This is a genomic window from Chitinophaga sp. NPDC101104 (assembly GCF_050277495.1).
In the GTDB taxonomy this organism is placed as follows: domain Bacteria; phylum Bacteroidota; class Bacteroidia; order Chitinophagales; family Chitinophagaceae; genus Chitinophaga.
In genome coordinates this window covers 3605124-3660644 of the sequence record NZ_JBNNSF010000001.1, presented here as the reverse complement: position 1 = coordinate 3660644, position 55521 = coordinate 3605124, and the positions used below count along the sequence as shown (strand labels likewise).

The following is a 55521-nucleotide window of genomic DNA, read 5'->3' as shown; positions in this document are numbered from 1 at the left end:
AATCTTACCAATATCATTCTGTATCCCGATACGTTCGACGAGCATTACCAGTTCGAGGGCGACCGCCGCAATATCCTCGGCATGGTGGGCAGCGGGCATTTGAACGGACAAATGCTGCTGTCGCGCAGCGCGCTGCGGACGGGCTTCTCCGAGCACGCCGGGCAAAGCAATACCGCTATCCATGAGTTCGTGCATTTGGTGGACAAGACCGACGGATATGTAGACGGTCTGCCGGAATCGCTGTTGCGGAATGTGACCAGCCTTCCGTGGTTGCAGGTGATGCATGAAGAGATCCGCAGGATCGAATCGGGGCATAGCGACATCAATCCGTATGCGGCCATGAACCAGAGCGAGTTCCTGGCGGTGGTGTCGGAATATTTCTTCGAGAAGCCGGAAAGCATGCAGGCGCATCACCCGGAACTGTACCGGCTGCTCAGCGAGATATTCAAACAAGACCCCGCGGCCCGCGTGCCCTGAGGCATCAGGGCATTCCCATGGCGTGGCGGATGGCGCCGTCTTTGCGCATGCGCAGGATTTCGGCGATGAGGGTTTCGCGGCTGGATGCCGTTACGTTGACGAGTGAAAAGGAGCTCCTGGTGCTGAGGGCGTTCCATCTCCATTCGAATTGCGAAACGGTTTGCAGCGAACCGTTATCATACCACCAGGCGGTATAGAGCCGCTCTTTTCCTTTTTCGAGCGTGCCGGTGAAAAGCGTCGTCCCGGCGATCTGTTCCTCCTTCACTTTCCGGAAAACGAACCCGCTCCCCTGCCAGCAAATGGTGGGATGATGGTCTGTATAATAACAATCCCTGATTTTCTTGACGTACACCAACACGCCGTTTCGCTCCATTTTCGTGACGCCGTTTTGCAGCGCACTAACGGTAAACCCGGCAACAGCGGGCGTTTGCACGGCTGTCGCTTCCTTCGGCAACGAAATTTTATAAGCCAGCAGGAAGATGCATGCAGCGAGGGAAAGGTGCGCCTGCAGCACAATGTACCGGGCATGCTGCGTTTTTTCAGGCATCCGTTCCATGGGCGTTTTGCCGAAACGGGCTACCAGCCGAGGCGCCAGGAAGAACACGGGAATGAGGACGTACATCCCCAGGCAGAGAAGCCCTGCCACGTCATGCAGGTAATTTTCCGGCGGGATGCTGAATTGTACGAGCAGTACGATCCGGAAGAGGTTGCTGCCGGTGTTCAGTAACGCGATGAACCCGAGCCAGGCGCCCAACATCCACCACGATAAACTTTTTCCCAGTTTCCGCTGTGCGATGCCCACCGCCGCGATCCCGCAGAGGAGCGCCGTTACCATCATGCTGAGGCCCATGCACGCGGGGTCTACGGAAAATTCCGTGCCGTTCAGCACGAGCACGTTGCCTTCCGTAGCCACTTCCCGCCCTGCCAGCCGCAAAATGCCGCCGGCAAGGCGCGTGAGGTGGAGGCGGATAGGAAAGGTAAAAATGTTGGTCAGGTACTGGAACACAGGCGCCATGAGCATGAGCGCCAGCATGGGCAGCGCGTTGATCCTGCCGAAAAAGCTGTCGGCCAAAAAGCATATCGCCAGTACGATGGTGGCGAACAACAGCGTTTTGACCGGCACTATCCACGCCAGCACGCAGCAGGCCAGGGCGGCGTAGAAATAGCGCAGGCTGTGTTTATCGGCCGCATCCGCCCGCAGTACGACCGGCACCGTCGCCGCGCCGAGGATAAACCCGTTGGAGCCCCACTCCATATAATCATCCAGGGCAAACAGCGCGATGCCGGCGTAAAGGACCGTCCAGATCAAGGCGGGTATTAAGCGTTGGAGACGGTCCATCTGCGGCGGTTGAGGTATAGGTAAAAGGATAAAATAGCAATGATGATGAGCGCCCATTCATGCGGTTCGGGCACGCTGCCGGAATCGTTCAGCGCCGCGTTGCGCAGGCTGTTCCCGGCATCTTTGATATCGAAACGCTCGTAGTCCTGCTTCGTTTCCAGCACCACGAGGCTGCTGATGGGCGATACCACGTAGGCTTCCTTGGCATCTGCGATGAGATTTTCCTGCCCTTCGCTGCCTGTGATGAGGCCTTTGCCGGTTTGCTGGAGGATGTGGTTGTAGGCGAAAAGGCGCATGAGGTGATCGGGCCCGGTGCCGGCGGCGGCGCTGTCGGCCTGCCTTACGATGGCGGCTTTGGCTTCATGGATGACCACCCTGTCGGGCGTTTCGGTATCGTCCGCGAAAATCCCCTTATTCAGCAGTTCCCGCAATTGTTCCTGCGTGCCCTTTTCGTACCGGAAAGCGCGGGCAGCTCGGAGGCTGGCCAGGTACGGGGAAAGGCGGCCGCCGAAGTCGTACAGCCGGATTTTGGGGAACTGCGGACCGGCAAGCCTTTCGGAGAGTTTTTGCCGGAATGCGCTGCCTTCCAGGTCGGTGAGCATGGGCGAGGTTTCTGCGCTTTTGGTGACCACCAGTGCGCCGGCCGGGTCTGGCAGCCGGTGGAACGGAAAGAGGCTGAAACGATGGCGTTGGAGGGGCGCGATGGATGCCTGGAAGTTATTTTTCGGCAGGTCGGTGAATTGGCCGTTGGAAAATACGCGCACCGGCAGGTTAGCAGACATGTCGATGATGCGGCGGACGTCTCCATAAGTCCAGGCGTGGTTGATATCGAGGTAAATGGCGGATGTGGAAACGGTGGAGCGCTGTGTCTCGTCCGGCATGATCGTGTAGGCGTTGCCGTTGAACGTGAAGGTGCTGGGCCGGAGGGGCGTGTCTTCCATTTCGAGCCGCCAGTTGGGCCGGTAGGCCCCTTCCCTTTCCAGTCTGCCTTCCGTGCGGCTGAACCCGGCGGGCTTGCGGGCGAGGAGTTTCTGGCCGAGGTTGCCGATGGAAATGAATTCGGTGGCGTTGCGGAAATCCGGGCCTTTGAAGGCGATGTTTTCGTACACCATTTTCCCGTTTTCCGATTTGAGCGGAGCGGTGACGCCGATCTTGAAGACGCGTTTATTTTGCGGATCAACCGGAAAAACGCGCACCGAAACGATATTCCCCTCTTGCCAGCGAACGAGCGACGGGTCGCGGGCTTCCGTTCCCACGATGGTTTTGTAGGCGGAGTCGGCTTTTTCTTTGGTGGTGAGCACGGCTTTTTCCTCTTTTCCGTTGATCCAGAGCGAAAGCGAGGTCACCACGCCACCTTCCGGGAGCTCGAAGGAATAGATCCCTTCTTCCGTCCGCCAGTTGTTGTGATTGAAAACGGTCAGCGATTTTTCCGTGTAGGCCAGGTGTTGTTCGGGCCAGAGCTGGATTTGGGTATGGATGTAGCGGGTAGACAGGTCATCGCCCGACCAGAGCCGGACTTGCTGATCGTGCCGGCCATCGTAGAGGGCTTCGAGGATTTTGTAGCGGTCGGTTTTATCCGGCGCGAGCGCTTGTGCGAATAATTGGGCGGTGGTGACCAGCGGGTCGTGACAACTTCCCAATCTATCGTGCATGAACATCCCGTAACCGAAAACATCGTTCCTGAGCTCCGGGGAGCTGTAGATAAGCCCTGTTTTCAATACCCTATCGGCGACAAAGCCCGGCACCACCTGGCGGGAGGTCTCCACCCATGCGGGAAGATCGTCTTTCCCTTCCACCATTTTCCGGTTATATACACGATTGATGTCGTTTACTATGGAAGCATATTTTATACAGAATAAGACGATGAAAATAAGGGAAAGCGCCGCTCCCGCGAGAGCGGGCTTTCCAAGCATCAGGCTTCTTATGGCGGAGATGGTGTGGTACAGGAGAAATGCGGGCACGAACGCGTGAAGGCCTACGCCCAGCAATAGTATCCCGGCTATCGCGATGCCGTAAAGCGGGATCAGGTAAATGGCGAGGTACGCGAATAAAACAGATGAAACGCCGATCGTGAAGCCTAGTACAACGCGCGCCCAACGTGGCATCAGGTCTGCATAGCGCAACAGTAGCAACGCTGCACCGGAAATCAGCAGCAGGATGGCCATCCAGGGTACGGATCCCATGAAAATGTCCATTTGCCGGTTGAGGGCGTAGCAGCTGATAAGGGCCAGCAGTAAGATGATGGTACCCACATCTTTTTTAAAGGGATAATCTCTTTTCAGGGTTAAATACCCGATCAAACAAAGGATGACAAGGCCGGCATGGATCAGGAAGAGTGAGAACGCGGTTTCTTTTCCATCCAGGTTGAAAGTATTCCCGATTAAATACGAGAACAAGCTGACTACCAGCACGGAAAAGAAACCGAGATAACGGTGATCTGTAAGTCGTTGTTGAAGGGATAGTCTATTTTCCATTTGAAAAGTACTTTGTAAATCAAAGTGAATGGATCAAAAAGAAGGGAGAGGCCTCCCATTCTTTTCACTTTGCATTACAAAGTAAAATCAATTTTCCGGATAAAACAACACCTGCTATAAAATTCCTTCCACATCCAGTTTCACGACGGTTGCGATGGCATTGGTGCCTTTCGCCGGTACAGCGATCGTGGTGCCTGACCCGTTGGACGCGGCCGTTACCTTGCCTTTGGCGCCCAGGATGCTGCCTTTGGAGACCTTTGCGGTGAGGCCTTCCACCAACAGTTTCCCGTCGGCCGGCCAATCGAACACGGAAAGGTAGAGCGTGGTGCCGTTGCCGTTACGTTTCCGGGTGATCCGTCCCCATTGCTGGGTGGGCAGCGGGTTGCCTTGCGTACCGTAGATCGCTTCGCCGTTGACTTTCATCCACTCCCCTATTCCTTTCAGGCTTTGGATGCTCGGTTCTGGGAAGCTGCCGTCGGCCATGGGGCCGATGTTCAGCAGGTAGTTCCCGCCTTTCGAGGCGATGTCTACCAGGTTGCGGACCATCGTTTCCACGGATTTCCATTTGTGATCGTAGCTTTTGTAGCCCCAGGTGCCGTTCATCGTCATGCAGGTTTCCCAGTCGGTACCGTCGAGCTCGCTGAGGTTGGGGATTTTCTGCTCCGGTGTTTTGTAGTCGCCGGGGAAGTTGGGCCGTTTGAGGCGGTCGTTGGTGATGATATTGGGCTGGGCGGCGAGTGCGGCCTGCAGTTTCTGCGCGGCTTCGTCGGTCATATTCGTGGGCGTATCCCACCAGAGCACGGCCACATCGCCGTAATTGGCGAGGAGTTCCTTTACCTGGGGCACGGCCACGGCGTCGATATATTGCTGGAAGGTTTTCGTTTCCTGCGCGGGGTCCCAGTGGCCGGCGTGTGCTTTCGTATAGGCGTCGATGCGGCTGGAGTCCGGGTTCGGCCATCCTTCCCGCATTTCCTTTCTTGCCGCCGAGCCGCCGGGATTATTCCAGTCCTGCGCCTGGCTGTAATAGAACCCCAGCTTGATGCCATGTTTGCGGCAGGCTTCGGCGAGGGGTTTGAGGAGGTCTTTTTTATAGGGCGTGGCGTCGGTGATATCCCATTCACTGGCTTTGGAATCGAACAGCGCGAACCCGTCGTGGTGCTTGGCGGTGATGACGATATATTTCATCCCGGCGTCTTTCGCCATTTTTACCCATTGTTCGGCGTCATATTTCGTGGGATTGAACTGTTTTGCGTAAGCCTGGTATTCCGCCACGGGGATTTTGCTGCGGTTCATGATCCATTCTCCGCCGCCGCGGTTCATGGGGAACCCGTTGTAGGTGCCGGCGGGGACGGCGTATACGCCCCAGTGGATGAACATGCCGAACCGGGCTTCGCGCCACCATTGCATCCGGGCGTTTTTATCGGTTTGTTGCGCTGAAAGACCCTGTGCGCCGAGTAGTGCGGCCATCAGGAGGACAGTTTTTCTCATGGGATTCAGTTTTAATGCAAACGATTGCACAATGGCAAGTTCGGATAAATTGCGGGATTCGGGTTGGATATTTTTACCGGATGGTGGTAGGATTTTAACCGATGGACGGGAGCACTTTACCGAGGAGGAGATCGCGGTCGCGGCGGGAGCCTACCACGAAGGCATGTTCCCCGAAAGCGGAGAAGCCTTCGCGTTCGTAGAGCGCCCTGGCGCGGGGATTGCGTTCCCAGACGCCGAGCCACAGTGTGCGCACGTTCCGCTCCCGCGCTGTTTTTTCCGCAAAGCGGAGGAGCTGTTGGCCGAGGCCGCGGTTCTGACCGGCCCGGGCCACATAGATTTTTTCGATCTCGCAGGCGGGCTCGGGCAAGAGGGTGCCGTTGTCGGGCTGTTTATTGAAGTTCAGCTGGATGAAACCGGTGAGTTGATGATCGTTGGCAGTAACGTAATACTCGGTCCCCTCCTGCCGGAACGCTTTCTCCACTGCGGCGGGGCTTTTATGATCGCGCAGGAACGCTTCGAAATCCGCGGGTGGATAATGTTCGCGGAATGCGTCGGCGAAGGTTTGGTGCTCAAGCGCGGCCAGGGCCGGAAGATCGGCTTCCATGGCGCGGCGGATATACGTGTCCGTCATACGCGCAATTTATAGTATTTTTGCAGCGGAACCTCAGAAAAACTTATGTGGAGAACCTTGCTCGTAATAACCTTGCTGTTACCCTCGCTGGCTATTGGCCAGACAGTACATCGTGAGGATTTTATGATAGACAGCGACCCCGGCGTGAAGATCTTCGTCAGGGAGATCACCGTGAAGAAGCGCAGCCGCAAGCCGCCGATCCTGATGTTGCACGGCGGAGGTTCCGGTGCGGTGGCTTCGTTCGATTTGCCCGTTGCCGGCGGTTCCCTCGCGGAAGACCTTGCCAGAGAGGGACAGCATGTTTTTATTATGGACGCCCGCGGCTGGGAGTCTTCTACCCGTCCCGATTACGATACGCTTCGCCGCTGGACGATCACCGGGTCCTCTGCCGAAGTTTCCCATGACATCAATGCCGTGGTGGATTTCATCCGCGAGCGCCTCGGCGTGAAGCAGGTGACGCTTTTCGGCTGGGCCACCGGCGGCCAGTGGATGGGATATTATTCCTGCATTTATCCCAATCGCGTGTCTTCGCTCATCATGCTGAACAGTTTGTACAACGAAAAAGCGCCCTGGGATTTTACCGATTACTTCCGTTCCCCGCTTGATACATCGCAATTCAATTATGCGTCGACGCCGGTTTTGCGCCGCGCTACCCGTGCGCAGCTGCTCGACAGCTGGGACCGCAGCATTCCCGACAGCAACAAAGCGCTGTGGCGCGATCCCGCACTGGCGGAGCTTTACGGCAAGACGGCCGTTGGTTTTTATGAAGATAGCGTCCTGGCGGTCCCGGGGGGATACCGTGCCGAGGCGTTTTATACCGCGCAGGGCCGTGGCCAGTGGCATGCGAAAGACATTCACGTTCCGGTGCTCTACATCCGCGGGAAATACGACAACTGGAGCCGTCAGCAGGACTTATTGACGTTGCAGCTCCGGCTGGTGAACAGTCCGCGCAAGCAGTTCGTGACCTTGCCTGAGGGCACGCATCATGTATTCCTTGACCGTCCGGAGAAAGGGCGGTCTCAGCTAATTCAGGAAATTACGAGCTTTAACGTGCGCCGCAAGTGAGGATGAGCGAGTTGTGAAAAATTTTTTCATGTGAAAGTTTGGAGCGAATAAATAAATTCCTATCTTTGCAATCCCAAACGAAACGGGATGATTCCGTAGCTCAGTTGGTAGAGCAATACACTTTTAATGTATGGGCCCTGGGTTCGAGTCCCAGCGGGATCACAGAGACGAAAGTCTAACGAAATAAAGCCGCGCAGATCGTATGATCGGCGCGGCTTTTCGCTTTTTTTCGGGTGTTGTGATACCATGTTAATCCACTCCAAATGATGGCATTCTCGTTGACATGTTTTTAATCTACTTTTATGTCAACGATTTTCGCCGAAAGGCTTATCTGCATTGATTTTCAAGGAACCGAAACGGGTCATTCCGATCCATCTTTAATTACAATTTCGGTTACCTAAAAACAGGATGTATGAAGTTAAGTCACGATCTCTCGATTTCATTTTGGTTACGCAGGCAGAACATGAACAAATCCAGTAAGGCTACGATCATGGCTCGTATCCTTATTGCCGGCGAGTACAAGGATCTCTCCCTCGGGTACCAGGTAGAGCCCGAACGCTTCGACACAAAATCCGCAACCATTTCCGGGCGTACCGCGGAGGTTGTTGAGTTCAACAAGCACATCGCGCATGTGCGGGCCGAATTTATCCGGCATTACAACCTACTTCGGGAAAAGGGCATCGCCATAACCGCGGCAGTATTGATGAACGCTTACAAAGGCATTGCCCGCGAGAAGAAAACGATCCTCCAGGTCGCGGACTATCACAACGAGCGATTTAAAGAAAAGGTGGCCGGCGAAAAGCGTTCCGGCGACACCCTGAAGAAATGGTACACCACCCGCGACAAGATCGCCGCTTTCATCAAACACGAGTTCAAGCTCCCGGATCTCCCCCTCGAGAAAATCGACTACCCCTTCGCGGAGGATTTTTTCGACTACCTCACCTTAAAAGACGGCCTGAGCGACAACACTGCGATGAAGTACCTCAAGAACACCAAGCAGATGATGAAGCTCGCCGTCAAAAGGAAATGGATCGAATCCAGCCCGATCCAGGACTACGTGTGTTCCTACGTCAACCCGGACCGCGACATTCTCGATATCGACGAGCTGAGCGCCCTGTACCACAAAAAAATGCCCATGCCTCGGCTGGAGGAAGCGAAAGACGTTTACCTCTTCATGGTGTGCACCGGCTATGCTTACAAAGACGCCGAGTTGCTGGAGCCCGACAATCGCGTGAAATACTTCGATGGCGAAGATTGGATCGTAAAGAACCGGGAGAAGACCTGGTGCCGGGAGAACGTTCCTTTATTACCGATTGCAAAGGAAATCCTGGACAAATACAAGGATCACCCCTACTGTGTGGGAGCCGGGCGCCTGCTACCAGTGAAAAGCAACCAACGTTTCAATGGGTATTTAAAAGAGATTGCCGACCTCTGCGGCATCCGGAAGAACCTTACCACCCACACCGCGCGACACACATTCGCAACGACGGTTACGCTGGCCAACGGTGTACCGCTGGAAACGGTGAGCGCGATGCTCGGCCATAAATCCATCCGCACAACGCAGATTTACGCGAAGATCGTGGCGAGCAAAGTGGCGCGTGACATGAAGGTGCTGCGAGAGAATTTTTCCCTGGAACTACCTTGTTCGATGAATGCTAAACGGATTGCTTAATGTTAAAAGTGTATAAATAACGCATACGTTAACTTCAGGTTAACAATTTGTTGTGAGGGGTGACAATGCCTATTTATCTAATTTGGCTGCTAAATTAAATTATTTGAAGAGAAACCATGTCGACTCCCCCTATTATCTACCTCAATTTTAGCGGCAAATAATATCCTTAGGCATGGCAAGCTATTCGGGAACATAATCTAACCCTCATGAATAAATTATTACTCTCTTTTTTTGAAAAACTGGTACGAACAGAATTAAGACAGAAAAGTGCCCAACATCCCCATCCGGAAAGCATGTATTTCGCAGACATGCTTTCCTCTATTTATTCAGAGAGGGAAAAACTTATCGAGGGGCTCCATCAGTTGATGCTTGAATTCCGGACTGAAGCGGAAATGGAATGGATAGTGCGGACCTACAGTGGAAGCATTGTCGAGCTGGCAAATGTTGCATCACAATACATTCATCCCCATGAAACTGCACAATCGGCCGAAACTCTCATCGGTCAGTCGACTTGGAACGGACTGTTCCAGGCAGCGTTGAGCGCACTTTCTGAGGCCCTGGCCTACATTGAGGACAAGTTCTACCGGTATCTTGATTTAAATTCGAAGGTCCCTGTATTTTACCAGGCTGTTGCTCAGTTGAAGTTCGATGAATCCATGGGTCTGGTAATCGAAAACTTCTCTGCCGCTGGCGTGTCTGAAAAGTTACTGGATTTCATCCAGAAGCCGTACCTGGAATTCCGGACGATGCGGGCGCCCAATTCGGTTTCCTATCAAAAGTTGCATTATCTGAATGCATTGATGCAAGAGATTTCCGGTATGGTGCCGGTGGACCCTGAGGATAAAACAGTGGAGCGACAGATCGTCAAGAAATTGCGTGAGCTGAACTACAATGACAGCGATTTTTTCGAATGGTCGACGCAGGAGATTACGGAAATAGCTCAGAATCTTCCGCCAAAGGAATCTTTGGACCAGTTGATTTGGATTCAGAAGGAAATTAACCAGATTCAACACATGCCCGGAATGGCTTACAACCCGCTAAGGGAAACACTTCAACGGCAGTTACAGGTTTGGTTGGTGGAGGAGATCCGGTTTTTGCGGGAAAGCAGGGCGAGCGAACTGATGGATACCTCTCCGGAAGGAAGCGGCAAGTGGAAGTATTTTAAGGTAGTCACACAATTCTCCGTTCCTCAAATTGGATACATCCTCAAATTGCTTTGCGATATGGGGTACATTCAAAACACTAACAAATTGGAGCTACTGAACTTCTTCTCTGATCATTTCACTTCCTTGAAGCGTGCAAATATTTCGCATGGCAGTCTACGAAAGAATTATTACGAATCAAATGCTTCCGTAGCGGCCGGTGTGCGCGAAATCCTAACAAGTATGTTGAATCAATCAAAAAAAGGACTTTCCATCATTTTGATAGGATTATTCTCTTTTTGAGAAAATTTTTCCAAAGATTATTTTATTCATAACCAATTATTTAGCTAAGGTACTACTACCCCTGCCACTGTTTTTGCGTGATTGATCTTCTTTGTTTTGCCTCCTCATCAAAATCATGCAAAACATGGCAGCAGAAATCATCACGAAAGAAGATTTGCAGCTCTTTAAGTCCGAGCTGATCCACGAGTTGAGAGAACTGATCGCATTACCCTCGAGCAAAGCCCAGGGCAAAAAGTGGATCAAATCCTACGAGGTCCGGGAGATGTTGGGCATTTCTCCCGGAACCTTACAACACATGCGGACGAATGGCACCATCCCCTATACCAAAATGGGCGGCCTGGTCCTGTACGACATCGAGGATGTAGTCAAACTCATGGAGGATGCCAAGAAATCCGCTAAGAAACCACAAGCCATGAGTTGATGCCGCCGCTCGCCCGCACCAACTACATCCGTCACCTGAATGCCTTTTTTCGGCTCGTCCGGCAGGACGAACGCCTCCGGGCCAATCATATCAGCCTTTACCTGGCACTTTTCCAAATCTGGAATCAACATCGTTTTCAAAACCCGTTCCCCGTTATCCGCGCGGAGGTGCTACGCCTTTGCCGGATCGGTTCGAAGAACACGTATATACACTGCCTGCGGGAACTGCAGGATTTCGGATTCATTGTCTATCGACCGGCCGAAAGGAAGGGAGCGGCGAGCCAAATTGTAATGCTCCTCCTGGTGTTCGACAACCGGGGTAATACGGGGGCGCAGCTGTCTCTGTTTGGAGATACTGAATCCTCGTGTACCAATTCTGACCCGGATCCAGATCCGGACCGGCAGAATTTGACCGGAAGCTGTCCCAAAATTGATACACGAGTAGGGTCATTTTTGGGACCATTATATAAACAGGTAAACAATGATAAAAATGAGTGGGAGAAAACGCCCGCGCCCAGAAAAAAAATAGAAGGTAAAATCAGGGAAACGGTAATGGTCGGGCCGGCGCCGACAGATGCGCCCCGCGCGCCGGGGCTCGAAGCAGTCATGACGTTCTTCCGCGACGCCGGCTACCCGGACGCGGAGGGGCAGAAATTCTTCCATCACTACCAGGCGAACGGCTGGCGCCAGGCCGGGAAAACCCCGATCCGCGACTGGCGAGCCGCCGGGCGCAAATGGATGCTCAACATTCACCCGAAAACTCCCGAAAACAATGGAAAACGAAAACAAAGACCAGGCACCGGGCCAGGACGGTTCCAAGCCGATACCGACAAAAGCTATACAGACCCCTTATAACTACGTAGAGCTGCTGAAAGACGTGGAGGCCCGGGCTTGGGCCCTTTTCTCCAGGGATTACAAAATCCATGAAATTGACCGGCCGGTTGTCCTGAAGCTGCTGGCTTACTTCCTGCAGGATGAGGCCGTCGCGAAAGATGAGGGGCTCGATCTGAAGAAAGGCGTGTTGATTACCGGGCCCGTGGGATGCGGGAAGACTTCCATCCTGCGGGTTATGCGGACTTATTGCTCGGAAGTCCTTCGCCCGCAGATGTTTTCCTGCCGGGAGATCGCCTTCGAGTTTGCCCAGGTGGGCCATGAGATCATCCAGCGGTACGGGCGAGGGTCTTTCTTCCCTTATTCCCATGTACCCCGTGTGCATGCTTATGATGACCTGGGATTGGAGGGGCAGGCGATGTATTGGGGGAACTCGTGTAATGTGATGGCGGAGATCCTACTTTCCCGGTATGATCTGTTCCGGTCGCACGAAATGTTGACCCATGCTACGACGAACCTGAACAGTGCCGAGCTGGAGGCGGCTTATGGGAATAGAGTGAGGAGCCGGATGCGGGAGATGTTTAATTTGGTGGCATTTAGTCCAAATTCAATCGATAAAAGGATATAACTTTTTTGCAAAAAAAAACTTTACTTCTGTTTACAACTCTACATGTTCTGTACTTTGTTGCGTCGTTCCTATTACCTTTACGTCAGGATAGTTTATGAATAGATCGTGTATTTGTCGAATGGAATTGGATGTTTGTAATCGCAGCTCGTCTTTTAAATAACGTAAGGTGCAGAATGTGAAGACTGCCCGCATCTTCGCTCTTGAAAGAGCTACAAAAACGAGATTGTTATCTGAAATCTTTTGATCATTGTAAGTCCAAAACGCACTATCTTCAAGACCAATAAATACAACTGTATGAAATTCAAGTCCCTTACTTTTATGTGCCGTCATTACAGGAATAGATTCGTTTCCTCTCAGCGAATTGATAGCACTAAGCATGTTGCCGGTCGAGTCTTGTTGTTCACTAAGTATTTTGAGTAATTGTCCTAAGAGGTTTCTGAGGTATTTGCCTCGCTTATATTGAGGGAATGCTTCCCTGATTCGACTTTGCCCGACGAAGTTTGCTGATTTCTTCATAATTTGGGCAATCCTATCTGAGGATAATACAATATTTTGGTTTACGTATTCATTCCGTAAATCTTTTATAAATCGTAACACACGGCGGTTTAAACGAATACTTTCTTCGTCACCATAGCTTTGGTGAACGTATCGGATAAATTTAAGTACTTCGTCGTATGGACGACCATATTTTTCGCTAAATATTACCTCAATTAAATTTACCATAAACACCGGTACTGGTTCTACAAGCAATGCCTGAAGTTCCGTTTCATCTCGTGCAGGTATGCCATTTGCAGTTAAGTAGTCAGTTAAGTTTTTAGTGTATTCAGTTACACGTTGTTTTACTAGGATGCATATATCCCGAGGCTTTAAGTTATCAATATGTATCCAGTGCCGTATTTGTGCAAGTAGAAATTGTTGCTCACCTGCCGGCGCATCAAAGAAGCACATTTGGGCTTCGCCTGCATCTGGGTACCACTGGTCTGAAGGGACAGCCACGGCAGGCTTACGTAAAAGCTCCGTGACAAGGAAATTTTGAAATCTAACAAGCTTGGGTGCAGACCTCCAGTTCATAGTAAGGCGAATCTCTTGGGCAGAATATTTCTCATTGAATCGGTCGAAAATATCTGGCCTGGCACCCGCATAAGCCATTATCGATTGCTTGTCATCACCTACGGCTGTGAAATTAAGCCTGCTTCCGAAGAAACAAGTGTTTAAAAAATCAAACTGGGCAAAAGTTGTATCTTGAAATTCGTCCAGAAATATGTGCGAATAGTTCAATTGAATATACCTCTTAACAAGTGGGTTTGTAGAGACAATAAGTTCGGCCAATCGCATTATCATCCCGAAGCAAAGATCTGTTGGGCGTTTGTTGAGAAGTAGCTGCCAAACCTGTCTTATCACTCGTGTCGGCAAAGCATCTCCTTCTAGCGGCAATTGTAGAGATACTAGGAATTTTTCATATGATCCTTCAATCGAGTAAGTGTTAAAAAAATTTAGATCGACACCTCGAAAGGTATTTTCGATTTCTTTTGACATTGCAATGTTCACATCATAGTCGGTGATTTTATACGCGTCGGGTAGTCCGCGATAAAATCTATCCAAAATTCGTTTTGCAAAAGCATCGAACGTAAATGAGTCAAATCTTTTGCTGAGAGTCGATCCACATCTTCTGTGGACGCGATCCTTAAGATTATAAGCAGCGTCCACCTTAAAACTGATGGCCAATATTTTTTTAGGCTTGGGACAACTTCCAGTTTGTAGAAGGAAGCACGCTTTCTGTGCGAGCAATTCCGTTTTTCCTGAGCCGGGCCCAGCAATGATTAAAGTGTTCCCGTTAGCCAGGATCGCTTCAATTGCATTAGGTTCCAATTGCATCCCATCGGCGGGAATCCAATTGTTAGGTGAGATCTTCGCCATTTGGTTCGATTAAGTTGCTAATATGGTCGAAAATCGCAGTTAGCTCAGCTGGCACATTTTCTCGGAAAGTTTCATCTGGAATGGTCGACAAGACTTCTATGTGGGTGCCTGGCTTTCCACGATTGAGGAAATGGTAGCGATACCAAATCATTTGGTGAAATTCACTAGTTGAGTACAATCCATCAATTATATTGTCGGTTTTTAACGTTGCTTTCGCCGCACCTTCAACGTAAGTCATATATTCGGGAGTTCCTGCATTTGGGATCCTTGGTCCGCCACCTTGTGGCAACAAAGTTGTGGCTGTATAGTAATTCTCGAAAGCTTGTAACATCAAAAAGTCAAGATCAAGTTTGCCAGAGAAGTAAACACCATGTTCAGTCAGTCTTCCGCGCCATGCAGTTATTGCTGTCTCCCAATTTCCATTATAGGACCAATCTGGCATTTGGTTGAAAGAGTCCTCACTAAGTTCACCGCTAGAAGTTGCTAAAAGTGAACTTCGGTCTACCCCATTTGCTAGCAATTCTTGAATTGCGTAATGGATTCTATTCCACCCCGCATCGGGTCGGCCAAGGTCTAAGTCGAGTATTGTTATGTGAGGGATGTTTAGCCTGTATAGAAGTCGCCATATGTGATGAACGAATCGGTGGCCCAGTGGAGCAAATGACACACTGTTTTCGTCAAAATCAGTATTGAGTACTTTCATCATATGCCGAAAGATTACGTCTTCAGTATCACCCTCACCAATTACCACTAACTTCGCGAAATATATCTCAGGGAAGTTTTGAACAGCTTCTTTTACATATTTATATGCGGTGTCAGTCGTATCTGGCAGTTCGATGAAATTTACTTCAGACGTAAATTCGTCTGTTAGGCGAAAATGCAGTATTGACTCAGGATCAATTCGCTTGATAATTGCTGGCGTATGTGAACTGAGCATAAGTTGAACACGTGGTTGACCGGAGATTTCCTTCAGAATCCTAAGGACACGGCCGAGAAGTTGGGGCGCTATATGATTTTCAGGTTCTTCGATTGCCAAGATGGTTAAAACTGGATGAATTTCATCGTCAAGTAACCAGCTGTCCTGCTGGACCTTTAACAATGCACAAACTAATGTGATATAAAACAGAGATCGATAGCCGTCTCCTAAATCGTCTATCCCAAACCGCCTATGTTGTCCCAATGCAGGACTAAACTCCATGTCGATTTTTCGCATAATCTCATCCAGCTCGCCAGCGCCGAAGTTCATCGTCGCTTCACTGAAACGGTGATCCTTATGGAATTGCTGCCATGTACCCTGTAAGGTTCGTTGAATACTTGTAAATCCAGGTAAATCGGAAACGAGCTGGTTAAGTCCCTGAACTTGCTCTCGAACTTGTTCACGGAACTCCTGTGTGAAAGATACGGTTCGCATTAGTTGGTGGAGTATGGAGCCGGATGCATACCGAATTTGATCGGCAGTTTTCCTTAGTGCTGGAACATACATTAGCTGGAATAGTCCATGCTTTTCCCTTGGGAAATCTTTCCACGTATCATCCTGTCCAGCATCTCCAAGTTCCGAAAGTATAAAGTGCTTGGCCTCTATTTCCCCCTCAAGTGAAATAGAGGAAGGTGTCCAAGTGGCTTCCAACTTAATACGAACGAAGGGGACGCCGCCATTAGTCGCAATTACAAAATCTTCGCCGAACTCTTCTACCCCTGTTTCATCATCTAGGAAATTCAGATCCGCGATTAAGATAAGAGTTTTAGGCGTTGGTTTTAATGAGTCTTCCCCAGGTGGGATGTGGAAATCTTCCTTTGAAAGATTACGCTCAATGCGGTTGCCAAAAAGTTTTCGCAAGGCTTCTAGCGCAACTGTTTTGCCTGAACTATTGTGGCCAACAAATGCACTCAGCTTTTTATTAAAATTCAGAATTTGTGTTTGGGGGCCAAAAGACCGAAAATTGGTAATTTCTAGGGAAATGAGTTGCATTTCTATGTTTTGGTGTTCACGAACATTTACATTAAATGGTAGAGTCAACAAATATAAGCCATTCCAAATATTCGAAGTGAAGTTCACGGCGGAACTTCGCTTATTAAATCTTGGTCTTATTGTAATTTTTAACTTGGTTTAAGGATATTCAGTTATCTCTGCCCATCCGAAATTTATGCACTGATTGTTTGTTAATTAGTTGTTAATGATTTGTTCCTTTAATGATTATTCCGCTGATATTTACTAGTTTTTATTGTTAATTAATATGTCAATTATCGCTTCCTTGCCTCATTCAAATATTGATAAAATAATTTAACTAAGGCTTTTTGACCTATACTGAAACAATTTTCATATGTCGCATTTGATACAAGTGTCATTCGAGAATTTTAGAGTTTTTAACTCCAAAACAGTTTTCGATTTAGCGCCCATTACCTTTCTTACCGGGCCCAATTCCTCCGGTAAAAGTTCCGTTTTAAAGGCTTTGCTTTTGTTGAAAAGTAATTATAGTAGTGATTTGCAAGTCTTAGATTTTTCGGGACCGAAACATAATTTAGGAACATTTGAGAATGCTTTAAATACAGAATCTAAGGAACAAAAAAGTACATTGAAGATTGGTCTCCAAGTGAAGATTGGAGGATCTGAACATGCTAGCTTATCCAAAGGAACCTTTTATAAGCAATCAATTACAACTAGACGAAGTTCTTACTCAGTTTTGAAGGAATTGAATGATACTACTAAAACACTTATTACTATAGAATTAACTTACGAGAAAAATGACAGAAGCGGCAGATTGAAGGTTATTGAAATGTTTGTCAAGGAGGACGAGCAACCTTTTATGAAGTTGGAAATCGGATCTCCTGATCCAGGTGATGTCCATAGGCTTTTCATTGACAGCGAAAAAGTTCAAAAAGATAAAACCTTAAAATTGCTATTCCATGATCCAGTTCGGTTTTTTACAGCAAAATCAGAGTATATCAAAAAGAGTAAATCTAAAACATATACTCACTCAACTGTATTTGCGCCAAAGGAAAATGCCAAAGAATTATATATAGATGAACCTATAGTAGTATTTACAAAAATTTTCGAAAAGTATATCCTTGATAATTTCGATTTGAAGGAAAAAAGGGAACTGCACCCATTTTTTCTATCAAGTCCGATTCGAAATGTATTAAACGATTTTTCTGAAATTGTTGAGAATATTGAGTATTTGGAAGCTGTTCGAGCTAATACTAAGAGGTTGTATACAAATGATTCGCAGGGAACTTCTTTTAATGAGTTGATTTTAGAATATAGATCTAGAGATATATCTGAAGAATCATTAAGTTTTACAAACAGGTGGCTAAGGAAATTAGAGATTGCGGACGAATTGAAATTTGAGAACATAGAAGGAGTGGCAACAACCATTTTTCTTATGCGCGGAGGAGAAAGGATCGCGCTTGCTGATTTAGGATATGGAATCACTCAATTCTTGCCAATTTTGCTAAAAGTTGCGCTGGAGGAACCAATTAGTAAGGAAGAAAGGGCGGACCTCGTTGTAGTAAAGAAATTGATTTTATTGGAGGAGCCTGAGACAAATTTGCATCCCAAGTTGCAGTCTATGATTGCGGATTTTTTAATAGATGCGATTAGGACTTTTGAGGTTCGTTTTATAATTGAAACACACAGTGAGTACATAATACGTAAAATGCAGGTATTGACGGCTGAAAGAAAAATCAAAACATCTGATACATTAATTTATTATTTCAACGACAAACCAGCTATCAACCAGCCTAAGTCTATTAAGATTGAAATTAAGCCTAATGGATCGTTAACAAATGAATTTGGCGAAGGTTTTTTTGATGAGGCCACTAATCTGAAACTTGAATTACTAAAATCGAAAGCAACCAAACAGTAATGAGAATTTTAGGTGCAACCAAATCGTTTATGGATACATTATTTGTAGAGTCTGATGCAAATGAATGTTCCCAAGATCTTTACAAGTTTGTATTGGAAGAGTCGTTTGGAATGAGACTCATCTGTGACTTTGCCTCTTTATCTGAGTACCGAGAAGCAATGATAGATAATCCTATGTGGGAACTATTGATTGATAAGTTTGACAAAATTGAGTATAATGTCAATCTTGAAGGCGACGTGTTAACAGATCGTTTTTACGAATCACTATGGGAACAGAATTTATTTCTTTTGACTCTTAATGAAGATGTTTGCAATGAACTGTCTTGTGCTAGAGGTTACATATATGTGTCTTCCGCAAATATCGAGAAGGCTTGGAATCCAATAAAGCTTATCAGGGAAAATTCAACATTAAAAGTAACTCAGGATAAAAATTTTCCTACTGAACTTAAGTTCGATAGCTGGGAGAAGTTGAAAGAAAGAATATTGCCACTGACTTCATTGATAATATTTGATAGGTACATTTTGTGCGATAATAGCAACCAGAAATTGAAAGATAATTTGTTTGTTGTTTTGAAAATGTTTTGTATTAATAAGCTAACAAAACCATTGAATCTAACTATAATATCTGAATTTGATAGCGATTATCAACTCAAAAATGCTTATCAAAAGATTCAGGAATTTTTGGCTCAGAATGGTATAGAAAATGTAAGTCTTAGTTTAATAGACCACGATAAAGGTAAGTATCCTGTAGATTTTGAGGGTTTACATTCCCGGCAAATTCTAACAAATAATATCCGTATTAAATGCGAGGATAGCTTCAACTTATTTAAAGCAAATGGAAAAGTAAATAATGATGCTGATATTCACTTCAAGTTCAATTTGTCAAATAAGAACCATCCTTTCTTTGAGAAAGAAATTAATCATCTGAAGCGATATGTAGGTCGTCTTAATAATGTTGATGAGTCAAGTACCTTAGCACGGAAAACGTACTATTACCGCGATAAGGTAAACTATCTATTTTAGAGAGTTTACATTAAATGAACTACTATTTGGAGGTAGTTTTGATTACTTATCATCAATTCTGATAATACTCTGAACTAATTTCGCCCCTCCGCTGCAATGAGCGGTAGTGAGTTTCATATTGCTTATATGGATCCTTATGTGCAACGAGCAGGAAAAGCGGTCTCACTCCGGGCTTGGAAAGGGGCTTGCCCTCATGCGGACGGTCCCCAAGCAGGCCCCTTCCCAAGCCCTGCGTTCGGGCAGCTCCCGGTCTGCTCCGCTTCGCTGCGCATCCCTACGCTGCCCCATTCTGTCCGCCACCTGCCGGCGGCGCCTGCCGCAGGTTGCTCCGCGCGGCGAAGCGCCGCGCTCCCGCCCCCTGGGCATGCGCCGCATGGCGAGGTGGTGGCGGGGGCGTTTTGTTGGCAAGTGCCGGGTTTCTCCGCGATTCGTTTGGACACTGTGTATAAGGGCTTTTACCAGGGGGCGGGCTCCTGCAGCTCGGTGCCCCGTGGGGGCTGGCAGTGATGCGCACGTGCCTTCCGATCTGCTCGGTACCCACTGCAGGCGGTTGGGCTTCAGAACAAGCTGCCGCGAACGGGGGCGGTAGATCCTTGATCAACTTTTGTGCAATCTTGGCGCATCATTGCCGGCATAGGTGGCGCAACGTTTCTCTTTTCGATGGTCCCAAAGGGCGCCACCTATACCGGCAATGATGTTTGCTTTTTCCCTGCCGGGTATGGAAGAAAGTTCTGGCGCTGCAGGCCGCAAACAAAATTGTGCGTAGGCTGGTCCCTCGGTGTCTGTTAGCCATTTGGAAATGAAGAATGAGAGGGCATCTTTGCCGGCGTAGGCGGCGCCAGGTGTGCCCTTTGGCAGTGACCAAAAGGGGCGCCACCTACACCGTCAAAGATGTTGGCTTTTGCCTTTGTTGATTTTGTGGATTATCTGGCTCACCGGCTGGCGGCCGTACATGGGAGGGATTGGGAAACAAACTGGAGAGTCAGGGCGTAGGCGCATCATTTCCTACTTCGTCCCCCAAAAACATGGGGTATCAATCACCCAGTCTCTATTCCATTCGTTTGGGAAAAACTCTTCCCGGGCTTTTTTCAGATCCCTTTTCAATCTTTCAGGATCTTTCAAATAAATGGGGCCCATTTTGTCGCGGAGGTTGCGAACTTCCTGAACTGCATCGTACTTTTTAGCTTTCTTCATATTCTATAACATTTAAAATTTCCCTTGGTGTTCGAATTTCTACTGTATTCAACCCCAATTTAAGATTAATTGCATTGTACTGTTTAATTCGTTCAAGATTTACTAAATGCTTAAAATTCCAACTCGCCAAAACGTCAGCTCCACTCAATGTTGCATGTGCGATGTGTAGCGCGTCTTGATAATTTTTGCCAGGCAGAGCGCCTTCATCGATGTAAGTTTGTGCCAACATCAAAGCTTTGTCATTTGCATCAATGAGGATGCGATTAGACTGGGGTACTTGATTCAGATAAGATTTTACCTCATTACTTGCCCCTAGCAACTCCATCGAAATAATGTCAGAAATAATAATCTTCTTCGTGCCGGCATTAAATTCGTCAAATAAAGCTAAGCTCCATTCCTGGAATTCTGCATCGCAACACCCTCCGATTACGGAGGTGTCAACATAAACTTTCACCATAAAATAATTGTTTTTAATTGTTAAAAAATTGGTTGGCGCTAATCAACGCGTTCCCCTTTTTCGTTTACCATGTACTTGATGGTGGTTACTTCTTCCACCCATTTGTTGGCTGTTCTGCGAATAATAATTTTTCCCTGGGTTACCAGCAATTCTACAATGTCACCTACATTGAAGCCGGCTTTTTCAAGCCATTTTCCGGAAACGTTGATTAAAGGAACAATCTTTTCGCTGGGCTTACGGGTTACGGTAAGCCGGCGTTTGGTCGGTATTTCTACTAGTTTCATTGGGTTAACGTTTTTACTATCTAAAGTTACTAAATAGTAAGTAACATAACAAGTAGAATTTACTATATTTAGTGTGTATAACTCTATAAAATTATTCACAATAGACCATACTTAATATTAATAATGCTTATAATGCATCGTTGTGTACTTTTTTTACAGTAGTTTACAGTTTTACTTTAAACCATTGTTTTATGACTTTCGGACAACGAGCTGCAGCAGTACGCAAGCAGCGAAATTTAACCCAAAAAGACGTTGGCACAATGCTGGGAATCGTACAAGACGTTGTAAGCAAATATGAGCGCGACCAAATGGTGCCTTCCATTGAGGTCGCAGCAAAATTTGCAAGGGCCTTGAATGTTTCCCTTGATTATCTAATATTAGGAGACACATTACCTCCCGCAGAGGGTGAAGACGCATATCTACAAATCGCGAAACGCTTGGAAAAATTTTCAAAGGAAGATCGAGATCACGTCGTTGCGGTGATCGAAGCATTTAGTGCAAAACAAAAGATTCAGGAATTGTTCCAATAAAGAGGGCCTCCCACGGAGGCCCTTTTACCTACTCACCGGCGTCCCAGCAGCATGCTGGAACTGTCTTTGGGGTTAACCTTCTTCCTTCTTCACCGCTGCCTGGCTGAGTCCTGCCATGACTGTTCCAGTGATCGCCATTTCGCGGATGATTTCGTTGATGGCTTCCGGAAAGTCGCACGGCGTACCTGATACGCAGGCGCTGATCACGACCATCAGCAGCCCGATCGTGCGGACCTTCTGGAAGAAAGGAGGCGTTGGGGCGATCAGCCTTTCGGCAATTTTCATACGCTTCACTTTACGGGTTAAAAAATCACACGCCGCTGGAGACCAACACCAGCGACAGCGCATTGTATGCACCATTCCGCAGTGGATATGTGGCGCCATTCACCTGCTGGAAGAACTCAATCCCTACAGCCAGGAACAGCGGTTTCGTGCTAGCAGGCGTGACTGTTGCCGTGAGGGTGGTCATCGGCGTGGGATTGGTGCCGATTGCGGTTTCGCCGGTGGAGCCCAGGTCAACCACGAACGTTTCCGCCTCGAAGTCGATTTCCACGCCGGCAACATTGATCTTGTAGTGTGTGGCGCCGGCCGGCGCTGCGATCATGTTCATCGGCACGAAGGATGGCAGCGCCACCGAGAGCTCGCCCGTCGAACGGTTGATACTAGTAGTGAACGGGGCGTAGAGCGTCGCGCCCAGGCGCCCGTTTTGGTTGAACTCGAAGCCCTGCAGCAGCTCCGCCTCGCCATCGATGACGTTCCGCTGCCCGCGGGGGCTGATTTCATCGGCGCGGATGACCTTCACGAACTCCCGGGTGAGGCGTCCGGTCATGTAGCTGTCGTTGATACCCAGGAGCAGCGCGCGCAACGAGGTGCGCAACAGGCGGCCGGCCTTCCCGGCGCGGCCGAACTCGGAGCCGTTTTCACGGGTACGGGCGAACGCGGGATCCGTTGCAATGCGGGAGCCGTCGACGCCGCCTTTTTCACGGGCGAGGTAACCGGCTTTGGATTTGTAGAAGGTCACGTTTCCGATTGTGCCTTCGAGGGGAACGATCCCCTTTTGTTTTGCCATTTATTGGGGTTTAGTTTAAAATGGGGCGCTTTGCATAGCCGCGCCCGTTGGGCTTTCCATCTGGCCGAGATGCAGTAACTTTGTGCTACGAAAGCAAACCTACACCGGCATACGATCACAGAAAAATTCACATTCCGAAAATGCCGATTACGCACAGATTGGTCCCTCCCCGCATGGTAATCTTCGCAAGGGACATTCAAAACATTACCGGCCGGTCCGAGCGGACGGCGCGGCTACTCCTTCAGCGGATCCGTAAAGCAAATGGGAAGAAGGCAGGGCAGTTGGTTTCCGTGGGAGAGTTTTGCCGGTACACCGCGTTGCCGGAGGCCGAAGTCCGCGCGTACCTGGAGCATTGATGCAGCCGGTTTCAAAGCGGTATAAAGCAGGTATGATGCGGCTAAAATAATTTCCGCGCGGTTTGATCTACTTTGTAGTCCTTTTACTATCTTTGTGAACGAAAGATAGTTCTTTGTAAATCAATGCATTGTGCGCTATTTGGAGTAGTCGCAAAATCATTGACATATAATCACAAACCCTACGAAACACACGTCTGTAAGGCATTATAGCTGGTCCCAGCGGGATCACAAAATATAAAAAGGCTTCAGAACGTATTCGTTTTGAAGCTTTTTTTTATTCGATATCTTCATCAATGAATTTTGTATGCTCTGCCACTTCCGCTGATACCGTTATCCTTCCATTTACTTGCTTTGGAAAGAAAAGAGTCGTGATTATTCCAATAACTTCGTAGGCGCATACCCGAAGCGCTTCTTAAACGCAAACGAAAAATGGGACAGATTCTCGAATCCTACTTCGTAGCATACGTCTACCGGCTTCCTTTTTTTCTCCATGAGATGTTAATGCGCCAGCTTCAGTCTTTTTTGCGTTAGCCAACGTTGCGGAGTATTGTTGAACGTTTTGCTGAAATCCCGTTTGAAAGTAATCGGCTGGTTTTTCGTCAGACCGATTGGCCACCGTCTACCAGGAAATTGGAACCTGTAATAAAGGCTGCGTTATTGCCCGAGAGAAAGGAGACCATATCCGCCACCTCGTCGGGCTTCCCGAGGCGGGATAATGGGATGGAGCCGATCAGTTGTTCTTCCAATTGGCAATCCAGTCCGATTTTATGCATTATCTCTGTGGCTACAGGCCCCGGGCTTACGGCGTTGACGCGGATCTTCCGGGGTGCCAACTCCAGCGCCGCAATTTTCACAAGGGCATTGATGGCTGCTTTGCTGGCTGCGTATACCGATGCGCTTTGAGGGGAAATTTTGGCTGAAGTAGACGATAAAAACACGACGGAGGCGTGATCATTCAGGATGGGAATGAATTTACTTAACGTGAAATAGGCGCCTTTGAAATTCACGTCCATCATTTCATCGAAAAGCCCTTCCGACGTATGTTCTATCAGTGAAAACTTGGTGATGCCGGCATTAATGAGCAGGATATCGACCTTGCCGAAATTCTCCGAAACCTCAGCCACGAGGCGGTCTATGTCTGAAAGGCTGGCCTGGTCTGCAAGCGCCCAATCCACCCCCAGGTCCTTCGCGGCATTCTCCACCGCTTCTTTTCTCCGGCCGGTAATAATGACTTTAACGCCGTTTTCGGAAAGTTTTTTTGCCGTGGCGTATCCGATTCCGCTGTTGCCGCCGGTAATAACGGCTATTTTTGATGTTGATGATTTCATTTTTCAGGAATTTAAGGTTAGCAATTGAATTTGTGGCCGATCATTTCTTCGGTGAGCGTCCATAGGCGTTTGGCGCTGGATTCGTTGAGAGAGTAAGGCTTCACGCCTCCGGAGGCGGATTCGCCGGTTGCCAGTGCTGCAACATCGGCATCCTCACAATACACGCCGCCGGTTTGGTTGAGTAGAGGTGAAGTTGCGCACCAAACCGTGGTGGCGGCGCCCTGGGAAATGGTTTTCAGGGAGGCCAGTACTTCCGGGAACATGTTCCCGTCGGCATCGCAGAAACCCATTTTTTGAAAAAGCTCAAGCGGCGCTTCCCGGCCAAGCTCTGTGCCGCCGATAGATCCGGGGTGGAGGGAATAAGCTCTTACGTTACTAGCTTTGGCCCGGTTGTCGAGTTCCAGCGTGAAGAGGTTTACTGCGGTTTTCGACTGACCGTAGCTTTGTAATGTTTCATAGTTGCGGTACAGGAAGTTGGGATCTTCAAAATCGAATGGCGCAAACTGGTGGCCTTGCGACGATACGTTGACCACCCTCGCGCCATTTGCCTTTTTGAGGGAAGGCCACAGCCTGGCCGTGAGCTGGAATTGCGCCAGGTAATTGGTAGCCAGTTGGGATTCGATGCCCCGGCTATCCCTACGCAGGGGTACCCACATAATGCCGGCGTTGTTGATGAGCAGGTGCAGCGGCCGGCCCGATGCCAGGAAGCTGTCAGCGAATTTGTCGATAGAAGCGTGATCCATGAGGTCCATCGCCGCGATTTCCACATTCGGAATACCCTGCAGATTCCGTTTCGCCTTTTCGACGTCTCTCGCCGGAACGATCACGGTAGCCCCGGCTGCAGCCAAAGTGCCGGTGGTTTCCAGCCCGATGCCGGTATTGCCGCCGGTTACGATGGCAATTTTCCCGGTAAGGTCAATGCCCTCAATAACATCTGCCGTTGTGGATGCGGCATGGAAGCCTGAATGTAAAGGGGTTTGCAATGCGCCCTGGTAATTGTTTTGTTTCATGATAGCGATTTTTTAATCGTTGATGATGAAACAAAATTACTTTGCCGTGGAATGGGCGGCTTTGTTCAAAAGTTCAAATATACTTTGTTCAAAAGTCCGTTTTTTGAGGATGGAAATCAAGGGGGATGCGCTCCGTGCTGGCGATGCCTATTTTATGGACTGCCCCTGAGGCTGGATGATGATAAAAATTGATACAAATCATAGATGAAAAGGTTCGAGTTTTGTACCATAGGGATCACAAAGATGAAAGTCTACAAAACTAAAGCCGCGCAGATCGCACGATCGGCGCGGCTTTCGCTTTTTTAAGGGTATTGTTAATCCTTGTCAAACCACGCTAAATGGTCGCAGAAAAGGTGACACTGGAATATCCTAAATTGGTGTCACCTTTTTTCTCCAAAAGTCTTGTCTGCATTGATTTGTAGGGACTGAATCGGTTCATTTCGAACCAGTCCAAACAGCGATTTCAGTTACCGAAAAAACAAGGTGTACGAAACTGCATCCCGAACTGCAATAATTTTAAATTCGATTCCATCCGGTATTTTTTCATGCAGCAATTGATTTTTTTTTGAAATATCGGGTCGATGATAAGAAATGTAAAGAAAAACGTCGATGCTGTCTTCATAAAAAGAGCGTTGCTTAGGAATTCATTCGATACACGAAAATAAATTTGGGTTGTATTGTCAATCCATCGTAATATTGCAATATTATGGGAGCTACAAAGACCGATTTATTCACCAAACAGCAAAACGACATCGCCAACATGGCGAAAGCATTGGCGCACCCCGCGCGCATCGCCATTTTGCAGCATCTCGTAAAGATCAACGCCTGCATCGGCGGCGACCTGGTGGAAGAGCTCGGCCTTGCACAGGCGACGATCTCCCAGCACCTCAAAGAGCTGAAAGCCGTAGGGCTGATCCAGGGCACCGTGGAAGGTACCTCCATCTGCTACTGCATCAACCCGAAGACCTGGATGCAATACCGTAACCTTTTCGACAAATTCTTCGATAGCAGCGTATCCGAGGGCAGTTGCTGCTAATATTTTTTTGCCCTTATTTATCGCAATATTGCAATTATACGAACAATTTATTACGATGCCTACAGATCAAGAACTGAAAGACCTCGTCCGCGAGAAATACGGCAACATTGCCCTGCAGGATAAAGATACCAACGCCTCCTCCTGCTGCGGCGCCTCCTGCTGTTCCGATGAAGTATATAACATCATGAGCGAAGACTACACCCAGCTCGAAGGCTATAACGCCGACGCCGACCTCGGCCTGGGCTGCGGCCTCCCTACCCAATTCGCCAAAATCCAGCCCGGCAACGTGGTGATCGACCTGGGCTCCGGCGCCGGCAACGACGCCTTCATCGCCCGCGCTGAAACCGGTGAAACCGGCAAGGTGATCGGGATCGATTTCACCGACGCCATGATCGCCAAGGCCCGCCACAATGCGGAAGTCCGCGGTTTCCATAACGTCGAGTTCCGCCAGGGCGATATCGAGCAGATGCCCGTGAGCGACAATGTGGCCGATGTCATCGTGAGCAACTGCGTCCTGAACCTGGTGCCCAACAAAAACGGCGTCTTCTCCGAAATCTTCCGCGTCCTGAAGCCCGGCGGCCACTTCAGCATCTCCGATGTAGTGCTGACCGGCAACCTCCCCGCATCCCTGAAAGAAGCCGCCGAAATGTACGCAGGCTGCGTTTCCGGCGCCAGCCAGAAAGAAACGTACCTGGAGCTGATCGCGCAGAACGGCTTCCAGAACATCACCGTTCAAAAGGAAAAAGCGATCATCATCCCAGACGATATCCTCGAAAAATACCTCTCGCCGGAAGAACTGGCAGGATTCAAGTCTCAACAGACAGGCATATTCAGTATTACCGTTTACGCGGAAAAACCTGGTGCCGCCACTGCCTGCTGCGGTCCCAATTGTTGCTCCTAAAAATCAACGCAATGCAGATCATCTCCATGGAACCGCGCCATTGGCCGGCAGTAAAATCGATCTATGAAAGCGGTATCGCTACCGGGAACGCCACTTTCCAAACCGCTGCTCCCGAATGGGAAGAATGGGACCAAAGCCACGCCGAAATTGGCAGGCTGGTTGCCGTCGACGGCGACCAGGTGATGGGATGGGCGGCACTTACGCCCGTTTCGGGAAGGTGTGTTTATGCCGGGGTTGGCGAAGTGAGCGTTTATGTGGCGGCATCGGCCCGGGGAAAAGGTATCGGCCGAACATTGCTGGAAGAACTGATCGCCGTCAGTGAAAAACATGGCTACTGGACGCTCCAGGCCGGAATCTTCCCGGAGAATTCAGCCAGCATAAAGCTACACGAAGCCTGTGGTTTCCGTACAGTCGGGTTCCGGGAGAAGATCGGCAAAATGGACGGCACATGGCGCGATACCGTGCTGATGGAGTGCCGGAGTAAAGAAATTGGTATTTAGAAAACGTACAACTATGCAGCAATGTAATCCCGCTCAGCGGAAACGCCTGGGTTTCCTTGACCGTTATCTCACCCTCTGGATTTTTCTCGCCATGCTGGCCGGTGTTGCCATCGGGTATTTCATTCCCTCCACCGGCAGTTTCATCAATTCCTTCTCGACCGGCACCACCAACATTCCCCTGGCCATCGGCCTCATCCTCATGATGTACCCGCCACTGGCAAAGGTGAACTACGGTAAAATGGGCGAAGTGTTCCGCAACACCAGGATCCTCAGCGCATCGCTGCTGCTCAACTGGGTGATCGGGCCCGTACTGATGTTCGGCCTGGCGGTGCTCTTCCTCCACGGCTATCCGGAATACATGATCGGGCTGATCCTCATCGGGCTGGCCCGCTGCATCGCCATGGTGATCGTGTGGAACGAGCTGGCGGAAGGCAACCGCGAATACGCCGCCGGGCTCGTGGCCCTGAACAGCGTGTTCCAGGTGCTGTTGTATAGCGTATACGCCTGGTTCTTCATTACCGTGCTGCCGCCAGTGTTCGGGATGAAAGGGCTGGAAGTGAATATCACCATCGGCCAGATCGCAGAAAGCGTAGCCATTTACCTGGGTATTCCGTTCGCTGCAGGCATCATCAGCCGCTTCGCGCTGATCCGTTGGAAAGGTGAAAAATGGTTCCAGGAACAATTCGTGCCCGTGATTTCCCCGATCACCCTGATCGCCCTGCTGTTCACCATCGTGGTGATGTTCAGCCTGAAGGGTGAGTTGATCATTCAGATCCCGATGGACGTGGTTCGCATCGCCATCCCCCTCGCCATTTACTTCGTAATCATGTTCCTCGTGAGCATGTTCATTGGCAAAGCCCTGGGCGCCGATTACTCGAAAAACGCCTCCATCGCCTTCACGGCGGCCGGCAACAACTTTGAGCTGGCCATCGCCGTAGCGATCGGCGTGTTCGGGATCAACAGCGGACAGGCGTTTGCAGGCGTGATAGGCCCGCTGGTGGAAGTGCCCGCCCTTATCGCCCTGGTGAACGTGGCATTCTGGCTGCGGAAACGCTGGTATGGTAAATCGGAAGAAAAAGCATTGCAAGCATAAACTCAAAACCTACTATTCCAAATGAAAAAGATTCTGGTCCTTTGCACCGGCAACAGCTGCCGCAGCCAGATAGCAGAAGGCTATCTCCGACACTTCGCGGGCGACGAAGCTGAAGTATACAGCGCAGGCGTGGAAACACACGGTGTGAATCCCCGCGCCATCGCCACCATGGCGGAAGACGGCATCGATATCTCCGGCCACACGTCCAACAATATCGCCGAATATGCAGACATCGACTTCGATTACGTGGTAACCGTTTGCGATCACGCGAAGGAACGCTGCCCCGTGTTCCCGTCGCACGCGGAGAAATTCCATGAAAATTTCCCCGATCCGGCCAAAGCTACCGGCACGGAAGAAGAAATCACGGAACAATTCCGCGAAGTACGGCAGATCATCCGCAATTATTTTGAAAAATTCGTCAATACGCACGTCAAAAACATAACTGCCTAAACCGCAACCGATGAAAATTGCGCTGTTTTCCGACATTCACGCGAACCTCCCGGCGCTGGAAGCCTTCTTCGCCGACCTGGACAAACGCAACCCCGACGCCGTTTACTGCCTCGGCGACCTGGTAGGCTACAATATCTGGCCCAATGAAGTGATCCAGGCGGTCCGCAAGCGCGGTATCCCTACTATCGCCGGCAATTACGACCAGGGCATCGGCCGGATGAGCAACGAATGCGGATGCGCCTACAAAACCACAGCGGATAAGGACATGGGCCAGATCTCCATTTCCTTCACCAACTCCCTTGTTGGCGACGATGAGCGCAAATACCTGCGCACACTGCCCGCCCACATCCGCGTCGAGTTCCAGCTGAACGACGATACGCTGACCCTCATGCTGGTGCATGGCAGTCCCCGGAAGATCAACGAATACCTTTTCGAAGACCGGGACGAAAAGAGCATGCTGCGCATCCTCACGGATGCCAACGCCGATATCCTTTGCTTCGGCCACACGCATAAGCCTTACCACCGGATCATCTGCACGGAGCCCGGCGAAGCGTCCAGGTGCCGCCACGCCATCAACATCGGCTCCGTTGGCAAACCGAAGGACGGCGACCCGCGCGGCGGCTACGTGATGCTGCACATCGACGAAACCCTGTCCATCCGCGACCCCAATTCCCTCCAGGTGGAATTTATCCGCTTCGGGTACGACGTGGAAAAGGCGGCCAGGGCCATAGAAACCAGTATGCTTCCGAACGAATATGCAGACATGTTGAGAAGGGGCTTTTAGCCCTTTTTCTTTAATCCAACGATATGCAAACCATTTTGCCCATTCTCGCGCAGCTCGAAGGCAAGCTCGAAAAACGCATTTGCTCCCGCGTCAACCATGCCGACTGCTGCGAAGACATTCTCCAGGATGTATACCTGAAGCTGCTGCAGCGCCTGCCGCAAATTTCTCAGGCGGAAAACGTGATCCCTTATGTGATGAAGATGGCGGACAACGCCGTGGCGGATTATTTCCGGAAGAAAGGCAAAGCGCTCACCGGCGCTGCCGAGGCCGAACACCTGCCGGCGCCTGCCAGCGAGCCAGAAAATCTCGTGGCGCGGTTGTCCGATTCCTTTGTGGGCCAGATGATCCAGGCCCTTCCGCCAATCTACCGCGAGGCGCTGGTGAAATCGGAGATCGAAGGCATATCGCAGAAACAATTGGCGGCGGAGCTGGGTATGTCGTATTCCGGGCTGAAATCAAGGGTTCAACGGTCGAAGGAGATGCTGCGCGCCGCCATCCTGGAATGCTGCGATTTCGAGTTTGACAAGTACGGGAATATCGTTTCCTGCTGCGGTGGAGATTGTACCTGAAAATAGGTTGCGTCTTTTTTTTGAATGGCCCGTCATATAGGAAAATCATTCAACATGCATTACAAACTATCCAAAAGAAAGACGCTTCTCCTGCTGCCCCTGGCCATCGCATTCGTAATTCTTGCCGCATTCCGCTTCGCGGGCAACGCTTTGCACCCGCTGGAGCCCCTGAGCCAGCATTACAAAACGTTATCCGAACTGAACCCGCTGCCCGACAACTCCCGCGCCTGGATGGATACGATCCGTTACCCCTGGGCGGAATACGGAAAAGGCGCGCAGGGCAACACATTATGGAGAACGATGTATCTTAGTGCAGCGCTGGAAGCCATGCTGCCGGGGCTCGCGACCCCGCCGGCCAACAGCTCCGACCAGACCAGGGCCGAGCTGGACTACCTGCTCCGCCTGCAACAAAACAGGACGCCGCAGGAAGTAGCGCGGGCACAGTACATCGCCAACATCGGCTCCTGGCCGAACATCCTGAACCCGGAAGACCCTGACTACAAAGAGAACCGGAAACAGCTCTTTTACATCGCTTCGCCCGTCGGGGAATGGTACAACGACCAAAACTTCCCGGCCACAACGGAGCTGCTGCTCAACTGCATCCAGGACATCCGGGTAACGGAGTTCCGGTTGAAATGGCACTTCAAGCGGGCCCGGCCCTACCACCTGGAGCCAGCGTTGCAACCGCTGGCCCGGATCTCGTCGCCGTCGTTCGCGAGCGGGCATTCACTGTGGGCGTTTTCGGAAGCCTTCCTGTTTGCCGAGATCATCCCGGAGCGGCGCGCCGATTTTCTGAAAATGGCGGAGGAAGTCCGCTGGTCGCGGGAGCTGATGGGTATCCACTACCCTAGCGATAACGAGGCTTCGCGGGTCATCAGCTGGAATCTCCTGAGCGCATGGAGCAAGAACCCGGCATTCATGGAAGCGCTGCAAAAAGCGCGGAAGGAATGGAAGGACTGGAACAAATCGGATCAACGGAAATAACCGGCTTTTGCGAGCAAAGGCCCAACTTTTATATCGAGCATGGGAAAAGTATATGATGTGATCGTGATCGGCGGCGGGCAGAGTGCCCTTGCGGTCGCCTACTACCTGCGCAGGTCCGGGCTGAATTTCCTGCTGCTGGATAAAGAACCTGCACCCGGCGGCTCCTGGCAATATGCCTGGGAGTCGCTTTCCCTTTTTTCGCCGGCGCAATGGAGCTCGCTTCCCGGCGTGATCGCGCCCGGCGGCGCTGCGTATTATCCCAGCAGGGACGAAACGATCGCCTACCTACGTGATTACGAACAACGATACAACTTTCCGGTAGAGCGGCCCGTGGATGTAACAAGCGTGAGCAATGTAGCAGGGATTTTCGTGCTGGAAACTCCCCGCGGCACCTACCAGTCTCGGGCTGTAGTGAGCGCAACCGGCAGTTTTACCAATCCGATCATTCCGGCGATCGAAGGCCGGGAGGAATTCGGCGGCGTGGTGATTCATTCTTCCGAATATCGTTCCCCGGCGGCGTTCGTAGGGCAACGTGTGGCGGTGGTGGGCGAAGGCAATTCCGGTGCGCAGATACTCGCGGAACTGTCGCGCGTGGCAGACACGCTTTGGGTGACGCTGAAGCCGCCTTCTTTCCTTCCGGATGAGGTGGACGGAAGATACCTCTTTGACGCGGCCACCCGGCAATATGAGGCCCGCAGGCAAGGCAAGGATTTCAGGCCGCCGTCGCTCGGCCAGATCGTGATGGTGCCTTCAGTGAAGGATGCCCGCGCGCGGGATGTGCTGCATTCGGTACCGGCATTCGACCGGTTCATGAAAAATGGGATTGGCTGGAAGGATGGGCGCACAGAGCCGGTGGACGCCGTCATTTTCTGTACCGGATTCCGGCCTTCGCTCAAACACCTGCATCCGATGTTGCCGGTGCTGCCGGATGGGAAGGCCGGAACGGAAGGCACCCGCTCTACGGCAGTGCCCGGATTATGGCTCGTGGGTTACGGGAACTGGACAGGGTTCGCTTCCGCCACGCTCATCGGCGTGGGCCGTTCCGCGAAAAAAACAGTCGATGAAATTGTAAACTATCTGATTAAACATACGCTTTAATCAATAGGCCAATGAGTGCCGCCACAAGAATAATCACCGGTTCCTGCGCTTTTTTCACGAGCAGCAGCAGCGCCACAACAGCAAGACAGATCAGCGCGGTGGGAATATCGTGAATGCTGCGCTTGCCCAATACGATCACGGCCCCGGCAATGGCCCCGATAGCCGCCGCCGTGATGCCATCCACAAAAGCCTTGATCCCCGGCTTTTTGCCATATTTTTTAAAGTATGGGGCCGGAATCACGGTGAACAGGTAACAAGGGAAGAACGTGGCGAAAGCCGCTACGGATGCGCCGGAAAACCCGGCCGTCAAATACCCGATGAACCCCACGGTGATAACGACAGGCCCAGGCGTAATCATGGCCACGGCTACCGCATCCATAAATTCCTGCTCATTCAGCCATCCATATTCCTTTACCACGCCGCCATACAAAAACGGCACGATGGCCAGTCCGCTGCCGAAAACAAAAGCGCCCGCCTTGGCGAAGAATAAGAATATATCCGCCAGTTTCCCGGTATTGGCGTCACCTCCGGTATTTGCCTGGATCATTGCCGGTATTAACAAAGGCACTGCGCTTGCGGCCTGCTGCTTCAGCCGTGAAGAAGATTTTACCAGCCAGTAAAAAATGCCGCCTCCGATGAACAGCCAGATGTTTTCGTGTTCCGTGATGACGGTCGTAACAGCCGCCACCAGGTAGATGAACCAAAGGTAATAGTCTTTTCCGATGGACTTTTTCGTGAGTTTATATGCACTGATGGCGATGATGCCGATCACCGCCGCGCCCACCCCATAGAACACAGCCTGCATCCAGCTGATGCCCTGGAAATGGACGTAAATCGCCCCCAGCGCCAGCACCATCAGGAAAGACGGCAACACGAAAGCCAGTCCCGCCAGCGTAGCGCCCACCAGGCGGTAATGAACGAACCCGATGTAAATGCCCAACTGCGCGGCCAAAGGCCCAGGCGCCAGCTGAGCAAGGGCCAGCCCTTCCTTATAGTCGTCTTCCGTGATCCATTTGCGTTCCTCAACCAAATCACGGTGCATATAGCCGACGAGGGCCACGGGCCCGCCGAAGCCGACGGTACCGAGTTTCAGAAAATAAAGAACGAGGCTCCGCAACGTGTACGGAGCGGTGGAATGCGTGCTCATGGATGGTATGATTACGGTTTTATTTGACTTTTGCGGTGCCTGTTTTATCCAGCGCGGCTTTCAGGCCGCTGGCCAGTTTTTCCGCAGGGCCTGTGCCCCAGTAATGAAGATTTAAGAAGTGGCGGTTGGCGATTGCAGACAACTATAGAGAATGCCGCCAGCCAAAAATGCAGTTGCTATGGTGCTTGACTTCATGGCACTGCGATTTTTCTAAATTTCGGACTTTTTAGGCGGTAGCAGATCAGGATCCCAGTTATGGCGCTCATCCCGGGCATAAGCGGCCCAGCTGTAAAGGGCGTCATAGATCTTCATCCCGATCTCCAGTTGCGCGTGGTCGTCGGCGTAATTCCTGGACAGGCCGGCGGAGATGGCCCAAAACCCGGCGGCCTCTGGCGCCAGTTCAAAGCGGTCGGTATCAGCTCCGCGGACGATAATGGCGATCACCTGGATAGCCGGGTCGGTCAGACCGTGCTTCCGGACCACGTAATCAAAAGTGCATTCCTCCCCGTAGTGGGAGTATTCCGCGCCGGGAATGTCGTACGGGATGGCGTTCTGTTTTCCGGCTTCCTGGAAAACCATTTCCTTCGGAACGAAAATAAACTCCGCGTCCGGGTCTACGAACCGCTTGATCAGCCATGGGCAAGCGATCCGGTCGATCTTAGGGCGTTCCCTCGTTATCCATTTCATAACCTGCAGTTTACCCGGCCTGCCAGCTATCGCTAAAAGGCGACGCCGAACTGGAAGCCGATGGTTAAAGTGGCCGGCTGGTCGTTCCCGAACCGCGCCGGAACAGGAACAGCGGCGAACATACTGGCTTGTTTTCCCTTTATCACTACTTTATTCAAAACCGGTGTGAAGCCGTACCTGCCGGATGTTTCAAATGCGGCGCGGGCCGCTACCGTCCAGCCTTTGCCCAACCCGAACAGCACGCCGGGATGAAAGCAAAAGTTGCTCATCTTGCTGGTACCGCCCGTTGAACGGATGGTGGGCACAAATTCCATCGAGAAACCGATCTGCTGGCTTTTCCAGAGATTGATCCCTGTTGGCAGGCCCGCCGTATAGCCTCCGTCGAAGTTGTAATGCGGTTTGTCGCTGCCAAAAGTCACTATCGGATGAAGCAGGCCCACGTAGCCGGTTACTTTCGGATAGCCGCTGGGCGCCGCCTGCTGGGCTTTCACCATGCCGGAAGTGCCGATGAAAAGAAGCGTCGCCAGGACGGGCATTTTTAATGGTTGGCTTGCAAAGCCTTTGCTGGTAGTCACTTTGATGTGGTTTAAATTGTTGAAATCCAATCAAAGGCAAGATTACGGAGGAATGTGCCGGTAGAATAGAACGGAAATGACTGTCCTTGAACAGAACTTACTTTTGGGGACTTTTTTTTCAGAAAGGTGCGCTGCAGATCGTGGAACAGTTATTCAGGGAGGTTCTTCCTGAAGTTGTTCGGGCTTTCGCCCTTCAGTTTCCTGAAAATCCGGGTAAAATGGCTTTGATCCGAAAACCCGGTTAAATAGGCGATCTCCGTCAGGGTATGGTCCGGGTTCTTCATCAGCTGGATGGCCTTGCCGATACGCTGCTGCTGGATGTACTCCGCAAATGACAGGTTGTCGAAATGTTTGGAAAATTTCCGGGAGAGGTACGAAGGGTTGATATCGAGGCTTTGGGAAAGCTCTTTTAACGTCAGGCTTGTGTCGATATGGTCCTGGATCATTTCCTTTAGTTCCTTTGCCCATGCCGGCATTTTACCACTTGTCCTTTCACGGGACTGCAGGAACCGGTTGATGGCAATGAGCAGCTGTTGCTCATCGGGTTGCTGGGTGTGCTTTACTTTTTGCAGGTGTTTGGCCCAGCTGTAGAGGGCATCGTAGATCAACATGCCTTTCTCCAGCAGGTCGTGATCGTCGGTATGATTATACGCGAGCCCTGCGGAAATGGCCCATAGCCCCGAAGCCTGCGGCGCGAAATCGTGGCGGTCGGTATCAGCTCCGCGGACGATGGGCGCCATGGCCAGTACGGCTTCGTCGGAAATCTGATATTTCCTGATGATGTAGTCGAAAGTGCACTCGTCCCCATAATGCGTAAACTCCACACCGGCAACGTCGAAAGGGATGGCGCCCAGTTCGGCGGCTTGGGCGATCACCTGGTCGGCCGGCACATAGAAAAATACGGCGTCCTGGTCAACAAAGCGGCGTATCAGCCAGGGACAAGCGATCCGGTCGATCTTCGGGCGTTCGCGGGTGATCCAGTTCATAAAGTTGATGTTCAAGATACAATTTACATCAAATGTAGCGCCCGTCCGCCGGATGTTTTGATATACCTGCGCGGCTGAGATTTTAAAAATCCATTTCGTATTCGTGGGATTTGACAATATTTGTAGCTTATATTCAATTAGCGCATAGCTTATGGCGCTCAAATACGTCCGCAAAAAATTCTCGTTGACTTACCGCCAATACGCTATCTTGCCTGATTTTCAACCTATATCGAACAGTAAACCAACACCCGGCATGAAAAAGACCATTATTTGGACATCCATCGCGCTTCTCGCCATTATTATTTTTTTCTATTCTTCCTGCACCCGGATCGATGCGGGCCACGAAGGCGTATTAGTTCGCCTCTACGGTAGCGATAAAGGCGTACAGGACGTTTCGCTCGTAACGGGGCGCGTTTGGTATAACCCTTTTACGGAAGACGTACATGAGTTTCCGGTATTTGTGCAAACGGCGGATTATGAACCATTTACCGTCAATGCCAAAGACGGGTCGGTTTTTACCGTGGACCCCACCATTACCTATAAAGTGATCGCCGGCCATTCCCCGGAGATTTTTCAGAAATACCGCAAGGGCATCAAGGAAATCACTACCACCACGCTCTACAACTACGTCCGCGATGCGTTCCGCATCCAGTTCAACGAATTCACGACCGACAGCATGATCTCCAACAGGAAAGGCTTCGAAAGTGCAGTACAGGCCCAGCTTTCCGCCGAATTGACCAAGGAAGGCTTTCAGCTGGAACAACTGACTTCCGGGATCGTGTACCCCGAAAGCATCACCCAGGCCATCGACGCCAAGAACCGCGCCGTCCAACAGGCGATGCAGGTGGAAAACGAATTGCGCGTAGCGGAAGCCAACGCCCGGAAGCTCATCGTGCAGGCCGAAGCGGAATCGCGCGCCAACCAGTTGCGCCAGCAGTCGCTCACACCCTTGCTCATCCAGCAGCAATTCATCGAAAAGTGGGACGGTAAAACCCCGCTTTACGGCAATTCACCGGTAATGTTCAAGAACGTACAATAACAGGTCGCAATTTCTTTCCCACGATCCCTGCCAGGCATCCCGGCAGGGATCGTTGTTTTGAGGCGGCTCATCCTACAATCCCTCCACCACCTGCCTGAATTTCTTCGCCATTGGCGCGGAAACGCTTTCCGGCTTGAACTTCACCTTCTTTACCTTCCCGCCAAACAACGTTTTATACCATACCAGCGAGCCCAGGTAACAGCCCGCGGGATTGGCGTGGTTGGCATCAAAATCGAGCTTGCCGTTGCGCCAGATGTAGCCGATATGCAGGGAGTTCGTCTGATCGGGTAATTGACCCGCCTGCGGTGCCTCGAAATTGAACGTGGTATCTTTGGTATAGTGCCATTTCCGGCTCATCTCCATTTTACGGAAAGCATCGCCCGTCGGGATGATCGTAAGGCCCAGGTCTGCCGCGGCCTTGTGGTAGGCCGCCCGTACATGGCGGTGCATTTCTTCGGCATTCGCAGCGCGGATTTCGCCGTTGATTTTTCCGAAAGACTTCGCATCGTTCCGGTACGCCCACACCTGGTGGATGTATAGCTTCGCCCCGGGTTGCAACGTCCGGATCATTTCCACGAGCTGGCTGGCGTAAGGTTCATAAGTGCCGGGGTCTCCGGAAAGCAGGGAATACTGCTGAATGGTAACGATGTCCCAACGGCCGTCAGACAGCAGCTCGCGCAGCGATTTTCGCTTGTATGCCTTCTCTCCTGCTTCCGAAAGTTTCCAGTGCTTTTCGAGCGAGCAGCCGCCCAGCTCGGCGCGCCCCACTTCCAGGTCGATCCCGCCTTCCTTCGCCAGTTGCGGCACGAAAGCCGAGGCGTTCTGCGAAAAACTGTTGCCGATAATAAAAAGCCGTATCTTTTTTGCGTCCTGCGCCTGGACCGAGCAGCAGATGCTCAGCAGGATGATCAGCGAAATCCTGATTTTTGATAACATGGTAAGTCCGTTTAGTCGAAAACGGTAAAATATCATTTACCGGCTGATAATCCAAATAGGCTTTACCGCCGGTTGAAACGCAAATCCAACGAAGGATTCCTTAATTTGTAGCCTGTCGAAACATGCCCATGACCGGAATAGACGCCTTATTAGCAAACCCGCCCGCCTGGAAATCCCGCAGGATCGGGTTGGTAACGAATCACGCCGCATGTACGGCAGACTTCCGCCCCGCCCGGCAGGCCCTGCTGGCGGAAGGGTTTCACATCACCCGGCTGTTTTCCCCCGAACAAGGACTGGAAACCACCGGCGAAGACGGAAAGGAAATGCCGGACGGGACCGACCGCCTGACAGGCCTGCCCGTTACCAGCCTCTACGGCGGTAAACTGGCGCCTGATCCCCACGACCTCGCCGATATCGACATCGTGCTATTCGATATCCCCGACATCGGCTGCCGCTTCTATACTTACCTCTGGACGATGACCCACGTCATGGAAGCCTGTGCGGCCCAGGGAAAGCACCTGGTGATCGCAGACCGGCCCAATCCCCTGTCGGGCATCATGGCCCTTGCCGAGGGCCCGGAACTGAACGAGCGCCACTGCAGCAGCTTCATCGGGCGATGGAACATCCCCATCCGCCATAGCTGCACATCCGGTGAACTGGCCGGTTATTTCCAGGCGGCATACATCCGGAATAATACCTTGCTTCTCGACGTGATCCCATGCAAAAGCTGGCGGCGGACGATGTTCCATCCGGATTGGAGCCAATCGTTCGTGCCCACGTCCCCGGCCATTCCCTGCTTCGCGTCCGCATTGCTGTACCCGGGCCTGGGCTTGCTGGAAGCCACCAATATCAGCGAAGGAAGAGGCACGGCCACGCCTTTCCGCGTTGCTGGCGCGCCGTGGATGGACGGGCCGCGCATAGCCGGGATGGTAAATGATGTTCGTCCGGACGGCGTGTACGCCAGACCGGTACATTTCGTTCCGGCAGAAGGGAAATATCAGGGGCAAAAATGCAGCGGTGTCATGCTGCACGTCAGCGACCGGGCGGTTTTCCGGCCGGTGCGGTTGGGTTGGCTGCTGATCCGGCTTATTCATCAAATCCATCCCGGTCATTTTGCATGGGCGCCCTACCCTACTTTCGTAAACCCCGGCGGCGCGCGGCACCTCGATCTGCTGACAGGGTTAAAAAATGCGGAACCGCTCGTGGCGGATGCCGGCATCGGGGACATCGCAAAGTATACGGATGCGGGAGATTGGCAAGCGAAAATCGCCCCTTACCTGCTTTATTAGCACGGCTTTCTATTTTTTCGGGAACAGCAACGGCGAGATGTTGTGCAGTTTGAGGTGCATCTGTTGCTGATGGTAGCTGGATTTCATGTCTTTGAGACAGGCGGCGCAGAGGCAATCGGCGTATTGCGCGGCAATAAAGTCGCGCTCGTCCTGTGAAAGCGTCACGGCCGTGCATTGGCAAAGCAGGATGGATCCTACCTTGCATTCGAAGGGAGCGTTACACCTGGGACAATGCTTTTGTTCGTGTTCGCACATATTGGCAATTTAATCCAAATTATTCGATTCGCGCCTTCTCCTTACCTTCGCTGTGCGAGAAACGCGCTAGATAGATGAACGGTCCACTCGAGCTGATACTTAACAACATCCGCAGGCACATCCCCCTCACAGCGGAGGAAGGCGATTATTTCACCAGCCTGCTGAAACCCGGTCATTATGCCCGGAAAGAATACCTGCTGCGGGAAGGGGAAGTTTGTACCGATTTCACTTTCATCGCCGGCGGCTGCATGAAAAGCTACCTGGTCGACGCCGATGGAAAGGAACATATCCTCACGATCGCTTCGCGCGATTGGTGGATCGCGGATATCGGGAGTTTCATTTCCGGTACGCCGGCGCATCTTTTCATCGAAGCCATCGAGCGGACGGAAACCCTGGCGCTGTCGCGCCGCAACCAGGAAATCCTCCTCCGGGAAATCCCCCGGTTCGAACGCTGTTTCCGCATCCTCACGGAGCGCGCCTTCGCCGCAAGCCTTCAACGGAACATCGACGCCATGAGCCTTTCGGCGCCCGGGCGCCTGGAAAAGTTCCGTCTCCAGTACCCTTATCTGCTCCCACTCCTGTCCGACCAGGAAATCGCTTCCTATATCGGCGTTACGCCGTCTTTCTTCAGCCGCATGTTGAAAAAACGGGACATCAAACTGCGGTAACCCGTAAAATTTACCGGGGAACTTGACCTAGGTCAAGATCCGGGCGTTCCATCGCTGCTACTTTTGTGTGCAGTGAAGGCCTTCACGATTTCCAAAAACAGTAAAACATTATTCTGATATGAAATTGACCGCTTTTTGGGTGGCATTCATTTCCATCACTTCGGGCGTTTTCGCACAGCGCCCTGCAAACAACGAACACATGAAAGAAGCATTGATCATCATTGATATCCAGCAGGATTATTTCCCCGGCGGACGGCACACTTTGGTGGGCGCGGAAGAAGCCGCGGAAAAGGCGAAACAGGTACTGGCGCATTTCAGGAAAACCGGCCGGCCCGTCATCCACGTGCAGCATATTTCCACCAACGAAGGTGCCACTTTATTCCTGCCCGGTACGGATGGGATCGCGATCCACGGGGCTGTGATGCCCGAAAACGGAGAAAAAATCATCACCAAGCATTTTCCCAACAGTTTCCGGGAAACCGATTTGCTGGAGTATCTGAAAGCCAATGGCATTCAGCGTCTGACCTTCGCCGGGATGATGACCCACGTTTGTATAGACGCATCGGTGAAAGCCGCGCGGGATTTCGGGTTCGATTGTACGGTGGTGGCTGACGCCTGCGCTACGCTGGATGTGGAAGTCCAGGGAAAGAAAGTGCCCGCCGCATGGGTACAGCAATCGCTGCTGGGCGCGCTGGAATTTTTCTACGCGGAAATCAAAACGGCTGCGGAAGTAGTGGCGCATTAAAAAAATGCAGGGAACCCGGGGCATGATGCCCTGGGTTCCCTTGTCAATAGATTTCCAATATTATTTCTTTCCCCTTGAAATCGAAGGTGTCTCCCACTTTCATGCGCATGAGCTGCCGGGCCAGCGGAGATGCGGGCGAAAGGAAAATGACGGTTTCCCCGTTGATGGTTTGTTTGCCCAATCCCGCGCCTATAAAGAAACCGGCGTTGGCCGACCGCACGAAGGCGCCGGCTGCAGGAACGAGGCAGATCGCCTGCACGTTAACGGCACGAAGCGCAGCCAGTTCCTGTTGATGTGCCACCAGTTGCCGGGCGTGCATATCTTTTTCGAGGTGGCCCATGGCCCGGGAGGTTTCGTATTTGTCGCCCGCCGAACTTTTATCTTCCTGGTTGGCCGCGGCCTGTGCTTCGTCCATCGCCCGGCGCGAAATGGCGATGCGTTGCAGGATGACCTGTTCGCAGCATTGTTTCAGTAAAAGTTTATGGGCGAGTTTTTCTTCCATATCCGCTAAATTGCTAAATAAATGGGGAATTTCACGATTATGCCTCAAACTGTAGAATATCCCTGGTGGCACAAGTCGATCCTGCCGATTACCGCGACCTGTTTCGGAAATACTTAGACGGTAGCGTGGCCGGCGGCGCCCCTGCCCGCCGCCAACTGTTCCCTGCCTGTAACTTTAGTTTACACTTGTACGTTATAGTATTGCCTTGTGTAAACTTTTCCAGTGTATCTGTCCGTGTGAATAAAGGACCGGAAAATTGTATCCTTGCAGTACGATCTACGCCCATCCGAAGGAAATGCAATCCCGGGGCGTATGTCGCAGAAAACCATGCCGGTCAAACCAATACCAACGGAAACTTATAAAACCTAACACGCTATGGGACTTAAACGGTTGTTGCAAAAGCTCGTCCAACCCGAAACCACCGTCGATATTTTTCAAAACCTATCTTATTCCCAGGAAGGGGAAGATCTGGTACTGGGCAGAATATTCGAATTTCAGAAGAAAGGATTTTTCGTGGACGTAGGTGCCCTCCACCCCAAGCGCTTCTCGAACACTTTCCGGTTTTACCGCCTCGGATGGCGCGGCATCAATATCGACGCCATGCCCGGCAGCATGACGCTGTTCCGGGAAATCAGACCGGAAGACATCAACCTGGAAGTGCCCGTTTCGGACAAGGAAGAAGCGCTCGATTTTTACGTTTTCAACGAGCATGCACTCAATACCTTTTCGAAGGAAATGGCGGAAGAACGTAGCAGGAAAGAAATCTACAACATCGAAAAGGTCGTAAAAATAAAGACGAGGACGCTGGCGAACATCCTCGACCAGCACCTTCCCAAAGGTGCCTCCATCGATTTCCTCACGATCGATGCCGAAGGGCTCGACTTCCAGGTACTGAAATCCAACAACTGGGAAAAGTACCACCCGAAAGTAGTGCTGATCGAAAGCGAACTGGATGTAAAGGGAATGATCGGCTCGGAAATAGACCTTTACCTCGAAGCGCTCGACTACGAGCTGTACGCGAAAACGGTGAAGACGTACTTCTACAAACATAAAAGCTTCAAAGTATAAACTGAATAAGGCGCCGGAAGGTGCCTTATTTTTTTGGCCCGCCGCGCAGCTTGTGTTCGCGGAGATAGCGGACCAGCGCGCCCGGATGGTCGCTCTGCATGCCCTGCACTTTCCGGTCTAGCACGGCCTTCCAGGCATCGGGGCCTTCGTTGGGCGATTGCGCGTCCAGCCAAACGGAAACCCGGCGGCGGCGCGCTATGTTCATGAGACTGCTGTCGGTTATATTGTCCAGCACTGCAAAAGAGTATGTATCCAGAAACTGTTCCATTTGTGCGGGCGTATGGGCATCGTCCGGCAGGCTGGACATCAGGGGCATTTGCGGCGCGATCTCGCGCCAGGGTTGATATTGCTCCTTTTTGTTGATGTACACGATCACCTGTTTTTCCATCCCCGCTTCCCGTATTTGCTGCCAGGCCTGCGCTACGTCCGCTTCCTTGAAGTCCAGATAAATATGCACTTTGTCCCTGGCGGCTTTCAGGGCTTCCGTGAACGTGGGCACCCGGTAAATTTTACCATCGGTACTGTTGATGGTCAGCCGGCGGAGCGCGGCCAATGTATACTCTGCCACGGCGCCCTTTCCATTGGTGGTGCGGTCAACGGTTGCGTCGTGCATGAGCACGAGATGGCCGTCTTGGGTCGTGCGGAGGTCGAGCTCGGCATAATCGGCGCCGCACTGGTACGCCGCTTCCACGGATGCTACTGTGTTTTCGGGGACGGTTTCATGGTTCCCGCGGTGGGCGATGACGACGAACCCATGTTTTTGTGCAGGGAGCGCAGGCTGCTGCGCGAAGCCAAGGCCATGGAGCAGTAAACATCCGGCGAAAATAAGCGTTCCTTTCATAGTCAATGCTTGAGGTACAGGTGATGAATCCCGGGAAGGTGATGTCAAGATAAAGGGAATTCCCCGGATTTCCAGCCGGCGCCGGGCATAAAAAAACACCTGCGGGTTGCAGGTGTTTCTTATATCTAAATTCTTTTTTCGTCGCAAATCATCCGATCCTTTTCAGATCCACGGCGCTGAAGCCTCTCGGCGTCTTCTCCCGCGTAAAGGAAACCCTGTCCTTTTCTTTCAGGAGCTCTGTTAACTGGTTGGCGTGGAAGAAGACGTTTTCCCGGGCATTGTCGTCGGTGATGAACCCGAAGCCCTTTGCCTGGTTGAAGTAGGATACGAATCCTGTCCGGGTGGCTTCTACCGTTGGCCGGTGCCTGCTTTTCGCGACGGCGGTCAATTCCTGCATCGTCACGTCTTCGTTGCCCTGTCTTGGAGGAACGGAACTCAGGTTCCCGTTTTCATCGACGAAAGCGAGCATCTCTTCAAGCGGCTTGCCTTTGTCGTTGTTCGACTTTCGATCGAGCATTTTTTGCGCCTTTTCAATTTTGGCTTTTGCTTTTTTGTTTTTCTTTTCCTTTTTTGAAAAAGATTCACCCATGTTGTGTGGTTTTAATTATGGTGCATTATTGCGTTATGCGATATGTAGCGTTACGGCTTGCTGTGCGTACAGGTTTGCCGTTTTGATTTCAGTACTGGGCCTCTGGATACGTTCAGGGTCGGTGGCAGCTGGAAAAGCGAAGACTGAGGAAGAAAAGAATAATCCAGACTAATTCAGAAAAGGCAGAGGCAGGAGCCTGTAGTAAATCGTTGCAAAGATACGATTATTAATCGACAATCGGCGAAGTAAAGCAGTTTAGGTGGGAAAACGGCCATGGATATGGGAAATGATTGTCGCATCCGGCCATGTGGATTGTCGCAATAGCACAGCCCCCGCCTGCCGGTTATTGCCGAAATTTGATGGTATGAGAAAGATTATCGTTTTATCCATGATCTCCATCGACGGCGTTATGCAGGCGCCCGGCGCGCCGGGGGAAGACACTTCCGGCGGATTTGCTTTCGGCGGATGGGTAGCCCCGTTTATGGACGAAGTTTACGGCAAAGTGCTGGAAAAACAGCTGCAACCGGCGGATTTGCTCCTGGGCAGGAAAACCTTCGACATTTTCGCCGCGTACTGGCCTTCGCATGCCGACATCTGGCCCGGCATCAACGACGTCACCAAATACGTGGTGTCGCGCACGGTGAAGGAATCCGACTGGCAACATTCCGTTTTCCTCGACGGCCTGGTTGCAGTTGAAGCGCTCCGGAATTCGGACGGGAGCGACATCCAGGTGCATGGCAGCGGCGATCTCGTCCGCCAGCTGCTGCAGCACAACCTGGTGGACGAGCTTTGGCTCAAGATCCATCCGCTGATGTTGGGCAAGGGAAAGAAATTGTTCGATGACAGTGCATCGCCAGCAGCGTTCGAGTTAACGGAACATCACGTAACGCCGGGCGGCGTTATCCTGGCCAATTACAGGCGTTCGGGCAACGTCAGGACGGGCACAGCGGGGGCATGGTAGCCGTTTCGCGCGCTTTTTCCAGTTTGGCGATCAGCAAGGATTTGACGAGTGTGAAGCAGTAGTCTTTCGCTTCGGCGAACGAAACATCGTACCGGCGGGCAATTCCGCGCATTTCTTCCGGGAACGGCGCCAGCAGCTGATCGTAATAGGTATCGAGCACGGTAGCGGCTGGCATCTGGAAATCTATCCGCAGCTGGAACCTCCGCAGCAAGGCGGTATCGATCACTTCGGGATGGTTCGTGGCGCAGATGAGCAGGGCCTTCTCGGGAAAATAGTCGATCAGCTGCAGCAGCGTGTTCACCAGCCGCCGCATCTCCCCCACGTCTTTATCGTCTGTCCGCGACTTCCCGATCTGGTCGAACTCGTCGAGGAACAACACGGCCCCGTCCCGCGCGGCTTTGTCGAACACCATTTTTAGTTGCTGCGGCGTTTCCCCGATTTTGGCGCTGACGATGTTGCTGAGGTTCAGGATGAGGAGGGGTTTGTTCAGCGCATGGGCCAATGCCTTCGCCGTCATCGTTTTCCCGCAGCCGGACGCGCCGTGCAGCAGCACTTTATTATTGACCGGCAAACCGTATTGCCGCAGTTCTTCGAAATACAACCGCTCCTTGATGAGCTGTGCGCACATGTTTTTGCTGTGGTCGTCCAGGAAAATACTGTCCAGCAGCACTTTTTCCGGGTCGTTGATGATCAGGTCCAGTACGTTCATAGTTCGCAAAATTCGTAAAATTTATCGACCCGCGGCTTTCCGCCCTGCGATCTCCATGGAATGCAGGATGTCTTGCAGCGCCATTTCCCGGCGGTTGCCGGCCTTTATCCCCGCCAGTACGGCCTGCATGACCCGCGCCGCCCGCCTTATGGCCAGGGGGAATGCCGCACCGTTGAGCATTTGCAGGTGCATATGTGCTGCGAAAAGCTCCCCGGTGCCGGGCGGGTCCACCGCCACGCGGGGCGTCCGTTCCAGGTGCAACTGGCCGTAGTCCAGGGAAACGATATCGATCCACCCCGGCGGCGTATCCGCGAATTGGCAGCTCGTCACCACCAGTTCCTGTTCCGAAAACCGGCCGTTTTCCCGGATCGCGGCGGTCATTTCTTCCAGCGAAGCGAAACGGCGGCCCAGCATCTGCTGCAATTCGAAGGAATTCGGCGTGAGCACGTCCGCCAGCGGAATCAGCCGGTCGATCATGGCCCCGGGTACGCCGGGCGCCACGTAGAATTCGTCCGCATCGCCCATCACGGGGTCGCAGAGATAGACGATGTCCGGGTGCCGCGCCTTCACTTTTTCCACGAATCCTGCCGTGAGGATCACTTGTTCCGCCGAACCGATGAAGCCGGTGATGATGGAAGATACTTCGGCCAGGATGTCCAGCTGCAGAATGCCGTCCAGGAGGGAAGCGAATAGCGCGGTGGGGAGCACACCTCCGCCCACGGAAGCCAGGCCCAGCCGGTTGGAATATAATACCGTGGGCACGGTTATCACGTCTTGCCGGCCGGTTTGCAGTACGAGGGCGGTGGTGCTGCTGCCTACGTAGCCATAGGAAACCTTACTGTGGATGATGATCGTTTTATCGCGCTTTACGGGCATGGTCGTCATGATTTTTGAGGCTGGAAATGGAATCGAACCATTGTGAAGGGATGTGCCATCCCCCGCCTCGCCACTCGGCTATCCGGCCTGGGGAATAAGTTATCAGCCCCACCAATGATAATAATTATGCAGTCCATCGTACTCGAAACCGCAGCGGGGATACAGGTTGTTCCCGATATCGTTGGTCTTTTCCGTTTCCAGCATGAGGCCGCAGGCGCCCGTTTCCCGGCTCCATTGCTTGCTGCGGTCGATCAGGGCTACTGAAAGGCCCTTGCCGCGGTAATCCGGGTGAACGAACAGGTCGCTCAGCAGCCATTGCTTTTGCAGTCTGGTGTAATGGAAGAGTTTGTAGAGCTGGACGAACCCCACGGCCTTCCCATCCGCATAAGCGAGGAAAATATCGGATTCATTGTTGAGGAGGCGTTCTTTCAGGAAAGCCTTCCCTTTTTCGAAATCCGGCGCCTGCCGATAAAAAACACGGTAACTGTCGAATAATGCCGCGGCATCGTCCAGTTCTTCCAGGCTGGCTTTCCTGATGCTGTATTCCATGGTATAAAGTTTTGATTACGAAGGCAAAGCTATGGAGTAATTGGACTATATTTGGGGGCCAGATTTCAAGTATCAGGTAGTCCAGATGATCCCGGTAGCCCATCTCATTTCAATCAACAAGGAAAGCAATACGCCGGTTTACCGGCAGATCGCCGTGTCTATCATCATGGCGGTGCGGAACGGCACGTTAAAAGCCAGCGCCCCCTTGCCGGGGAGCCGCGAACTGGCCAAAGACCTCGGTGTTCACCGGAAAACGGTGGTGGCGGCGTACGAAGAGCTGTCTGCCCAGGAATGGATCACAGTGGTGCCACGTAAGCGGATCACCGTTTCGGAGCACATCCCCGAACTGGAGCCCGCCAACTGGAAAACGGACGAAGTCCGCGAAGGGTACCAGCGCCCTTTCGAATTGCCGTTCAGAACGGTCGCCGAAGCAAACAACGTGGAAACGGGCGCCGCGGTGCCGGAGCTGGTGATAGACGACGGGCATCCCGACATCCGGCTCTCTCCCATCGATCCCCTCCTCAAAACCTACCGCGCCTACACCACGCGGCGGTATGCGGTCAAAAGCGCGAACGTCGGTTCCGCGCAGGGCACGCACCTGCTGCGCGAAGAAATGGTCAAATACCTTTCGGAAAGCCGCGGGCTGCATATTTCGATAGACAATATCCTCGTCACGCACGGCGCGCAGATGAGCATTTACCTGTCCGCGCAATTGTTGCTGGGCGCAGGTTCCAACGTGATCGTCGGGAAGCCGGGATATCCTGTCGCCAATATGGCTTTTGGCGTTACTGGCGCCAATATCCTGGAAGTGGACGTCGATGAAAACGGCATCGACACGGAAGCGATCGGGCGCATCTGTCAACAGAAAAAAATAGCGGCGGTGTACGTCATCCCCCACCACCATTACCCGACAACGGTGACGCTGAGCGTGGAAAGGCGGATGAAGCTGCTGGAGCTGTCCCGCCAATTCAACTTTACCATCATCGAAGATGATTACGATTTCGAGTACCACTATACTTCCGCGCCATACCTGCCGCTGGCGAGCGCCGGGCACCAGGGCAACGTGATCTATATCGGGTCGTTTTCCAAAATCCTGGGGCCGTCTATCCGGATCGGATTCATGATCGCGCCAAAGAACTTCATTGAGCAGTGCGCGGCGCTGCGTATGATCATCGACGTGGGGAACGACAGTTACATGCAGAATGCGCTGGCGGGCTTGATGATGGACGGGGAACTGAGCCGGCACCTGAAGCGTGCGCGGAAGATCTATCACCAGCGCAGGGATTTCCTGGATGGATCGATGGCGCAAAAACTGGGCCGGTTCCTGGATTACACGTTGCCGACGGGCGGCATGGCGATCTGGGTGCGGTTGCTCCCGGCGTTCCCGGTAACTGCCCTGGAACGTTCGCCGCTGCTGCATATCAAGGGGGTGTATGCCCGGGAGAACGCTTTCCGCTTCGGTTTCGCGTCGATGAACGAGGAGGAGCTGGAAAAGGCGGTGGACGGGATATATTCCATCCTGGCCGGGTCATGAGGCTGCCTGCACGACGGAAACCAGTTGGAACGCGTGCGAAATCGCGTATCCCCGCTTAAAGTTACTGGTTCCAGTAATTCCCGGCATCGGTTTGCCGGGGTACCTTTGTTGCGACCAGGATCCGTTTCCATATCCGATTTGAAAACCATGATTAACCTCTTCCCTTATGAAAAAAATCTACGCGCTGTTGCTGCTGGTTGCCGGCTGCCATCTTTCCTTTGCCCAGATCAAACTGACCGTTTCGGCGCCGGCCGGCGGACAAATCGTCGACGCTGACATCTTCGTGGCGGGGACCGCCTCCTCTGCCGGAGGTGCCATTGTTTCCATTACCGCAACCGCCGGCGGGAAAACCGATACGCTCGTACCCGGCAGCAATTTTTCATATGCGGGAACGCTTCGGCTGGTAAATGCCGTACCGGGCAATATTCCCATCCGCATCCAGGCCAGGGACGCCGGTCAGCATGTGCATGATACAGTGGTGACCGTGTTGTACGATCCCCGTCCACAGATCGTTTTCGACTCCGCCGTTACCACCGGCATTGCGCGGCCCATGCTGAGGATCAGGGCGCGGGCGGCCGATAATGGGCCGGTTTCGGAGATGCAGTTGCGGTTCAATGGCCAGATCCACCGGTTCAGCGGCGCGCAAATCGACACTACGATCGATGCGGCGATACTGACTACACAGCTCAGCGTTTCGGCGACGGATTCGCTCGGCCAGCAGGGAAGCGCCGATCTCCCCTACAGTCTCAATACCAGTGCGGGTTTCCGGTTGGTTTACAGTGCGCCTCTCGGTGCCGACATCCATCAAATCGGCCACGGGAAAATCCTCCTGACGAAAAACGAAAAGGTCCATATCATCGACACGGCAAGCGGCCAAATCGCGTCGCAGCCCTATAACCTGGAGTCTTCCTCCGGCCAGCAAGCGTGGCTTACGGCAGACGGGGCTTACTTCCGCGCCGGTTTCCCCAACGCCCTTTTCGCCTGGAAAACCGGAGGAACGGCCCAGTTGATCGCCCATGCCCCGAAATCCATTTCTTCGGGCGGCAACGCGATCGCGTGGGTGTCTCCCTCATACGATTCCCTGTATTATCAACCCGGAATGAATGCCCCGGTGCGCCTGGTGGCCGTGGGCGCCTCCGCGTTCCATGTGGGGGAAGACGGCAGCGTTGTCTACGCCCTGCGCGACCAAACGCTGTATCGGTATGAAAACGACGCATCTGTACCATTATACACCGACCGGATCAACAATAATTTTACGCAATGGATGGTCCAGGACCGCCGGCAGATCGCGTTTTACAGCACCACCATCACCGGTGCCAATTTCCTGCGGTTGTACAATAACGGTTCCGCGCCGCTGCTCCATCGCGGTGATTATATGTCGTGGTTCACCCCCAACCACATCGCGCTCGACAGTGGCCGGCTGGCCTGGGCCAACTATAAATCCATCGAACCGGAAAAACGGCCGGTGGGCGTTTATCTCAAAATGCCGGGAGACACTATCCGCAACATCTATCCCGGGTGCACGGGCTCGCCGCTGGCGATCGGCAAGGGCGGTGTACTGGTGGGTACGGGCCAGTTGCTGGAATACATACCGTTTAACGGTGCGCCGCGGCCGTTGGGCATGGGCTACAGGCGATTTTACAAAGACGGGGGGCGATGGTACGTTTCATTCATGAATGCGTTGTATGTGCTGGATACGGCCGCCAGTAACCGTTACGAAGCAAAGAACGCCAACGTTCAGGTATACTTCAACACGCCGCATTACTTCACGGTAAAGGATTTCACCGATTTGTACACCGGTCCGGCAGATGGCCCCGGCCAGCTTTCCGAAATCGAAATCACGGAAAGGGTGCCCTGGGGCACCGTTTACCGGCCCGACGGGCGCCGTGTTACCAAAGGCAGCAGGCTGAAGCGCCATGAGCTGGACAGCCTGCGATACGAGCCGATTTTCAACATGATCGGTGCGGACACCCTGAAGTGGCGGGGCACGAGCGGCACCGGGTTTTCCAACGTCTCTGCGATCACTTTCATCACCTATCCCGATCTTAAATATCCGCCGCGCATCGCCGGGCTCGATTCGAATTATGCGGCCAATGTTCCGTCAGACAAAATCCGCATCATGAACCTGCCGCCTCCGAAATGGCGCACTGTGGTGACGGTGACGCTCGATGGCTCGAAGGAGCTGCCGGTGAGTGCCGATAGCACGTTTACCATTACACCATCCGCGTATAGCCCGGGATTGCATTATTTGCGCGTCACTTTCCGGCATCCGCTGGATTCGGCGGCGACGATGGTCCGTTTCAACGTGGTGCCGCTCGTGGAAACGCAGGCGCTGGCGCACGGGGAACAGAAAGCCTCGCCGGAGCTGAAGGTATGGCCCAATCCGTTTGCCGGACAGTTTAATGTGCAGGGGCTGGATGCGGACAGGCGCTACCAGCTGTCGGTCCACAATACCGCGGGGCAACTGGTGTACCGTAAAACCGTGCAGGGCCAATCCACCGTTGCGGTTACCGGTTTGGTTTTGCCGCCGGGGATGTATTTCCTGCAAATATTCGATGTTTCGGCGGGTAAAATCTTCGAAGTGAAAAAGATCGTGAAGATGTAGTGGATGGGGCGATTGAATGCGCTTTTACGGCTTGCTGCGCGATGATACGATCCCCCGCAGCAGGGATTCCATGACGCTTTTCACGCTTTCCAGCGTAGGTGCGTCTACGATAGCGCCATCGCGGACTTTCGCTTTCACGAAAGGGACCAGCAGGCGCGAGGCATCCGGCAAATCGGCTTCGATCACCCGCAACGTGCCCGTGAGCGATTGGTGCGCCAGTTCGCCCATAGACGATGCCGTGATGAGGGCAACGGGCTTTTTGGACATTTCCATGGAAGAAACCACCCAGTCGAGCGCGTTTTTGAGACTGCCAGGCACGCCCATGGCGTATTCCGGCGTGCAGATGAGAATGCCGTCGGCCGTGCGCAGGAGTTCGCGGAAGGCGGTTACGGTGGGCGGCGGCGTATCGTTGTCGTCGTCCGGGTTGAAATGCGGCAGCTGGGAAAGTCCGTCGAAATGCATGACCTCCGCTTGCCCGGCGTACATCGCCGCGATGATGTCTATGAGCGTATGATTGGTGGATTGAAACCGGGTACTGCCCGATATCGCAAGGATGTTGATGGCCATCAGCAGGGTAAAAATTTTGCTGAAGATAGGTGATTTCATGGCGGTTTCCATTGGTCTCGTCCCCTTGTACATCCGCGTCTTTCACCTGCGGCATTGAACAAAGCATTCCCATTTACGGACGGCTGTTCCCGGATGTGCTCAGCCAGCCGTTTTCCCGGAGCCAGCTTTGGAACATTTGGAACCAGTTGCCGCCGCTGGGGAGATCGGTCAGGGCAAAGCCATGGTCGCCGGTTTGGAGGACGTGCAGTTCCGTTTTGACGTTGTGTCGCATCAAAGCGTTGAAGAACGCGAGCGTGTTTTGGAGCGGGATCACGCTGTCGTCTGCCGCATGCACGAGGAATGCGGGCGGCGTTTTGGAGGAAACGGATTGATCGGTACTGTATTGGCGGAGGGTTTCGGCGGAAGGATTTTTACCGATTAGGTTTTCCCGGGTACGGGGAACAGCGGGATCGTAGATGATGACGGGATACAGCAGCGCCAGGAAATCCGGACGTAGATCGGTGTTTTCCGGGTTGGGAATAATTGTCCTCTCTTGCTGGGTAGCAGCCATGGATGCCAGGTGCCCTCCGGCGGAAAGGCCCATCAATCCTACCCTATGCGGATCAATCCCCCACTCTGCCGCCCGCCGGCGCACGAGCCGGATGGCAGACAGCGCGTCCTGCAAGGGCCCGACCGATTTATCCTCCATGATCACATCACTCGGCAACCGGTATTTGACGATGAAGGCCGTAATGCCCGAATCCGCCAGCGCCCGCGCTATTTCTTCGCAGGCAGGCATCGACAGCAGAAAGTACCCGCCCCCCGGGAAAATGAGCACTGCCGTACCATTGGCCTTCCCTTCAGGCGGAAAGAAAGGAATTAATACCGGCTTCGTGACCATGAAAATCCGTCCTAGGCTGTCCTTTTCAACATACCCTTCCGGCGCGGGCCTCGCATTGGGAATGGCGCCCTCGTACAGCGGGATATCCTGCGCGGTGGCGTGTTGCAGCGAAAAAGCAAGGGAAAGGGCGATGAAGGTCTTTTGTAACATTGCGCACGTTTAACACCCAAATCTACCCAAAGCAGGCGAAGGGCAATATGCAGAAATGCTCAATTTTTCAATGTTGCTGCCGGTAAGCCATTGGCGGTACGCCGTACCTGGCTTTGAACGCCCGGCCAAACGCGGCCGCATTCCCGAACCCGCATTGCCAGGCGATGTCCTGCACTGGTTGGCTTCCCTGCCGCAACTGCTGCGCCGCCTGTTCCAGCCGCACGCGAACGAGATATTGGTATGGCGAGCACCGGAATACGGATTTGAACTGCCGCACGAGCTGCGGAACGGAAAGACAAGCCTCCCTGCCCAGGCGCTCCAGGTCGAGCGGTTCATTGAACGCACTATGCAAAACGTCTCTGGCCACGCACAGCCGCCGGAAAAGCGCTTGCCGCGTAGCGGGCTTCAGTGCCTGTACATCGTGCGTCAGCCTGCGGTCTGCCAGTTGCACACCGGCAAGATCGTGCAGGAGGAAAACGAGTTGTTCGTCGACCATCGCGGCCACATACCCCTGCGTTTCCAGTGAGTGGACAAGCCGTTGCAGGCGATGCTGGATTACCGGCGTCGTATCGTGGAGGTGTTGGAAGAACGAAGGCAGCACGCTATCGGGGAAGAATGGCTCGTCGAGCAGGTACGCCTCCGTGTGCATGGCGGCTGTCAGCACTGCGGCCGCGAAATCGCTTTTAAAGAAAACCGACAATGCATGTGCGGCTCCCGGCCCGGAGATGCGGCAGGAATACGGCTGGTCGTTATTCAGGATGAGGAATTGCCCCGGGCGGACGGTCACCTGCCGCCCGTCGATCCCATACGTTTCGGCGCCATGGAGGAGCGTTTTCACGGAAAGACAGCCAACGTGCTCATCGCAGTGCGCATCGTGGCTTTCGGCGCTGAACACCATGTTGTATTTCCGGAACCGCGCGAAATGCGCGGCTTCGTCGAACTGAGGGTCGGTATGATCGGGCAATCGGGTGATATACATGGAGGGGGCGTTCTGTTTCCAATATTACAGCAATTATGGCATGTTACCGTTTTCCTTCCATCTGCCGGACCGCCTCCCATCCTTCCGGCGTGATCCCCATGATCTCCGTAGCCACGCCCAGCGTTTGGTAAGTATCGAAAAAGGCCATGCGGGCGATCGGATGGTCCACTTCGCTGATAACTGCAAACCCCTGCGCCCGTAATTCCCCGGCAACCTGCCCGAATTCACTGACGGGCAGGCGGAAAGCCATGTGCTGGGTGCCGCCTTCGGGATGGCGGGCGAGGTAGTCGTGGAACATGCTCTGGCCGGTCAGCGGCTGGATAAGCTCGATGAAAGCCCCGCCGTTATAGGTTTGCGTGGTCAGCCAGTCGGCCGCAACGTTGCGGCCGTAATACGTCATTCCCAGGTCCTGCGCGCGGAAGTGCTCCGGTGGCGGAAAGCCCGTGGTCCCGAGGGTTTTCGACAGGAAATCCGCCGCTTTCCGGATGTCGGGGACCACCCAGCCTACCTGCGCGAATTCCAGTTTGGCGAGCATTGAGGGCATTGCATGCATGATCGTCGGGTTTGGTGTATTGGCAAATGTAACGCGGCCCGGGGGCAATTCCACTGTGCTTTTACGCCAATCCGTAGGCAGTTTGCGCCGGAGGGAAAACAGCAAAGCCACGCGGGCCCTGGGGACCGGCGTGGCTTTTTACGATAAAAGTTCACCTACACCGCGGAAGGACGGAACCTTGCGGCGTATGCCTCGTCTTTGCGAAGCGCCTTCACGCCCGTCATCATCCGGGTTTTCGGGTCCCAGACTTTCAACCGGAGACAGGCACGGACATCTTTCGGCCATAAAGTGGTAGTGGTGGCTGCCTGCAGCTCGGGGATCTTTGCGTAAGCTTCCGGCAAACGGTAAAAAGGTATCCGGGCGTTGAGGTGGTGGATGTGATGGAGGCCGATGTTACCGGTAAACCAGGCCATGACGGGGCTCATCACCATGTGGCTGGACGACAGCAATGCCGCATCGTCGTAGCACCATTCTTCTTTCGTATTGAAGACCACACCGGGGAAATTATGTTGCGCATAGAAAAGGTAAGTCCCGATCGCGCAGGCGATGAAAACGGGTGCCAGTACCAGGAGCAGCCATGTGAGCCAGCCAGCCGTCAAAATTACCGCGACCGTCAGGGCCATATGCGCCACCAGCGCGATGAGGGCATCGTAATGGCGGCGGGGACTGGCGAAGAACGAATTCACGCACATCCCGATGATGAACATGAACAGGTAACCGAACAGGATGGTGAGGGGGTGGCGCGTAAACAGGTACATCCGGCGCTCGCCGCGGCTCATGGCCAGGAACCCGTCGATCGTAGCGATGGGGTAAGAACCGATGCTGGCGCTATAGAGTTTTGAATTATGCTGGTGATGGTAATCGTGGGACCGCTTCCAGATGCTGGAAGGGGCGAGAATATAAATACCGAAAATGG

The 55521-nt window shown here is 52.3% G+C and carries 58 protein-coding genes and 2 tRNA genes (2 of these 60 running past the window's edge); 28 read left to right on the top strand and 32 right to left on the bottom strand.

The features are described 5' to 3' along the window. On the top strand, positions 1-477 hold the 3' portion of the coding sequence (locus ACQKLP_RS14785; RefSeq protein ID WP_427323515.1) for a zinc-dependent peptidase. The gene continues 300 nt to the left of window position 1, outside the view; the window shows 477 of its 777 coding nt (coding positions 301-777); its start codon lies off the left edge, out of view; it ends in the stop codon at positions 475-477. Between the two features lie 4 nt (positions 478-481). On the opposite strand, the gene xrtN is transcribed toward ACQKLP_RS14785, so the two are convergent. The 4 genes from xrtN to ACQKLP_RS14765 form a co-directional block, all read right to left on the bottom strand. Beyond that, a complete protein-coding gene (gene xrtN, locus ACQKLP_RS14780) occupies positions 482-1816 on the bottom strand; it encodes an exosortase N (RefSeq protein ID WP_427323514.1) in 1335 nt (444 codons plus the stop codon). Then, complete coding sequence (locus tag ACQKLP_RS14775) at positions 1795-4290, bottom strand: XrtN system VIT domain-containing protein (protein WP_427323513.1); 2496 nt, start codon at positions 4288-4290, stop codon at positions 1795-1797. Before ACQKLP_RS14775 ends, xrtN begins: the two co-directional genes overlap by 22 nt. Positions 4291-4404: 114 nt before the next feature. After that, the gene (locus ACQKLP_RS14770; protein WP_427323512.1) at positions 4405-5778 is read right to left on the bottom strand and encodes an alpha-L-fucosidase; all 1374 of its coding nucleotides are present in this window, start codon (positions 5776-5778) and stop codon (positions 4405-4407) included. 94 nt (positions 5779-5872) lie between these two features. After that, positions 5873-6409: a GNAT family N-acetyltransferase gene (locus tag ACQKLP_RS14765; RefSeq protein WP_427323511.1), complete on the bottom strand. Its 537-nt coding sequence runs from the start codon at positions 6407-6409 to the stop codon at positions 5873-5875. A gap of 123 nt (positions 6410-6532) precedes the next feature. Between ACQKLP_RS14765 and ACQKLP_RS14760 the strand changes: the two genes are divergently transcribed. The 7 genes from ACQKLP_RS14760 to ACQKLP_RS14730 all read left to right on the top strand — a co-directional run bounded on the left by ACQKLP_RS14760 (position 6533) and on the right by ACQKLP_RS14730 (position 12470). Further along, positions 6533-7474, top strand: a complete 942-nt coding sequence (locus ACQKLP_RS14760) for an alpha/beta hydrolase (protein ID WP_427323510.1) — start codon at positions 6533-6535, stop codon at positions 7472-7474. Positions 7475-7563: 89 nt separating this feature from the next. Beyond that, positions 7564-7636, top strand: a tRNA-Lys gene (locus ACQKLP_RS14755). A gap of 250 nt (positions 7637-7886) precedes the next feature. Further along, a complete protein-coding gene (locus ACQKLP_RS14750) occupies positions 7887-9146 on the top strand; it encodes a site-specific integrase (RefSeq protein ID WP_427323509.1) in 1260 nt (419 codons plus the stop codon). A gap of 206 nt (positions 9147-9352) precedes the next feature. Then, on the top strand, positions 9353-10591 hold the full coding sequence (locus ACQKLP_RS14745; RefSeq protein ID WP_427323508.1) for a hypothetical protein: 1239 nt from the start codon (positions 9353-9355) through the stop codon (positions 10589-10591). Between the two features lie 124 nt (positions 10592-10715). Beyond that, positions 10716-11012, top strand: coding sequence for a helix-turn-helix domain-containing protein (locus ACQKLP_RS14740; protein ID WP_427323507.1), 297 nt, complete (start codon positions 10716-10718; stop codon positions 11010-11012). Further along, positions 11012-11866 (top strand): hypothetical protein, encoded by an 855-nt coding sequence (locus ACQKLP_RS14735; RefSeq protein ID WP_427323506.1) that lies wholly within the window; start codon positions 11012-11014, stop codon positions 11864-11866. The genes ACQKLP_RS14740 and ACQKLP_RS14735 overlap by 1 nt, the downstream gene beginning before the upstream one ends. Continuing rightward, the gene (locus ACQKLP_RS14730) at positions 11784-12470 is read left to right on the top strand and encodes a hypothetical protein (RefSeq protein ID WP_427323505.1); all 687 of its coding nucleotides are present in this window, start codon (positions 11784-11786) and stop codon (positions 12468-12470) included. Before ACQKLP_RS14735 ends, ACQKLP_RS14730 begins: the two co-directional genes overlap by 83 nt. 30 nt (positions 12471-12500) lie before the next feature. Here ACQKLP_RS14730 and ACQKLP_RS14725 read toward each other — a convergent pair whose 3' ends face one another. Both ACQKLP_RS14725 and ACQKLP_RS14720 read right to left on the bottom strand, forming a co-directional pair. Next, entirely contained in the window at positions 12501-14387 is a 1887-nt protein-coding gene (locus ACQKLP_RS14725; protein WP_427323504.1) for a UvrD-helicase domain-containing protein, read from the bottom strand. Further along, positions 14368-16356, bottom strand: a complete 1989-nt coding sequence (locus tag ACQKLP_RS14720) for an ATP-dependent nuclease (protein ID WP_427323503.1) — start codon at positions 16354-16356, stop codon at positions 14368-14370. The genes ACQKLP_RS14725 and ACQKLP_RS14720 overlap by 20 nt, the downstream gene beginning before the upstream one ends. 352 nt (positions 16357-16708) lie before the next feature. On the opposite strand from ACQKLP_RS14720, the gene ACQKLP_RS14715 reads away from it, so the two are divergent. Both ACQKLP_RS14715 and ACQKLP_RS14710 read left to right on the top strand, forming a co-directional pair. Beyond that, the gene (locus tag ACQKLP_RS14715) at positions 16709-18250 is read left to right on the top strand and encodes a DUF3696 domain-containing protein (RefSeq protein ID WP_427323502.1); all 1542 of its coding nucleotides are present in this window, start codon (positions 16709-16711) and stop codon (positions 18248-18250) included. Positions 18251-18279: 29 nt separating this feature from the next. After that, positions 18280-19272 carry a hypothetical protein gene (locus ACQKLP_RS14710; RefSeq protein ID WP_427323501.1) on the top strand — a complete coding sequence of 331 codons (993 nt, stop codon included), beginning with the start codon at positions 18280-18282 and terminating at the stop codon, positions 19270-19272. A gap of 1005 nt (positions 19273-20277) precedes the next feature. Here ACQKLP_RS14710 and ACQKLP_RS14705 read toward each other — a convergent pair. The 3 genes from ACQKLP_RS14705 to ACQKLP_RS14695 are packed head-to-tail and all read right to left on the bottom strand — an operon-like array spanning position 20278 to position 21207. After that, positions 20278-20466: a hypothetical protein gene (locus tag ACQKLP_RS14705; RefSeq protein WP_427323500.1), complete on the bottom strand. Its 189-nt coding sequence runs from the start codon at positions 20464-20466 to the stop codon at positions 20278-20280. After that, the gene (locus tag ACQKLP_RS14700) at positions 20453-20923 is read right to left on the bottom strand and encodes a hypothetical protein (RefSeq protein ID WP_427323499.1); all 471 of its coding nucleotides are present in this window, start codon (positions 20921-20923) and stop codon (positions 20453-20455) included. The genes ACQKLP_RS14705 and ACQKLP_RS14700 overlap by 14 nt, the downstream gene beginning before the upstream one ends. A 38-nt stretch (positions 20924-20961) precedes the next feature. After that, positions 20962-21207, bottom strand: coding sequence for a SymE family type I addiction module toxin (locus ACQKLP_RS14695; protein WP_427323498.1), 246 nt, complete (start codon positions 21205-21207; stop codon positions 20962-20964). 191 nt (positions 21208-21398) lie between these two features. Here ACQKLP_RS14695 and ACQKLP_RS14690 point away from each other — a divergent pair, with 191 nt between their 5' ends. Further along, positions 21399-21737, top strand: a complete 339-nt coding sequence (locus tag ACQKLP_RS14690) for a helix-turn-helix domain-containing protein (RefSeq protein WP_427323497.1) — start codon at positions 21399-21401, stop codon at positions 21735-21737. Between the two features lie 72 nt (positions 21738-21809). Here ACQKLP_RS14690 and ACQKLP_RS14685 read toward each other — a convergent pair whose 3' ends face one another. The 5 genes from ACQKLP_RS14685 to ACQKLP_RS14665 form a co-directional block, all read right to left on the bottom strand. Beyond that, positions 21810-22022 (bottom strand): hypothetical protein, encoded by a 213-nt coding sequence (locus ACQKLP_RS14685; RefSeq protein ID WP_427323496.1) that lies wholly within the window; start codon positions 22020-22022, stop codon positions 21810-21812. Between the two features lie 25 nt (positions 22023-22047). Then, a complete protein-coding gene (locus ACQKLP_RS14680; RefSeq protein ID WP_427323495.1) occupies positions 22048-22806 on the bottom strand; it encodes a hypothetical protein in 759 nt (252 codons plus the stop codon). Between the two features lie 728 nt (positions 22807-23534). Continuing rightward, complete coding sequence (locus ACQKLP_RS14675; RefSeq protein WP_427323494.1) at positions 23535-23654, bottom strand: helix-turn-helix domain-containing protein; 120 nt, start codon at positions 23652-23654, stop codon at positions 23535-23537. A gap of 107 nt (positions 23655-23761) precedes the next feature. Beyond that, positions 23762-24490 (bottom strand): SDR family NAD(P)-dependent oxidoreductase, encoded by a 729-nt coding sequence (locus ACQKLP_RS14670; protein ID WP_427323493.1) that lies wholly within the window; start codon positions 24488-24490, stop codon positions 23762-23764. A 17-nt stretch (positions 24491-24507) separates the two neighbouring features. Then, a complete protein-coding gene (locus ACQKLP_RS14665; protein WP_427323492.1) occupies positions 24508-25500 on the bottom strand; it encodes an SDR family NAD(P)-dependent oxidoreductase in 993 nt (330 codons plus the stop codon). Between the two features lie 706 nt (positions 25501-26206). Here ACQKLP_RS14665 and ACQKLP_RS14660 point away from each other — a divergent pair. From ACQKLP_RS14660 to ACQKLP_RS14620, 9 genes are read left to right on the top strand one after another with little or no spacing between them, the layout of a single operon-like run. After that, entirely contained in the window at positions 26207-26536 is a 330-nt protein-coding gene (locus ACQKLP_RS14660) for an ArsR/SmtB family transcription factor (protein ID WP_427323491.1), read from the top strand. A gap of 55 nt (positions 26537-26591) precedes the next feature. Then, positions 26592-27437: an arsenite methyltransferase gene (locus tag ACQKLP_RS14655; protein WP_427323490.1), complete on the top strand. Its 846-nt coding sequence runs from the start codon at positions 26592-26594 to the stop codon at positions 27435-27437. A gap of 11 nt (positions 27438-27448) precedes the next feature. Then, entirely contained in the window at positions 27449-27937 is a 489-nt protein-coding gene (locus tag ACQKLP_RS14650) for an N-acetyltransferase family protein (RefSeq protein WP_427323489.1), read from the top strand. Between the two features lie 13 nt (positions 27938-27950). After that, complete coding sequence (arsB, locus tag ACQKLP_RS14645; RefSeq protein WP_427323488.1) at positions 27951-29030, top strand: ACR3 family arsenite efflux transporter; 1080 nt, start codon at positions 27951-27953, stop codon at positions 29028-29030. A 21-nt stretch (positions 29031-29051) separates the two neighbouring features. Then, positions 29052-29480, top strand: a complete 429-nt coding sequence (locus ACQKLP_RS14640) for an arsenate reductase ArsC (protein ID WP_427323487.1) — start codon at positions 29052-29054, stop codon at positions 29478-29480. Positions 29481-29490: 10 nt separating this feature from the next. Then, the gene (locus ACQKLP_RS14635) at positions 29491-30264 is read left to right on the top strand and encodes a metallophosphoesterase family protein (RefSeq protein ID WP_427323486.1); all 774 of its coding nucleotides are present in this window, start codon (positions 29491-29493) and stop codon (positions 30262-30264) included. 23 nt (positions 30265-30287) lie between these two features. After that, positions 30288-30833 carry a sigma-70 family RNA polymerase sigma factor gene (locus ACQKLP_RS14630; protein ID WP_427323485.1) on the top strand — a complete coding sequence of 182 codons (546 nt, stop codon included), beginning with the start codon at positions 30288-30290 and terminating at the stop codon, positions 30831-30833. A 54-nt stretch (positions 30834-30887) separates the two neighbouring features. After that, positions 30888-31817 (top strand): phosphatase PAP2 family protein, encoded by a 930-nt coding sequence (locus tag ACQKLP_RS14625; RefSeq protein WP_427323484.1) that lies wholly within the window; start codon positions 30888-30890, stop codon positions 31815-31817. Between the two features lie 39 nt (positions 31818-31856). Next, positions 31857-32915, top strand: a complete 1059-nt coding sequence (locus ACQKLP_RS14620; RefSeq protein ID WP_427323483.1) for an ArsO family NAD(P)H-dependent flavin-containing monooxygenase — start codon at positions 31857-31859, stop codon at positions 32913-32915. On the opposite strand, the gene ACQKLP_RS14615 is transcribed toward ACQKLP_RS14620, so the two are convergent. The 4 genes from ACQKLP_RS14615 to ACQKLP_RS14600 all read right to left on the bottom strand — a co-directional run bounded on the left by ACQKLP_RS14615 (position 32899) and on the right by ACQKLP_RS14600 (position 36310). Beyond that, a complete protein-coding gene (locus ACQKLP_RS14615) occupies positions 32899-34062 on the bottom strand; it encodes a chromate transporter (protein ID WP_427323482.1) in 1164 nt (387 codons plus the stop codon). The genes ACQKLP_RS14620 and ACQKLP_RS14615 overlap by 17 nt on opposite strands. Before the next feature lie 210 nt (positions 34063-34272). Next, on the bottom strand, positions 34273-34749 hold the full coding sequence (locus tag ACQKLP_RS14610; protein ID WP_427323481.1) for a chromate resistance protein ChrB domain-containing protein: 477 nt from the start codon (positions 34747-34749) through the stop codon (positions 34273-34275). Positions 34750-34781: 32 nt separating this feature from the next. After that, on the bottom strand, positions 34782-35285 hold the full coding sequence (locus tag ACQKLP_RS14605) for a hypothetical protein (RefSeq protein WP_427323480.1): 504 nt from the start codon (positions 35283-35285) through the stop codon (positions 34782-34784). 188 nt (positions 35286-35473) lie between these two features. Then, on the bottom strand, positions 35474-36310 hold the full coding sequence (locus tag ACQKLP_RS14600) for a chromate resistance protein ChrB domain-containing protein (protein WP_427323479.1): 837 nt from the start codon (positions 36308-36310) through the stop codon (positions 35474-35476). A 253-nt stretch (positions 36311-36563) separates the two neighbouring features. On the opposite strand from ACQKLP_RS14600, the gene ACQKLP_RS14595 reads away from it, so the two are divergent. Next, positions 36564-37349 carry an SPFH domain-containing protein gene (locus tag ACQKLP_RS14595; protein WP_427323478.1) on the top strand — a complete coding sequence of 262 codons (786 nt, stop codon included), beginning with the start codon at positions 36564-36566 and terminating at the stop codon, positions 37347-37349. Between the two features lie 72 nt (positions 37350-37421). On the opposite strand, the gene ACQKLP_RS14590 is transcribed toward ACQKLP_RS14595, so the two are convergent. Beyond that, entirely contained in the window at positions 37422-38285 is an 864-nt protein-coding gene (locus ACQKLP_RS14590; RefSeq protein ID WP_427323477.1) for a DUF4886 domain-containing protein, read from the bottom strand. Between the two features lie 128 nt (positions 38286-38413). Between ACQKLP_RS14590 and ACQKLP_RS14585 the strand changes: the two genes are divergently transcribed. Next, a complete protein-coding gene (locus ACQKLP_RS14585) occupies positions 38414-39574 on the top strand; it encodes an exo-beta-N-acetylmuramidase NamZ family protein (RefSeq protein ID WP_427323476.1) in 1161 nt (386 codons plus the stop codon). Between the two features lie 9 nt (positions 39575-39583). Here the strand turns inward: ACQKLP_RS14585 and ACQKLP_RS14580 are convergent, their stop codons facing one another. Beyond that, on the bottom strand, positions 39584-39829 hold the full coding sequence (locus ACQKLP_RS14580; RefSeq protein ID WP_427323475.1) for a cysteine-rich CWC family protein: 246 nt from the start codon (positions 39827-39829) through the stop codon (positions 39584-39586). Positions 39830-39903: 74 nt separating this feature from the next. Between ACQKLP_RS14580 and ACQKLP_RS14575 the strand changes: the two genes are divergently transcribed. Then, on the top strand, positions 39904-40497 hold the full coding sequence (locus ACQKLP_RS14575) for a Crp/Fnr family transcriptional regulator (protein ID WP_427323474.1): 594 nt from the start codon (positions 39904-39906) through the stop codon (positions 40495-40497). 118 nt (positions 40498-40615) lie between these two features. After that, entirely contained in the window at positions 40616-41242 is a 627-nt protein-coding gene (locus tag ACQKLP_RS14570) for a cysteine hydrolase family protein (RefSeq protein WP_427323473.1), read from the top strand. A 43-nt stretch (positions 41243-41285) separates the two neighbouring features. Here ACQKLP_RS14570 and ACQKLP_RS14565 read toward each other — a convergent pair whose 3' ends face one another. After that, positions 41286-41744 carry a hypothetical protein gene (locus ACQKLP_RS14565; RefSeq protein ID WP_427323472.1) on the bottom strand — a complete coding sequence of 153 codons (459 nt, stop codon included), beginning with the start codon at positions 41742-41744 and terminating at the stop codon, positions 41286-41288. Positions 41745-42119: 375 nt separating this feature from the next. On the opposite strand from ACQKLP_RS14565, the gene ACQKLP_RS14560 reads away from it, so the two are divergent. Continuing rightward, positions 42120-42812, top strand: a complete 693-nt coding sequence (locus ACQKLP_RS14560; protein WP_427323471.1) for an FkbM family methyltransferase — start codon at positions 42120-42122, stop codon at positions 42810-42812. Between the two features lie 25 nt (positions 42813-42837). Here ACQKLP_RS14560 and ACQKLP_RS14555 read toward each other — a convergent pair whose 3' ends face one another. Together ACQKLP_RS14555 and ACQKLP_RS14550 are read right to left on the bottom strand one after the other, a co-directional pair. Next, on the bottom strand, positions 42838-43653 hold the full coding sequence (locus ACQKLP_RS14555) for a glycerophosphodiester phosphodiesterase family protein (RefSeq protein WP_427323470.1): 816 nt from the start codon (positions 43651-43653) through the stop codon (positions 42838-42840). Positions 43654-43801: 148 nt separating this feature from the next. After that, a complete protein-coding gene (locus tag ACQKLP_RS14550) occupies positions 43802-44242 on the bottom strand; it encodes a cold-shock protein (RefSeq protein ID WP_427323469.1) in 441 nt (146 codons plus the stop codon). A 364-nt stretch (positions 44243-44606) separates the two neighbouring features. On the opposite strand from ACQKLP_RS14550, the gene ACQKLP_RS14545 reads away from it, so the two are divergent. Continuing rightward, positions 44607-45203: a dihydrofolate reductase family protein gene (locus ACQKLP_RS14545; protein WP_427323468.1), complete on the top strand. Its 597-nt coding sequence runs from the start codon at positions 44607-44609 to the stop codon at positions 45201-45203. Here ACQKLP_RS14545 and ACQKLP_RS14540 read toward each other — a convergent pair. From ACQKLP_RS14540 to ACQKLP_RS14525, 4 genes are all read right to left on the bottom strand, one after another. Then, positions 45175-45912 (bottom strand): AAA family ATPase, encoded by a 738-nt coding sequence (locus ACQKLP_RS14540; protein ID WP_427323467.1) that lies wholly within the window; start codon positions 45910-45912, stop codon positions 45175-45177. The genes ACQKLP_RS14545 and ACQKLP_RS14540 overlap by 29 nt on opposite strands. A 21-nt stretch (positions 45913-45933) precedes the next feature. Beyond that, positions 45934-46797, bottom strand: a complete 864-nt coding sequence (pdxY, locus tag ACQKLP_RS14535) for a pyridoxal kinase (RefSeq protein WP_427323466.1) — start codon at positions 46795-46797, stop codon at positions 45934-45936. Positions 46798-46805: 8 nt separating this feature from the next. Further along, a tRNA-Cys gene (locus tag ACQKLP_RS14530) sits at positions 46806-46876 on the bottom strand. Positions 46877-46890: 14 nt separating this feature from the next. Further along, positions 46891-47337 carry a GNAT family N-acetyltransferase gene (locus ACQKLP_RS14525; RefSeq protein ID WP_427323465.1) on the bottom strand — a complete coding sequence of 149 codons (447 nt, stop codon included), beginning with the start codon at positions 47335-47337 and terminating at the stop codon, positions 46891-46893. Between the two features lie 40 nt (positions 47338-47377). On the opposite strand from ACQKLP_RS14525, the gene ACQKLP_RS14520 reads away from it, so the two are divergent. Continuing rightward, positions 47378-48871 (top strand): PLP-dependent aminotransferase family protein, encoded by a 1494-nt coding sequence (locus tag ACQKLP_RS14520; RefSeq protein WP_427323464.1) that lies wholly within the window; start codon positions 47378-47380, stop codon positions 48869-48871. A 166-nt stretch (positions 48872-49037) separates the two neighbouring features. After that, entirely contained in the window at positions 49038-51476 is a 2439-nt protein-coding gene (locus tag ACQKLP_RS14515; RefSeq protein ID WP_427323463.1) for a T9SS type A sorting domain-containing protein, read from the top strand. 24 nt (positions 51477-51500) lie between these two features. On the opposite strand, the gene ACQKLP_RS14510 is transcribed toward ACQKLP_RS14515, so the two are convergent. The 5 genes from ACQKLP_RS14510 to ACQKLP_RS14490 all read right to left on the bottom strand — a co-directional run. After that, entirely contained in the window at positions 51501-52082 is a 582-nt protein-coding gene (locus ACQKLP_RS14510) for an NADPH-dependent FMN reductase (RefSeq protein ID WP_427323462.1), read from the bottom strand. Between the two features lie 73 nt (positions 52083-52155). Beyond that, a complete protein-coding gene (locus ACQKLP_RS14505) occupies positions 52156-53073 on the bottom strand; it encodes an alpha/beta hydrolase (protein WP_427323461.1) in 918 nt (305 codons plus the stop codon). Between the two features lie 67 nt (positions 53074-53140). After that, on the bottom strand, positions 53141-54052 hold the full coding sequence (locus tag ACQKLP_RS14500) for a helix-turn-helix domain-containing protein (protein WP_427323460.1): 912 nt from the start codon (positions 54050-54052) through the stop codon (positions 53141-53143). Between the two features lie 43 nt (positions 54053-54095). Then, positions 54096-54605 carry a VOC family protein gene (locus tag ACQKLP_RS14495; protein ID WP_427323459.1) on the bottom strand — a complete coding sequence of 170 codons (510 nt, stop codon included), beginning with the start codon at positions 54603-54605 and terminating at the stop codon, positions 54096-54098. A gap of 155 nt (positions 54606-54760) precedes the next feature. After that, a protein-coding gene (locus tag ACQKLP_RS14490; protein ID WP_427323458.1) for a fatty acid desaturase family protein crosses the window boundary here: on the bottom strand, positions 54761-55521 show its 3' portion. The gene runs 259 nt beyond the window's last position; only the last 761 of its 1020 coding nucleotides appear in the window; the start codon falls outside the window, past its right edge; it ends in the stop codon at positions 54761-54763.

Bases quoted from the DNA above. Each gene is read 5' to 3' on its own strand.
- ACQKLP_RS14545 (WP_427323468.1), top strand. From the start codon at position 44,607: ATGAGAAAGATTATCGTTTTATCCATGATCTCCATCGACGGCGTTATG.
- ACQKLP_RS14660 (WP_427323491.1), top strand. From the start codon at position 26,207: ATGGGAGCTACAAAGACCGATTTATTCACCAAACAGCAAAACGACATC.
- ACQKLP_RS14715 (WP_427323502.1), top strand. From the start codon at position 16,709: ATGTCGCATTTGATACAAGTGTCATTCGAGAATTTTAGAGTTTTTAAC.
- ACQKLP_RS14550 (WP_427323469.1), bottom strand. From the start codon at position 44,242: ATGGGTGAATCTTTTTCAAAAAAGGAAAAGAAAAACAAAAAAGCAAAA.
- ACQKLP_RS14500 (WP_427323460.1), bottom strand. From the start codon at position 54,052: ATGTATATCACCCGATTGCCCGATCATACCGACCCTCAGTTCGACGAA.
- ACQKLP_RS14585 (WP_427323476.1), top strand. From the start codon at position 38,414: ATGACCGGAATAGACGCCTTATTAGCAAACCCGCCCGCCTGGAAATCC.
- ACQKLP_RS14760 (WP_427323510.1), top strand. From the start codon at position 6,533: ATGATAGACAGCGACCCCGGCGTGAAGATCTTCGTCAGGGAGATCACC.
- ACQKLP_RS14570 (WP_427323473.1), top strand. From the start codon at position 40,616: ATGAAATTGACCGCTTTTTGGGTGGCATTCATTTCCATCACTTCGGGC.
- ACQKLP_RS14745 (WP_427323508.1), top strand. From the start codon at position 9,353: ATGAATAAATTATTACTCTCTTTTTTTGAAAAACTGGTACGAACAGAA.
- xrtN (WP_427323514.1), bottom strand. From the start codon at position 1,816: ATGGACCGTCTCCAACGCTTAATACCCGCCTTGATCTGGACGGTCCTT.
- ACQKLP_RS14740 (WP_427323507.1), top strand. From the start codon at position 10,716: ATGGCAGCAGAAATCATCACGAAAGAAGATTTGCAGCTCTTTAAGTCC.
- ACQKLP_RS14725 (WP_427323504.1), bottom strand. From the start codon at position 14,387: ATGGCGAAGATCTCACCTAACAATTGGATTCCCGCCGATGGGATGCAA.
- ACQKLP_RS14610 (WP_427323481.1), bottom strand. From the start codon at position 34,749: ATGAAATGGATAACGAGGGAACGCCCTAAGATCGACCGGATCGCTTGC.
- ACQKLP_RS14650 (WP_427323489.1), top strand. From the start codon at position 27,449: ATGCAGATCATCTCCATGGAACCGCGCCATTGGCCGGCAGTAAAATCG.
- ACQKLP_RS14605 (WP_427323480.1), bottom strand. From the start codon at position 35,285: ATGCCCGTCCTGGCGACGCTTCTTTTCATCGGCACTTCCGGCATGGTG.
- ACQKLP_RS14720 (WP_427323503.1), bottom strand. From the start codon at position 16,356: ATGCAACTCATTTCCCTAGAAATTACCAATTTTCGGTCTTTTGGCCCC.
- ACQKLP_RS14695 (WP_427323498.1), bottom strand. From the start codon at position 21,207: ATGAAACTAGTAGAAATACCGACCAAACGCCGGCTTACCGTAACCCGT.
- ACQKLP_RS14765 (WP_427323511.1), bottom strand. From the start codon at position 6,409: ATGACGGACACGTATATCCGCCGCGCCATGGAAGCCGATCTTCCGGCC.
- ACQKLP_RS14495 (WP_427323459.1), bottom strand. From the start codon at position 54,605: ATGCATGCAATGCCCTCAATGCTCGCCAAACTGGAATTCGCGCAGGTA.
- ACQKLP_RS14705 (WP_427323500.1), bottom strand. From the start codon at position 20,466: ATGAAGAAAGCTAAAAAGTACGATGCAGTTCAGGAAGTTCGCAACCTC.
- ACQKLP_RS14555 (WP_427323470.1), bottom strand. From the start codon at position 43,653: ATGAAAGGAACGCTTATTTTCGCCGGATGTTTACTGCTCCATGGCCTT.
- ACQKLP_RS14540 (WP_427323467.1), bottom strand. From the start codon at position 45,912: ATGAACGTACTGGACCTGATCATCAACGACCCGGAAAAAGTGCTGCTG.
- ACQKLP_RS14515 (WP_427323463.1), top strand. From the start codon at position 49,038: ATGAAAAAAATCTACGCGCTGTTGCTGCTGGTTGCCGGCTGCCATCTT.
- ACQKLP_RS14655 (WP_427323490.1), top strand. From the start codon at position 26,592: ATGCCTACAGATCAAGAACTGAAAGACCTCGTCCGCGAGAAATACGGC.
- ACQKLP_RS14665 (WP_427323492.1), bottom strand. From the start codon at position 25,500: ATGAAACAAAACAATTACCAGGGCGCATTGCAAACCCCTTTACATTCA.
- ACQKLP_RS14770 (WP_427323512.1), bottom strand. From the start codon at position 5,778: ATGAGAAAAACTGTCCTCCTGATGGCCGCACTACTCGGCGCACAGGGT.
- ACQKLP_RS14600 (WP_427323479.1), bottom strand. From the start codon at position 36,310: ATGAACTGGATCACCCGCGAACGCCCGAAGATCGACCGGATCGCTTGT.
- ACQKLP_RS14580 (WP_427323475.1), bottom strand. From the start codon at position 39,829: ATGTGCGAACACGAACAAAAGCATTGTCCCAGGTGTAACGCTCCCTTC.
- ACQKLP_RS14630 (WP_427323485.1), top strand. From the start codon at position 30,288: ATGCAAACCATTTTGCCCATTCTCGCGCAGCTCGAAGGCAAGCTCGAA.
- ACQKLP_RS14730 (WP_427323505.1), top strand. From the start codon at position 11,784: ATGGAAAACGAAAACAAAGACCAGGCACCGGGCCAGGACGGTTCCAAG.
- ACQKLP_RS14640 (WP_427323487.1), top strand. From the start codon at position 29,052: ATGAAAAAGATTCTGGTCCTTTGCACCGGCAACAGCTGCCGCAGCCAG.
- ACQKLP_RS14700 (WP_427323499.1), bottom strand. From the start codon at position 20,923: ATGGTGAAAGTTTATGTTGACACCTCCGTAATCGGAGGGTGTTGCGAT.
- ACQKLP_RS14615 (WP_427323482.1), bottom strand. From the start codon at position 34,062: ATGAGCACGCATTCCACCGCTCCGTACACGTTGCGGAGCCTCGTTCTT.
- ACQKLP_RS14635 (WP_427323486.1), top strand. From the start codon at position 29,491: ATGAAAATTGCGCTGTTTTCCGACATTCACGCGAACCTCCCGGCGCTG.
- ACQKLP_RS14560 (WP_427323471.1), top strand. From the start codon at position 42,120: ATGGGACTTAAACGGTTGTTGCAAAAGCTCGTCCAACCCGAAACCACC.
- ACQKLP_RS14680 (WP_427323495.1), bottom strand. From the start codon at position 22,806: ATGGCAAAACAAAAGGGGATCGTTCCCCTCGAAGGCACAATCGGAAAC.
- ACQKLP_RS14775 (WP_427323513.1), bottom strand. From the start codon at position 4,290: ATGGAAAATAGACTATCCCTTCAACAACGACTTACAGATCACCGTTAT.
- ACQKLP_RS14625 (WP_427323484.1), top strand. From the start codon at position 30,888: ATGCATTACAAACTATCCAAAAGAAAGACGCTTCTCCTGCTGCCCCTG.
- ACQKLP_RS14525 (WP_427323465.1), bottom strand. From the start codon at position 47,337: ATGGAATACAGCATCAGGAAAGCCAGCCTGGAAGAACTGGACGATGCC.
- pdxY (WP_427323466.1), bottom strand. From the start codon at position 46,797: ATGACGACCATGCCCGTAAAGCGCGATAAAACGATCATCATCCACAGT.
- ACQKLP_RS14750 (WP_427323509.1), top strand. From the start codon at position 7,887: ATGAAGTTAAGTCACGATCTCTCGATTTCATTTTGGTTACGCAGGCAG.
- arsB (WP_427323488.1), top strand. From the start codon at position 27,951: ATGCAGCAATGTAATCCCGCTCAGCGGAAACGCCTGGGTTTCCTTGAC.
- ACQKLP_RS14670 (WP_427323493.1), bottom strand. From the start codon at position 24,490: ATGAAATCATCAACATCAAAAATAGCCGTTATTACCGGCGGCAACAGC.
- ACQKLP_RS14565 (WP_427323472.1), bottom strand. From the start codon at position 41,744: ATGGAAGAAAAACTCGCCCATAAACTTTTACTGAAACAATGCTGCGAA.
- ACQKLP_RS14505 (WP_427323461.1), bottom strand. From the start codon at position 53,073: ATGTTACAAAAGACCTTCATCGCCCTTTCCCTTGCTTTTTCGCTGCAA.
- ACQKLP_RS14595 (WP_427323478.1), top strand. From the start codon at position 36,564: ATGAAAAAGACCATTATTTGGACATCCATCGCGCTTCTCGCCATTATT.
- ACQKLP_RS14675 (WP_427323494.1), bottom strand. From the start codon at position 23,654: ATGGAGAAAAAAAGGAAGCCGGTAGACGTATGCTACGAAGTAGGATTC.
- ACQKLP_RS14510 (WP_427323462.1), bottom strand. From the start codon at position 52,082: ATGAAATCACCTATCTTCAGCAAAATTTTTACCCTGCTGATGGCCATC.
- ACQKLP_RS14590 (WP_427323477.1), bottom strand. From the start codon at position 38,285: ATGTTATCAAAAATCAGGATTTCGCTGATCATCCTGCTGAGCATCTGC.
- ACQKLP_RS14685 (WP_427323496.1), bottom strand. From the start codon at position 22,022: ATGAAAATTGCCGAAAGGCTGATCGCCCCAACGCCTCCTTTCTTCCAG.
- ACQKLP_RS14690 (WP_427323497.1), top strand. From the start codon at position 21,399: ATGACTTTCGGACAACGAGCTGCAGCAGTACGCAAGCAGCGAAATTTA.
- ACQKLP_RS14620 (WP_427323483.1), top strand. From the start codon at position 31,857: ATGGGAAAAGTATATGATGTGATCGTGATCGGCGGCGGGCAGAGTGCC.
- ACQKLP_RS14575 (WP_427323474.1), top strand. From the start codon at position 39,904: ATGAACGGTCCACTCGAGCTGATACTTAACAACATCCGCAGGCACATC.
- ACQKLP_RS14710 (WP_427323501.1), top strand. From the start codon at position 18,280: ATGGATACATTATTTGTAGAGTCTGATGCAAATGAATGTTCCCAAGAT.
- ACQKLP_RS14735 (WP_427323506.1), top strand. From the start codon at position 11,012: ATGCCGCCGCTCGCCCGCACCAACTACATCCGTCACCTGAATGCCTTT.